We start from the raw sequence: 57671 nt of genomic DNA on the forward strand, positions 1-57671 counted from the left end.
GGGATTGATAGTCACCACTGTGAAAACTTTCCAAGCGCAACGGTTCCACCCGCTCAGTGGTCCAGTCATAGAGCGCCAGGTTCGTCTTCGTCCCTCCGATATCCCCCGCAAGAATCATGTACCCTCTTTGTACGATCGCTTCGTGAGCTGTTTCGCAGCGGTTTGATCAAGCATCCATACGAGCCGGCCCGATTCAGGTGAAACCTTCGTTGCCGGCAGAGAACGATCTGCGTCGGATTCAGACTCGATGACCCGGCGGACCATTTCGGCCTTACCTGGACCGGTTACCAAGAACAGTACCACAGCGGCTCGATTCAGAACACCTAGGGTTAACGTCAGACGATGTCGAATACCTGTCGGGGCATGGCCGACCGTGACGATCTTGGATTGTTCCTGTAGGGCCTCTGTTCCAGGGAAGAGCGATGCGGTATGGCCGTCTTCGCCGAGACCGAGAAGGATCACGTCTAGGCGTGGTGGCTCTGAAGCAGGACATTTCGTCAATTCTCGAAGCTGCCTCTCATACTCTTGCGCTGCGACCGTTGGGTCTTGGTATTCGCCCTTCATCCGATAGATATGATCGGAGTGAATGTTCAACGGCCGAAAGAGCTCAGCCTGGGCCATCCCAAAGTTACTCTCGGCATGTTCAGGCGGCGTGCATCGTTCGTCTCCGAATAGGAAAAAGATTCGCGGCCAATTGAAGCGCGACTTCCACTCAGATTGGCATAAGGTTCTATAGAGGGCCTTCGGCGTCGATCCTCCCGAAAGCGCGACCAGACACCGACCGGTGCACTGAATCGCCTGTTCGCTGACGGACAGGATGAACGCGGCTGCTTCTTGCGCCCATTCCTGACCACTGCGCGAAACGTGAATTTCCGGGGTGACGGCCATGTCAACGCCGAGCACGTGTACGCCGCTTCTTCGCCGTCTTGAATGATGCCGTGACTCGATTGACCGTGGCGGCTTGGTCCGGCCCGAGTTGGACACGAACTGCGTGACGATGGTGCGCTCGAAGAGATTCCAGATCACCGGCTGCTTGCGCTTGCGCCAGCGTACCGAACGAGAACGGCTTATCGGGAATCGTCATGTCCGGCATCATGCGATCCACGAATTCCAGAAAAACGCCCGAGGCGGGGCCGCCCTTGTGCAATTGTCCGGTGGAGTGGAGATAACGGGGTCCATATCCAAACGTCGTGGCAACCCGATGTCCTGACATGAGGACTTGGCGGAGGCGACGAACCGCTGTGTCGAACGAACGTGACGGAGTGGTGTAGGCCAATACGGAAACATAGGCTCCCGGCTGCAGACGACTTGAAAGATCTTGTGCGATGTCCTTTGGAGGGATGCTTGCCTGTTCCGGAAGTCGTCCAGTCGATCGGAACGTTTCCAGGACCCGATTGGTGTTGTCCTTGCTCTCCTGAACATTCGGCTGATCGAAGGGATGGATGCCGAGAATGTGTCCGGCGACCGCAGTCGCAAACTCCCATCGAAAAAACTCGCCCCCTAAGTCGTAACGATCTTGGAGATCCAATTGGAGGACCGGATGTTGAGCTTTGAGCAACTGTTGGACCGCTTGATCGAGGGCTTTGTTCTTTTCTCCTTTGAGCTTGAGATAGACGAAGAATCGGTCGGTTCCATACGCACCTTGTTTCAGGATCGGCTCCTGTGCAATGGGGATGAGACCGGTTCCTTCCTTCCCTGTGCTTTCGGCAAGGAGTTGTTCCACCCACAGACCAAACGTGGCGAGCGATGGCGAGGCGATGATCGTCACCTTATCGCGCCCACTTTTCGCAAGACTCCCCATGGCCGCTCCCAAATACGCGCCGGGGTTTGTCTCAACGTCTTGCTGCTTTCGGCATCGCTCAGCCATATTGGCTGCCCTGTCCAAGAGCCGAGCGATATCGAGGCCCAGAAGTGCCGCGGGCACCAGTCCAAAGAGGGAGAGGACGGAATAGCGTCCACCAATATCGGCAGGATTGGTAAAGATCTGGCCGAATCCGTGATCCTTTGCCAATTTCTCGAGGCCGGTGCTCGGATCCGTGATCGCGATAAACTGGCGCCCCCCATGATTGCCCTTCGCCTTTGATACCAATTGCCAAAAATGGCTGAATAGCGACATGACCTCGATCGTTCCGCCGGACTTGCTGGCAACGAGAAAAAGCGTTTTAGCGGGCGAAACGGACTTGGTCACTTGTCGAACCCAACCTGGAACGGTTGAGTCTAACACCCACAAACGAGGGGCACGCTTCTGCGATCCAAACACAGTACGCAGTACTTCCGGCCCGAGGCTGCTTCCTCCCATGCCCAGCAGCACGACATCGTTGATCTTCATGTCCTTCGCCGACAAGACGCAGTGCTGCAGTTGAGCGAGCTGCTGTCGCATCTGCTCGTGAACCACCAGCCAACCGAGACGATCGCTGATCTCCTTGGGATCTTCCTTCCAGATTCGATGGTCCTTTGCCCATAACCGGTCAATGACCTGAGTCTGGCGAAGCGCATCCAGAGCGGGATTGATCACGGATTGAAACGATGGTGGAAGCGTGTCACTCAGGCGCATAGACATAGGCCTCCTTCTTCAAAGAAATCTCGGTGGTGGAGTCGGTGGGAAACTCTCTCGTATCTTATTGAGCCGGTAGAGAAAAGGCAACACAGACTCGATGCTGTGCTTTCCTATTTATCAGTTGGGCGACGAATGACCAAAGGCATACCGTCAACCATCGACCATGCCAAGGATTGTGCGTGATCGACTGAGATCGTCAGCTGGAGATGAGCAGCGGTCGCCGATAACTGGTCCGTTGGGACAGTGCCACTCCAATTTTTGAAGCTGCGCCACCACGATTTCCCAAGGAAGACGATTCCCTGAAGGAGATTGTCCTTGGCGGCCAAGGGTACCACGCTGACGGTGAGCCCGGGAGCAAACGCCAGCACGTAGTCGACCGGCATATCCGTGAGGGAGATGGGTTCCTGTTCGACGGCGGCACCGGGTTCGATCTTGCGCCTGACGACTTGAGGCCGCGCAACCAATCGATGGACGCCTTTGAGCTCCTCGCGTGACCCGGAAGACCACCGAACGATGGGCATCTGATGCAGCTCCATGCCGCGACTCTTGATGTGAATCGTACCTGCGACTAAGTCGATCAAGAGATATGTTTGGGGGCGGGCGGCCAGCTTGAGTTCTTCTTCGAGGACGCGCGTGGCTTCTTTTAGGCTGATTGGGTCATTGAAATTGAGGTTGGGAAAGGCTTCAAGGTCCTTTCCCCAACTTGGTACCGCAAAGGTCAAGAGAAGGAGGAGAATGGCGCAGAGGTTCATGAGTGGTGTCTGCGCTCTCTTGAGGGGATCAAAAGATCAAGATCGGTGTCCCGACTCGAGCAAGCTTGTAGACACCTTTAAGATCGCTATCATTGAGCCTGATACAGCCGTGTGTCACGTTTTTTCCCAACAATCGAGTGTAGAGCGTCCCGTGGATGAAGTAGCCTTTGCCAAACCCCAGCGCATACTCGCCCAGAACGCCTTGCTCGGCTCGCTCGGCTGGGTTTTTCGGCACGTCAAGCCCTTCCTCGACGAACGCCCAATCGGGTTTGATCCATGTAGGGTTGGTCACTTTCGACTGTACGAGAAACTCTCCTCGCGGGGTGTCGAAGATCCACTGGTTGTTGCTTTCGCCGGGCTTGTCGAGAATCGTCCCGCTCCCCGTCGAAGCGATGGCGTCGAGGACCACTTCTTCCTGGCGCTTCACATAGAGCCGGTTTCTGGCCGTATCGACCAAGATATATGGCTGGTTGGGCATCAGTTGGGACAGCTGTTTCGAAAGCGCCTTGTACCGGGCTTGCAGCGTACGTAGACCCGTTTCGTCCACTACCGGAGACTGGTGAACCGCCTGCGAATCTTTCGATGCGACCTCACGGCCGGTCGGCGCGGTCACCACCAGGAGTGTGAGTAAGAATACCGCTGAAGCAGCTAGAAGGAATCGGCCCATCAGCCTACCCTCAGATTTCTTCTCTGTGATGCTCTAACTCAGACAAGGCAAGCGCCACTGCGTTTTGGCCGGTCAATGCACCGACGATCGTCACCGGAGTGCCCAGGGAGACGCCCTCGTACAGAACGTTCATGTGTGGATTGTCGAGCATGACGCACCCAAGAGTCTGCTCGATGAATTGGTTCTCTACTCCGTGGATTTCGATCTGGCCTCCGATGCCTTTAGCCAGGCCGATCCTCCCGGACTTCTTCGCCAGGGCGAAGCGCCGATGATCCTCGGCATTGGGATAATCCAGAACAAGGGCTCGATAGAACTGAGTCTGCCCCTGACCGCGCTTGTCGGTGATACGATACCGGCCTTCCGGTGTGGCTCCGTCACCCTGGAACTGTTTTTCCTTCATACCATTGAACCCTAATCGGACGGGGTATGATAGCACCTTCCGGCCGTTCTTGTAGAGGGTCAGCTCCCGATCGGCTTTGCTCACCACAAGGGCTGTGGATTGGTGGATTCGCGACCAGTCGATCGTTTGTTGCGCCATGGTCCGCCAATGAGTGATCCGCCGGTCATCGGCGTATCGCCCCAGTTCCCGGGTAAGCAATGAAGTCTGGGCGGCCAGAGCGTGGTCCGCTTGTTCTACGGCCTGAACAGCCCGTTGGTAGTCCTTCTGCTCGAAGAACGTGCGGGCCTGTTTCACGAGAAGACCCGTATGAACGACCTGTTCTCCCAACAAGATGCGGCCATCGATCGACTCGACCTTCGAGGTTATGCGGTGAAACCTGTCTTCAAGGCGGGCCAGCTTGGATTCTGTCGTGCGATGTTGAGACGCCTGTCGATCGTGGAGCTGAGAGATGGTGTGCTCACCGATGACGTACAGCCGTCTGAGATCGTTCTCAAGGTCGCTTGACTCCCACGGCCACCTGATCAAGTCATCGTCCAAGTCAACGCGAGATTTTAGAGAGACCCAGTCGCGTACGAATTCAGCGTACTCTTTCGGCGCTGTTTCTGGGGCACGCAATGCGATCAGGTCCCGATCGATGGTCTCAAGGGCTGCCAAGAGATCTGGAGGGACGGCCTGAACGCAACCGCTGAGGCAGAGCGCACAGCCGATCGATGCGAGAGCCCTATTCATGTGACCAAACACCATAAAAAAGCGACCTTACTTCTTCTTCGAATGAGCAGGTTTTCCTCTTCCCACCTTCGCCAAGGCGTTCTGTATTTCAGTCGACACTCCTTGGCTCATGTCGTAGATGGCTTTGGCTTGGGTCTGTGCTGCCGGATAATCTTCTTTGTCGATCGAAACCTGAACCTGCTTCAGTAACGATTTAAGCCCTTCCACATCATTTTTGATGGCCTCCACGGCCGCCCGATCCTTGCCGACAGGCGCCTTGGCAACCAAATCCTGTGTCGCTTTTACCGCCTCCTCGGCGACTTGCTGAGCCTGCATGGCGGCACCTTTGGCTTCTTCCTTCTTTTGAGCCGCTGCCGCCTTGATCCTGTCACTATCGGCTTTGGCCGAGACAGACAACTGTTGAGCCTTACCGTAATCTCGAAAGAGAGCGAACTTTCCATCCTGTTCCGCGACTTCCTTCCGCAACGTATCCAAAGTGCCCTCTAGCTTTGCGTATTCATCGGCGGAATACTTGGCAGCACCGCTTTGCTGTGCTTCTTTCAGAGCCTTTTCCGCTTCCTGGATTTGTTGAGTGGGCGGATCCGCACATCCGGCCAATGTCAAGAGCGTGAGGGCGAGCGATGCGAGGGAAACTCTTCTCGGCATACTAAGAATCCTCCTTACAGGTTCTATTGACTGGTTCTGTTCGGTATATCAGCCACCGCGACCCGACTTGCGGGCCAGGACTGTCCTGCCTTGACAGACAGAAACCCTTCACCGGGATCGAACATCCAAAGGGAGCAGCAAGCTCGGTGCCAATGATATTCCCTATTATGTGACCAATATTCAACCTATTTCGCGTATTTAGCTGAACTCTATCATTGGGAGGCAGCGTATCTTGTGGCATTCTGGTGAAACAACGCAAAAGCGCCCCAAACATCCATGGGTCACGAATCATCTCTGTGAATACCAAAACGAGTTAGCGATCCGGTGTGTGGACAAATTGACAGGTCTTAGTGCCTCCCCCTATAATCCGCAGTTCGTTTAAGCTAAACCCCTATGATGAGGGGGCGGAAGGAGCGCTATGTCTTTCACATTTCAACAACCGTCCAATTTAAAGAAGAAACGCGAACACGGATTTCGAAAGCGCATGAGCACAAAGAACGGGCGCAAGGTCTTGGCGCGCCGACGGGCTAAAGGACGAGCTCGGTTGACTGTCTAGATCCAACGTGCCTGATCAGTGGGTGGTCTTCAGGTTGCTCTCCCATCTCTTCGTCGTGCTGTTGAGTTGTGTACGGTCACCTACCACCTCGCAGTCTTCTCTCGAATACCTCTGGTGGGATGCGACGAACGAATACCTCTTTCCAATGACACCCAAAGCCCGTGGACGGACGACCATTTTTTTACGCAGCAACCGGGATATCGAGACGGTCAAACATCATGGTCGTCGAATTTCGACGGCACTCTTCAATCTCCTAGCCTACAAGATGGATGATGCCCCCAGTCGCGTGGGGATCATCGTCGGAAAGCGCTTTGGGAATGCGGTTCGACGCAATCGAATGAAACGAGTTTTTCGTGAGCTGGTTAGGCAATTACATCGGGACTTGGTTCCGGGTCGTGGGCTTCTCGTGTTTCCAAAGAGGGACGCGCTGTTTGAATCCCGGGAAGAATTGACGCAGGCGTGGAAAACCTCGCTGGAGCGCATGCATCTTCTTCGCCCAAAGTTGAATTGATATGCGTCATCTGTGTCTTTGGCTCATTCAGGGATACCGCATGGTGATTTCTCCCATGTACGGTCGGAACTGCCGATTCGAGCCGACCTGTTCCCAATACGCCTCAGATGCGATCAGCAAGTATGGGGCGTTACAAGGGCTCGGCCTTACCACGGTCCGGTTGTTGAAGTGTCATCCCTTCCATCCCGGAGGAGAAGACCCGGTCAAGTAGCGGCGATTCCATCATTTAACAAGGCATAGCCTCCGCATGGACAAGCGAGTCATTGTATTCTTGGCACTCTCCCTCGTGATTATCTTCGGGTGGGAGTACGTCCTCAAAGAGTTGGGACTGTTCCCAGAACAGACTATTTCTGAGCCGAGCGAGCCGGCGGCAACCGAGGCGCCACCGTCTGCCGCGAGTACTCGAAGTTCGGAACCCACGAACGCCTCATCGGGCAAGGAAGCCGTGCCTCAAAAGCCCCCGGCCGATGCTGCTAAAGCGCAGGAACCGCGGAGAGCGCCGGCAACGTCAGAAATCGTCGAGATTGAGACGGATCTTTATCGGGCTAAGTTCACGACCCAAGGAGCAGCGCTGACGAGTTGGGAGCTTAAACGCTATCGCAGCAGTTCCGAAGGACAACCGGCTGTTCAGCTTGTCAGGCAAGGGGGCAAGTTTCCCGAACCATTAACTGTCACCACCGACGACGCGGCTCTCACAAAGGAATTGAGTGAGGGAATCTATAGGGTCGAAAAGGACTTCACGACTTTAGACCAGGACCATCCTACCGGCCATTTAAAATTTTCCTATGAGAATCCGGGTACAGGGGTTCGTCTGGAGAAACAGTTCATATTTCATGCCGACAGCTATGTGGCGGATATTGAATTGAGGCACGGAGGCCTTACCGAGTCGCTGAAAGTCGAATTGGGGACCAATTTCGGTGTTGTGGAATGGGGGGAGGGGTTCATCGGTTCGGTTGGAACGGCAACGCTCGTCGATGACAAGGTCGAAAAGGACACCCCGGATGCCGAGACAGAGCGCAAAGGCTCCGTGAAATGGGCCGCGTTGCAGGATAAGTATTTCATTTCTGCGCTCATGCCCAAGGTGAGTTCGTCCGCCGTGGTCAAGAAACAAGGCGACAAGCTGGTCTCCACCGCCGTTCGCATGCCGATCGATTCGTCAGGTGCACCGCTTGGCCTTCAGCTATTCGCCGGCCCCAAGGAGTATGACACGCTCCAGAGCTTACAGATCGGCCTGGAAGATACCATCGATTTTGGTTGGTTTCTTTTTGGAAGCTGGGACACGGTCAGAGCCGTGGCCAAACCCATCTTTTACGTGCTCCGCTCTATCAACGAGTATACGCACAATTATGGATTGACCATCATCCTGCTGACCGTTGGGATCAAGCTGCTGTTTGTGCCCTTGCAGTACAAGAGTTACAAGTCCATGAAACAGATGCAGGGCATTCAACCAAGAGTGGCGGCCGTCCAGGAGAAATTCAAAGATGATCGAGAACGCCTGAACAAAGAGCTCATCAAGCTCTACCGGGATCACAAGGTGAATCCCGTGGGCGGGTGTCTGCCAATGGTGCTGCAGATGCCGGTCTTCGTCGCGCTTTTCAATATTCTGTATATGACGATCGATTTACGCCAAGCGCCGTTGGGGCTATGGATTAGCGATCTATCGGTGCAGGATCCCTACTATATTCTCCCCATTATCATGGGAATCAGCATGGTGGTCATGCAGAAGATTCAACCCACCACCATGGACCCGACCCAGGCGAAAGTCATGTTAATGCTGCCGGCGTTCATGACATTCCTTTTTATTAACTTTCCCGCAGGCTTGGTGTTGTACTGGCTGACAAACAATGTACTGACCATCGTTCAGCAGTTCGTCACTGACCGTTTCTTCTTTCGTAAACCCCTCATTCCGCCCACGACGGATGAAGAGAGCGATAAGAAATGACGTCGGGCTATCTCTGCCAATGCAAATAGGCATTCGGAGCGCGTGGGATCATGCCTATCGATGGAGCACCTGAAGATACAATCTGCGCGATCGCGACTCCCGTTGGAGAGGGGGGTATTGGGATCGTGCGGCTTAGCGGACAACAGGCCGCTGATGTAGCCGACAAAGTCGTTCGATTGCATTCGAATCGACCCTTGCGGACAGTCTCCTCTCACACACTGCACCTCGCCGACATCCTTGATCTTCCCACATCTTCCCGGTCTATCGACACTCCTTCCACGAAGAGTGTGGAGAACGATTTCATCGATGAAGGGCTCGTCGTCTATATGAAGGCACCCCGTTCTTTCACCGCGGAAGACGTCGTGGAAATTCATTGCCACGGCAGTGGGATTGTCCTCCGACGAATCTGCGAGGCGTGCGTTGCTGCCGGTGCTCGCTTGGCCCAGCCGGGTGAGTTCACCAAGCGGGCATTCCTGAACGGACGCCTGGATTTGTCTCAGGCTGAAGCAGTGCTGGATACCATCAAGTCGAAGTCAGACCTTGGTCTCCGGTTGGCACAGCGACAGCTCCGAGGCGAACTCGGACAGCAAGTCAACCGGCTTCGGAGCTGCCTCACAGCCTTGCTGGCACACGTTGAGGCCGGGATTGATTTTTCAGGAGAGGATATCGCGTTCGTGGGACGTGCAGAATTGGTCGCGTCTCTCCAGGATGCGTCGGCCCAGATACAGAAGATGCTGGCGACTGCTGAGACCGGGCGCGTCCTGAGAGACGGGGCACGGGTGGTAATCGTCGGGAAGCCCAATGTCGGGAAATCGAGTTTGTTGAACTGCTTGCTTCGAGAGAATCGAGCCATTGTGACGGATACTCCAGGAACGACCCGTGATCTGATTGAGGAGTCGGTTAATTGGCAGGGACTACGGATCACGTTGGTCGACACGGCCGGCCTGCGCGAAACTTCCGACGCGGTTGAACGAGAAGGTATCAATCGTTCGAAGGGTGCCCAGGAACAGGCAGATATGATTTTGCATGTCTTGGATGCCGCCGAACTGACTAACACCGGCGTTGGGAACTGGACCTTTCCGGCTCTGGTTCGGGAAGATGTGCTCGTGCTCAACAAGACGGATTTGATCGCCCCGACAACAGCCAAGGATCTCGTGGGTCGACTTTCTGAACGCACCAATCGTCAGGTGTTTCCCATCTCCGTCCGCACAGGACAGGGACTACCGGAACTTCAACGCGCGATTGAATCACAGTTTCTCGGCGCATCCTTGGAGTCCAACGATGGGGTCGTGGTGACCAACATACGACATCGCATGGCCTTGGAGCGTGCAGCGGTCTCGATCGAGGAGACACTGGCTTCTATTCACGGAGGTGTCGAGCCCGAGTGTGTTGCGGTCGATCTCCGTGGCGCATCTGACGCGCTTGGTGAGATAGTCGGAGCCATCACGTCGGATGAGGTATTGGAGCAAATCTTTTCTGAATTTTGTATCGGCAAGTAGAGGGTCTGTTGGCAAGAGAATTTGACGTCATTGTGGTCGGAGGAGGCCATGCCGGCTGTGAAGCGGCACTGGCTGCCTCGCGAATGGGTGCGAAGACCTTGCTCCTGACGATGGAGATCGGACGAATCGCGCAGATGTCGTGCAATCCGGCTGTTGGAGGAATCGCCAAGGGGCACCTCGTCAAGGAAATTGACGCGCTCGGGGGCGAAATGGGTCGCAACACCGATCGCGCCGGGATTCAATTCAGATTCATCAATACGAGCAAAGGGCCGGCGGTTCGTGCGTTGCGCGCCCAGTGTGACAAGGCGCTGTATCGCATCGCCATGCAAGAAACCCTCGCTTTTGAGAAACACTTGTCGATGGCGGAAGGAGTTGTCGATCGACTGCTTGTAACCGGCGAGGCCGTCACCGGGATTGTGACAGGCTCTGGAGAGACGATCGGCGCCAAGGCCGTAGTCTTGACATCGGGTACTTTCCTTAAGGGTCTTATCCATATCGGCCTCAACCATTTCCCGGCTGGCCGCGCTGGGGAAGCCTCGGCGGAACACCTCTCCGATTGCATGAGAGATCTCGGGTTTGAAGTCGGACGGCTGAAGACAGGAACTCCTCCCCGATTGGATAAATCTACGATTGATTTTTCAGCGATGATCCCTCAACCCGGCGACTCTCCCCCTCCGCCCTTCTCCTATCGCACGCAGAGCATCACAACGAGACAAGTTCTCTGTCACCTGACCTATACCGGACTTGAGACGCACGACATCATCCGACAGAACCTTGATCGCTCCCCCTTGTACAGCGGGGTGATCGAATCTGTAGGACCGCGGTATTGCCCCTCCATCGAAGATAAAGTCGTCCGCTTTGCCGAAAAGGAACGTCACCAGATTTTTATCGAGCCTGAAGGACTCGATTCGATTGAATTTTATCCGAACGGTATTTCCACCAGTTTACCTGTTGATGTTCAGGCGGCCATGTTGAAGACGATCCACGGTTTGGAGCATGCCAGGATGCTTAAGCCTGGCTATGCTATCGAGTACGATTACTTTCCCCCTCGTCAATTATACAGAACGCTTGAAACCAAGCATGTCGCCGGTCTGTATCATGCTGGACAAATCAACGGCACATCCGGGTACGAGGAAGCTGCTGCACAGGGTTTACTTGCTGGGATTAACGCTGTTTTGAAACTGCGGGAGCGACCCCCGCTAATCCTAGACCGATCTCAAGCGTATATCGGCGTCCTGATCGATGATCTCATTACGAAGGATGCCTACGAACCGTACCGCATGTTCACATCCAGAGCCGAATACAGATTGCTCCTCCGCCATGGCAACGCAGATCTTCGCCTTATGGAAATTGGGTACGAGATGGGCTTGGTTGCGCCACAAGCGTACGATAGACTGTTACAGAAAAAGACAATGATCGAGCATGAAATCGAGCACTTACATACAACCAGACCACGATTCACGGACGAGATCCATTCCCAGATCAGAGGAACCTATCTGGAGAATGCTTCACACGTACAAACCATGGCGCAGCTCCTGCGTAGACAGGAGGCGAACTATAAAGATCTCTTAGGAGTGTTTGGAACGCCTGCGGTTCCAGATGATGAAGCAGCCGAAGAGGTCGAACTTCAGATTAAGTACGAAGGTTATGTACGTCGACAGATCCAGCAAGTTGAAAAATTTAAGAAACTCGAACAAAAATTGATACCGCACACATTTGAGTATGACAAGGTCTCCGGATTCTCTCGTGAGGTTCGCGAGAAGTTCAACCGGGTGCGACCGGAGACGGTCGGCCAAGCATCTAGAATATCAGGGGTGACTCCGGCCGCCATTTCTTTACTCATGGTTGCTATAGAAAAAAATAGGCGCCGACTCCCTCCTGACCGACAAGTCGCACCATAAAATTCGGCTAATCCATTCCTTTCCTATTGACCTCCTAATACCATCAGCGTAATTGTTCCACGTGGAACAAGAGGGCTCACTTTCCTCACTGCTTCAGGAAAGTTCAGCAGAAATTGGATTTCCGCTCAATAGCGAACAGGTTCAATTGTTCATGGCGTACCTCCAGCAGCTCCAAACTTGGAATCAATCATTCAATCTCACGAGCATTACGGTAAACGAGGAGATCGTCATCAAGCATTTTGTGGATTCTCTTGCCGCGCTAATAGCAACGGATATTGAGGTTGGATCGCAGCTTCTTGATGTTGGGACAGGAGCAGGCTTTCCAGGAATTCCGCTAAAGATTGTACGACCTGATCTTCGCATTACTCTCCTGGAGCCAGCCAAAAAAAAATCCTCCTTCCTTCATTTTATCGTCGGGCTCCTCCGGCTTGAAAGAGTGGACATATGCGACATCCCTCTGAATCGTTTTATAGGCATGCACCATGTCAAAAAATCATTTGATTACATTACCACTCGCGCATTGAATCCCGCCTTGGTTCTTCGGGAAGGTAGGAGCGTCGTTCGTCAAGGAGGAAGAGCGATCCTCTATTCGTCGCAATCTATTGAAAAGTCATACGATTTCACTGAGTGGCGGTTGATAAATGAATACACGTTTGACCTTCCTGGAGAGTATGGGCATCGAACGATTTCCATCTTTTCTCTAGCGTCCTAGTCAAATTGTTTTCCATGTTCCACGTGGAACATGAATTGAGTGTAGGAGCATATGAATGGGAAAGGTTATCGCGTTTGCAAATCAAAAAGGTGGCGTCGGGAAGACTACTACGGCGATAAATCTTTCCTCTGCAATTGCCTTGGAGGGAAGGTCTGTGCTGTTGGTTGACATGGATCCTCAAGGAAATGCGACAAGCGGCCTTGGTGTCGACCAAAGATCGCTGAAAGGCAGCACCTACAGCTGTCTCGTTAAGAGCAGTACTATCCAAGAGTCTGCAACGGAAACACCCGTTCCAGGACTCTCACTCCTACCTGCCAATGCAGATCTTGCTGGAGCGGAAGTTGAGCTCGCGAATGTTGAAGGCCGTGAGAGTCATCTGAGGTTTATTATTAGTGACGTCAGAGATAAGTACGATTTTATTTTTCTCGACTGCCCCCCGGCTCTTGGAATTCTCACCATCAATGCGCTGACCGCTGCCAGCTCAGTTTTGATACCCGTCCAATGTGAATACTACGCAATGGAAGGCCTGACGCGTCTCATCGGCAGTATCGATCTCGTCCATCAATCGTTTAATCCAGACCTAGACGTCGAAGGCATAGTCTTGACGATGTTTGATTCACGCAATACCTTGTCCAGGCAGGTTGCCGAACAAATTCGGTCTCACTTCCAAGACAAGGTTTACCAAACCGTTATTCCTCGCAATGTCGCTCTCGCTGAGGCGCCGAGTTATGGCCGCCCGGGGATCTTGTACAACGTTGCATCGGCTGGTTCGCAGGCTTACGTAACTTTAGCTAAGGAGTTTATTGCTCATGGAGAAAAAAGCGCTCGGTAAAGGACTCGACGCCCTCTTACCTTCCTCCAAGGTAACCAAGCCGGCTGAGACGGCCGACGTTCAGCGGATCCGCCTAGAGGATATCGTGCCGAATCGCTATCAGCCACGGCAGACCTTCGCCTCGGAAGAACTCGCCGATCTCGCCGCGTCCATTAAGGAGAGCGGGATCCTTCAACCTATTATCGTCCGTCGGAAGGGGGACGGGATCTACGAACTCATCGCCGGGGAGAGACGATGGAGGGCCTGCAAGGAAGCTGGTTTGGCCATGATCCCAGCGGTGATTAAGAATTGCGGCGATCAAGAATCGCTGTTGCTCGCCTTGGTCGAGAATCTCCAGCGGGAAGACTTAAACCCCATGGAAACGGCGCGTGCCTATTCGCGCATGATGAACGAATTCGGCCTCACTCAGGACGCGGTGGCTGTGAAGGTCGGCCGTGATCGTTCCTCAGTCGCGAACTTCATTCGACTCACCTATCTTCATCCGGAACTCCAGGAACTTGTCGAAGCACGAACGCTTTCCGCCGGCCATGCCAAAGCGCTTCTGGGGCTGCAGTCCCCTGAAGACCAGCTGAAAGTCGGAAAACTCGTCGCATCCGGCGCCCTCTCTGTTAGAGAAACGGAAAAGCTCGTCGAACTCTCGCTCGTGGGGAAGAAGCGGCAGCAAAAGCCTGCCCGTAGTGGACAATGGGCCGACCTTGAAGCACGATTACAGAAGCGTCTCGGCACCAAAGTGACCGTCCATCCCCAGAAGCAGGGAGGTAAACTCGTCATTCACTATTTTTCTTCGGACGAACTCGATGGCGTCCTTGAGACTCTGCTTGGGTAATCCTTCGTTTGGGGGCGACCGGGTCCTAACAAACCCTCTAAAAAGGTGCACCTTGTTGCATTTTGACGCCTATGAACGCTAAATATCCTGTCGGGACCAACCGATACGACATCTAACGGCAACGAACATGATTGATTCAGGCACCCCTATCCCACTCTGTGAGAGGAGGCGATCGTATGTGGAAGGACAAACAGGACGGCAGGCGCGCTGATGAAGTGGACCTTGAGGGCACCGGAACGGGCTTTGATTCGACAAGGTCCGACGCTCAACAAGATGTCAGCGCCTTTGTGGGAAAGGGTGTGGTCTTCAAGGGCACCATTACCTATAACGGGACCGTGCGGATCGATGGAACCCTAGAGGGGGAAATCCACACGGACGGCATCTTATTGGTCGGTGAAGAAGCCGTCATCACCGCCAAAGTCACCGCCGGCACCATTGTCTGTAAAGGCAAGATCACGGGGGAAATTCACGCGCGAGAAAAGATGAAACTCCGTGCGCCCGCCGTGATCAGCGGGGGAGTCGTCACTCCGATGCTCTCCATCGAAGAAGGAGTCCTGTTTAATGGTACCTTGGAGATGGAACAAGCCGTGCGCCCCGCACAGAGAGAAGTTCCTCGAGACACGTCTCTCCATCCTGTCGGACCTACTACCGAGAGCGGAGTGAGGAGGGTCAACGTCTAGCCATATGATATTCTAAACATAGGTGGACGCAGCAGCTCTTCGTTCGACGCTATTTGGCATAGTGCCTCGTCGGTTTCTGTCATAAGGAGCATGGAACGCTGATGTGGGCTCTCGGAGAAAAACATGCACAGGACGCCGGTAACGATGGGAATTTCACCTTTCTAGGGAAAGGTGTCGATTTCAAAGGGATCGTCAACTTTGATGGAACGATCCGTATCGATGGCCGCGTCGAAGGTGAAGTCCACACCACAGGAACCCTGATCGTCGGGGAACAAGCGGTCGTCAAGGGGATTATCTCTGCCGCGGTCTTGATGACCAGCGGTAAGATCAACGGCACGGTGACGGCCACTGCCAAGGTTCAAATCCAAAAGCCTGGGATTCTCATCGGTGATATCCGAACCCCGGGCATTTCCATCGAAGACGGCGCTCACTTCCACGGCATGTGCGACATGGGGGCTCACAAATGGGTGGATGAGCATCCCTCGTCATCGAAAAGCGTTCACGACTTGACGACTCTTCGCAGCAAGCTACGCCCCTCCAGCCTCTAGCCCTTTGCCCATTCTCCCGGTAGAATGGCCCCCTATGACTCGCCCCACTGTTCTGCTTGGGATGAGCGGCGGAGTTGATAGCTCCGTTGCTGCCGCGTTGCTCGTGCGCCAGGGCTATGATGTCCACGGCGTCACCCTCCAGGTCTGGGAGCACGAAGACGAATCGGTCGCGACCTCCAAGAAGTGGCAAGAACGAGGCTGCTGCAAAGTCGGCATTGCCAAACACGTTGCGAAAGTCCTGCACATCCCCCACGAGGTGTTTGATGCTCGCGACACATTTCGCACGGGGGTTATCGACGACTTTCTGACCGGCTATACCAGCGGCACCACGCCAAACCCCTGCGTCCGCTGCAATGAGCGCGTGAAGCTTCGGGGGCTCGTGGACCTCGCCACATCCCGGGGCTTCGACTACGTCGCGACGGGACACTATGCCCGTCTTCAGATGAATCGCGGCTATTCGGTCCTCGCTCGTGCCGCTGACCATGGCAAGGATCAAACCTACTTTCTCTACCGACTGAACCCTCGATGGCTGCCCCAACTCCTCTTCCCCGTTGGCGGACTCCAGAAGTCAGACGTGTGGGTTGAAGCGGAAGCCATGGGCCTCCCCGCCGATGAGCTGAAGGAGAGCCAGGAGATCTGTTTCGTCTCCCAGGGAGACTACCGCACCTTCATTGAGAAGGAAGCACCCGAAGCCAAAAAACCTGGACTCTTTGTCGACACCGCCGGCCAGCCCCTGGGGCAGCATAACGGAATTGCATTCTATACGCCCGGTCAACGTAGAGGGCTTGGCATTGCAGCTGGCGAGCGTCTGTATGTTCAGCAAGTTCATGCGGCGACAAATACCGTGCTCCTCGGCCCGGAACACTCACTTCGGAAGGAGGAGTGTACGGTGAGCGACCTGAACCTCTTCGTCCCATGGCTCCGCGAAAGTGAAGTCACGGTTGACGTCAAAGTACGCTACGCCACGCCCCCGACTCCCGCCACTGTTTCACCACTCACCCCATCCAGCCTTCGCATCAGGTTTCACGAACCTCAAAGAGCCCTAAGCCCGGGACAATCTGCTGTCTTCTATGACGGTGAGGAAGTTCTCGGGGGTGGTATCATCCAAGCGTTCTGATGTTCCTGACCCACGCTGTTCATCTTGACTTGTCGTAGAATCTTCTATAGCCTTCAGCTTACTAGAACTTGAGGGTGTGGTTTGCCTTTGTCGCCCTGGATGCCCTGTCGTACTCCGCCCACGCTCCTTTTGTTCATAATGAGGTACTGATGTTCGGTTCATTTGGGTGGATGGAACTGATGCTGATCTTGATCATTGTGTTGATCATTTTCGGCGCAGGCAAACTTCCTCAATTGGGAGAAGGCCTTGGTAAAGCCATCAAAGGCTTCAAGAAGTCCGTTCATGAGGCCGATGCGATCGATGTCACGCCGGCCGAACAGTCTCAACAGGCCCAGACGCAGGCCCCCTCATCCGCTCAGGTGAGCGCCCAATCGGAAGAGAAACCATCGCCCGCATCACAAGCCCCGCAAACGGGCCAGGTGAAACAAGGTTAGACGGTCCGCGTGTGCCGGCACGACCGGAGAGCGGGGAATCAGCAACCTCCTCGTACCAATGTGACGTATGTTCGGATTGGGAGCCAGTGAGATCTTAATCATTCTGGTGATCGCGTTTCTCCTTTTCGGCCCAAAGCAACTTCCGGAAGTAGGCAGGCAAGTCGGCAAGGCCATCAAGAGTTTCAAAGATACAGCTGACGATCTACGGAAGTCCGTGGAGCCGGAGCTGAACATGATTCAACAAGAAGTCAAAATGGTCGAACAGGACTTCCAAGCTTCTATGAAAGAAGCCGAAGAAGAAATCGCTGCTGCGGGGAAGCAAGCGGAGAACGGCGCCGAATCAGTCGGTAAACCGAGCCAGGCCTGATCCGTACGAGAGATGATCCGCGGAGAATGCTCACATAGGTTCCGGCAACATCGACCTCCTGTTGGTTTTTGATCCGCACGAATCTCCCTCGCCACCGACGCTGTTACTCAGGGCCATCGGCTGATCGTTCCACCCACAGCCACCCATTCATACCCCTGAATGGTTCCATCCTTTATCAATAAGCTCCCGGCATGTTGCCAAGACTGGGCCGCACAGTCCCCTGGGGACGTTCGACGTACCGACTCTGGTTGGTGGTGGTGGACTCGGGATCCCCATGCGGGGCGAGGGCTGGCGAATCCCAGATGATTTTGTCTCCTGGAGCCAAATCAGCCGCTTCCATGAAGTGCCGCCGCGCGCTATCAATATTGCCAAGTGTTTTCAATGCCAAGGCGTAATTGTAATGTGCCTGTCCCGATTCTGGGGCTGCCGCCATCGCTTGCTCAAAGTATTGCTTGGCTGCTTCGAATTGGCGAGCCTCATAGGCTTGCATCCCCTGTTCCGTTAACTGAGTCGCTTGCGACTTCACCTCGCCTTCAAGCGCCAACGGCACCAGCGGCTTGTGCTTCTGCGAACAGGCCATCCCACTCGCCAAGAGAAGAACAATCCCTATCACAATCACCACGGTCATGTAGGGTTTCATCTCCGCTCACCTCTCGATCAGGTTCGCTTTCGCGTTTCTTCCTAGAAGTCTTGCGATAGAGCACGTCCCATTCAGCGTTGCTCTCAACGAGGTTCCTCGAATAGGACATCAGTTTGGCTTTGATTTTGTGATTGATCTCCTGCTTCCTGCGCCAACTCGGTGGCCAACACCCGCTTGATCTCTTTCAGAAGTCGTTCGTCATTCTCTTAGAACCATACGTCTCTCGTCTCAGCGTCTGACGCACTTCCACATCATAACCAAAGGTAGAGTTTGAACCCTAGCGCGCGATGATTTCCAGAATCTCATCAAGCGGACGAATGGTGCCTAGCAGGATGGGCTCACCGAACCGTTTATTGTGGCGGTTCTCTTTCACCTGCAGTAACGCGGTCACCAGGTTATTGAAATCGTCAAGCTTAGCTGTCTCGAAATACGTGATGAAGTCCAAATCGTCTAGGCCGCTGGAGTGGTAGAGCTTGCGCTTCACGGTCTTCAGGTAGAGCACCGTCGCATCTGTATGCTCTTTCATCAAAGTGGTTCTGGCATCTTGTGGCATCAGCCACCAATCGGCATCTTTGCGGACAGGGACCACCACCACGTACGGACTGCCCTGAGGCGGTGGAGTCTTCAGTTCAGCCTTTAGCTCCTCCGGAAATTTCGGCACATAGTTCAAGGCCTTTGTGATGCCGTTAAACGTGTCGGTGTTCTTGAGGGCTTTTCCGAACGACGTGCCCATAAAGTCCACCAAAAAATTCTGGTTGTCGATCATTTCTTTGGAGTGCACTCTGAGAAAAAAGTCCGCTTTCTCGGACAAGCCCCGCACCAAGTGGGTATCCACGGAGACCTTGTCCGCATGCATCTGAAACACCCGTTTCACTTCCTCCACAGCGCCCGCCTTGGCTTGCTTATCCATTTGCGACCATTGATCACCGACCTTGAAGGCGGCAAACGTTGCATAGACGCCTGGTTCCTTTAATAACTTCTCCCGATCCACTTCCGCTCCAGCTACTCGTGCGAGAGCAATGACAGCAAAAAGTACTAAGACCAGGACTGTTCTATTCCGCATGCAGTCCTCCTTAACAAATGGAAGCAATCCCTAGGACGAAGGGTATCGACCCGTAACGCACAAGAAAAGACCGCTTGGTATTTGAGGAGCTCACCGAAGGCTCGCGGTTGGATGGCCGAGGTTGTCTTCCCACATGAGCCGCGCCACCTGTTTGTGGTTCACCGGCAGACCACGCCGGCGAAGTTCCGCCGTGGTCCGCCGATAGCCATATCGACGCCGATGCGCCAACGCGATCGACTGTTAGCGCATCACTGGAGTGCCCTTTTTGGCCCAGTAGTAGTAGATAGACATGTTGGGGTAGATGGCGTTGATATCGTTCTGCCCGGCGAGCGAGAACAAACATCCCGCGGCAGCTACCAGTGAGCCACCCGGGCCATGGAAGAGCGTATACTGGATGGAGGGCTCCAAGCCAATCAGGTTATAGGTAGTGGGGTTGATGTTTTGGCTATGCCCATCGATCCGCCAGGGCACTCCATGGACTGAGAGGAACTCAAGGGCAAAGCCCAGCCCCCGCTTGTCGTCTACAATCCATTCTGCGATGGCCCGAGTATTGATGATATCGCCGTTATACGTGGTCTCGCCTCTCGTGCTGCCGGGGATGGTGTAGGTATAATACACCGAGCCCATGAACCGGAACGGCTTGATGTTCTTTCGCCACATGACGCCTTCTGTGAGGGCAAGTCCTCCGAACTTACTGGACGGAAGGCGGCCTAGAGGAGCGAATCCGCCTGGAATGGGATGCGTGCCGAACGTACCAGTGCCGAACCATTGACTGGTCGGGAGGCTTATTCCGTGGTAGAGCGTGAAGGTCCCTTTCCAAGAGTCGGGGTCCTGCACACGGATGCGCGTCTTGAGATACATCGTGGTGTCCCCAAGCCCAATATCGTTAGGATGTGCGGTTCCATGTCCGGACAACGAAGGGCCAGAGTCTTTATAGGAGTTGTACCATATAAGTTGGGGAGCGATATCCAACTCGATATTATCCGTGATGCCATACCCCAAGAACCAGGTGGGGGCGACCGCCTGGAGGTCAGTCGATGCGTGGTGAGGCTTTATCGACATGGTATTGCCGTACTGCGAGGCGCCAACCTCGCTAAAGACATAGAGCTGGAGCAGGAACTGACCCTTGGGTTGAACATCTGGGGAATTGGCCAGGATCGGCCCATGGCTAAACGGATTCCAGCTCCTCCGGTACCTCTGAATTTCCTGGGGGGTCGGGAAAAACCTCCACTCCCATTCAGGAGAAGGACGGAAGAACGAGTACTCCTCCTCGCTCGCGGGTGCTGCGCTCGGGGAACTTGGGGAGGACTGAGCGCTGGTCTCCTCAGCCCACACCCTGTCCGGCGTGAACCCTCCCAGACACCAAAGGCAGGCCCATAAGAAGATCATCATTCGGCACACCGCAGTGCCTAGGACCTTCGGGTCGTGAAGGCCCGCGGACAGAGCTATCTTTCTCCAGGGTAACATCATCAGCTCCTTTGACTTAATACGTTAGAGGTGGGACATTGAGGATTTCGTCTTGGGGTGACAGACAACGCTGTTAGGGGGAGAGGATATGCAAGCTAGTGTCGCCGTCGTCCCAGACTAGTCTGGACAGGTTTCACTGCAGTGTCTATTGATCTCTCCTCGCTTAGAAAACCTGTCTCTATTTGAGTTTGGGCACAACGATACGAAGCTAAACTTCGACCTCTCTATTCGAAATATGCCTATCGCAATATGCACTCGATGCAAATCGTAGTATGCACTCGCAATATTCAAACCACACGATTGACTTGGTAACTTTTCTGGATGTGAATTATAAACTTATGACAAAATTCGAGAAGTTCTATTTTTTACGTTTTGAAACTCAGATCATCGGGAGAACCATATGAGTAGTTATGGTATCGTTGTTGGACTATGCAGCGCTGAACTGTAGAGGAGATTATGCAAATATACCTTGTAATATTAAGTTGTTATGAATAACATTGTAACCGCATTTTAACGCGTTACTTACACGTAACATTTTAAGATTTGTAAACCTTATTGGTCCCCGAGCATATTGTTCCCGAAGTCCGTCTGGTTCAAGACTCCACTCGCTGTTGCTTTTGCCGGACTTGTCTAGAATTGTCCCGCTCCCGGTCGGAGCGATAGCGTCAAGGACCACTTCCGTTGCCCTTCGATTCCTTGCAGGCGGTTCGACGCCTGGATCCGCGAGGTCAATCCGGATCAGGTAGAGGGTGGTCGCTATTGGTCAATTACACCTGGCACGGGGATCAAAATCCTTCTCACCCCTTCTGGTCTGGAGTTCAGGGATCGGACATCAATCTGTCCGACATGCGTTCTTCAAACCTGAATACGAGCTGGGGCAAGAACTTCGTCGAGAACAAAATGCCGGAGGCGGGTTCGTGTATTCATGTCCAGAACTTACTCTGGACTGTCGGATTTTTACGGCGACAATGCGCGTTCGTGTTGCCTTAGTACTTCCCTTGCCCGCTCTTCTGGCGTGAGTGTTTGAAACCAGGTCTTGTATCGCTCTTCCTGCTCTGCCTTGTCATCGGCATCGCCGAGAACGCAATCATGCTTGGAAAGCATGGCGCATGCTGTCAGCGCGAACACTAGGGATAGACTACCAATAAGACTACCGATATAGGAGCGCATAGCAAACCTCCTGGAGCTAAGACCTCTATCGACGACGAAGTCGATATCGTCTGGACCCATTTCTTCATGAACGGCATGGTCGGCATTCAAACCGGCCATGATCATCTGTTTCCCAGTCCATATATTTCATACAGCTTGGGTCGCCACGCAGTCGGGCAGGATTGGGCTTATGCACAGCTCTGGATAAATTTCTAAGTTCTTTCCTCCGTATGTTAAGAGACAGCGAACTGACCGGTCTTGGCAAACCGCTCCTGCAGTTCGCCGTAAGTCTTTGTCACAGCAAACTGAGGGAACTCTTTCGGGAGATGTTCAGGAGGGCAAAAGAAAAATCCGGCGTGAGCTTCACCCAACATGGCCGTATCGTTGTACGAATCACCGGCAGCCATCGTAAAGAAGTTCAGCGCTTTGAGCGCAGCGACGGCATGCTTCTTTGGATCCTGCATTCTCATATGGTAATTCACGATGCGGCCGCTCCCGTCGATCTCCAGCTGATTGCAGAAAAGAGTCGGGAAGCCCAGCTGTCGCATGAGGGGTTGGGCGAACTGATAGAACGTGTCCGACAAAATAATCACCTGGCAGCGCTCCCGTAACCACGCGAGGAAATCAGTCGCCCCATCTAATGGCCCCATTTTTGTAATGACATTTTGAATGTCGCCGATCTTCAACGCTCGCCGATCGAGTATGTCCAGCCTCTGCTTCATGAGCTTGTCGTAATCCGGCATCTCACGGGTCGTGATCTTCAATTCTTCAATCCCGGTCTTCATCGCGACATTAATCCAGATCTCCGGAACGAGCACTCCTTCCAGATCCAAACACACCACCACGGGCTTCTGCATGCATCTCTCCTCTTCATCCATAGACGATACCGCCGACTCAGGCCATCACCTGACGGCCTTTTCTCCGCCTCCTGAAAATGACTGGCTCAAGTAGCGCCAGACCTTGTCCAAAGCCTGATCCAGTAACTGTGCGCCCTTCCATGTCCGCTGATTCGCATGTTCGTGACGTTCCGCCCAATCGAGCACCACCGGGAGCGGAATCAGCCTCGTCGGAGTTGCCGTCAATTCTTGCCACACTAACCCCAAAACAGTGCTGACCCGTATGGGTGTCGGTACCGGCTCAACCTGATTTTCGATCATGTCCTCGCAGTATTCGGATGGGGATGTCACCAACAGTTCGCGGCACGCGGCGGGACGTTCGTCGTAAATCGTACACAGCTCTTCTTCAAGGAACGGACATGGCATCCGCAGTGCATAGTACTCACGATTCACACCATCCAAGGCATCATCGTCCGGCTCTTCAGGGGCATCGCACAACTCCAAGAGCTTTCGCCAAACCCCGCGAGACAGCAGCAGAAGCTTTGATTCGGCAAACCGCGCCGAAATGCGAGCCTGCTGCTCAGCGGGACGCGACCGAACCCATTCTCGTAACGCCAAGGCCTCCGGGGCCGAGAGCGGGACGAGCATTCGACAGCATGCTGCACACCCCTTGCGACAGGATGGCGGTTTGCCCGACTCAACGGAGCGCTCGACCTCGAGAGCCTGTGCCTCCTCTCCTAAACGCCGTATCAAGGGAACAATCGCTGTAATGGGAACAAAACCGGTCGGCACCTCCACTGCGCTGGTGATCTGACCAGCCGGCGTGTTTATGGCTATCTCGAAACGTTCGGTCATTGCAGGCTCTCTTGGTAACAGATCGGTCCTTGACAGGCATCATGTTCGCGTGATGCTGCCCAGAAAGTAATATGCCGCTGCTCGATGAATCAATAGCCGTCATGTCGACGGTCTTGAATACCATCACCACGATTCAGCCTTCGCTCGTCGTCCTCCATTCACCAGGACCGACGACTCAATCACCGCAGAGAAGAGGTAGACCAGCAGATCCTGCCGGTGCGTATGCCCCTAGCCCAAACGGACTCCCTCATAAGGCCATCTTCGGGCCTTGCGCAGTTGGTGAAAAGGCGTAGAGTCTATTCTGCGCGGGTACACCGACCCTGCGATTATCACGAGCCGCTACTTCATAACTGCCAGCGAGGTGTACCCCCGCTCAATTCCCTACCGCTCATTCCCCGCTGCAGATGCTGCTCCCAGCAAACCGGACCGGTACAGCTGCCTGTGGTTCCTTTCCGGTCATTCCAACGTCCAACGTGAATCATCCATAATTGGACCTGTCTTGATCTTGCTCCTTCATTGCAGAAACTCGATAATGGCGCATGGAACCTCGGATCGTCTTTTCCGGCCATGTCATCGGCCTGCTGAAAGAATACATGCGGGATCTCGTCGATCAGGCGACACAGGACACGCTCTCGCAAGAGCAGTTCGGCTTCACTCCACTCCCATACCGGCCTGACCAAGCCATTTCCGATCTCCTCGCGCTGCTGGACGATCGCATTGAATCGGAAGGGGTCCAAGTCGGATTGCCCGAGGGGTTTCTCCATGATATGTGGAGTCTCTGTAATGAGGCGGTCGCGCCGGTATCTGACCGAGTTTGGCTGGAAGGAAATATTGAAGGTCGGAACCTCAGCAAGGCTCAAACGAGGGAGCTTACCTATCGGGTTTTGATCGAGTTCATCGAATCCCGCTCACCTGGACGAAGCTGACATATGGATTCCTGGATCATCCGGTGGTCCGTGATACTCATCCTGCTGCCAACCGGCAGTCTGCAAGCGGACGACGCGTTGGCTCCACCTACCAAGCCTTCTGACGGGCGACATGTGGTCGCTCTCGCTCCGCTCGTCACACATGGCCTCGAGCAACCGGTCTATCTCACCCATGCCGGTGATGGGTCTACGCGACTTTTCGTGGTCGAACAACCCGGTCGCATTCGTGTGCTGGAAGCGAATGCGTTGCGTCCCGGCCCCTTTCTCGATGTCACCGAGCGGGTACTTTCCGGTGGGGAGCGCGGCCTTCTGGGACTTGCGTTTCATCCTAATTACCACCGGAATGGGCGCTTCTTCGTCAATTACACGAGAAAGCCGGACGGCGCGACGATCGTGGCTGAGTATCACCGGGGTGCAGCGGAGACGTCGGCCTCTCACGAAGAACGGATTCTCCTGACCGTGCTGCAACCCTATCCCAATCACAATGGTGGAATGGTGACCTTCGGACCCGACGGCTACTTATATGTCGGCCTCGGTGATGGCGGTTCAAAAGGCGACCCGGAAAACCGCGCGCAGAATCCCAATGACCTCCTTGGAAAGATTCTCCGGATCGATGTGGACCGCGGTGATCCCTATGGAATTCCGACGGACAACCCCTTCGCTACAACCGGTGGCCGACCGGAGATTTATGCTGTCGGATTACGAAACCCGTGGCGGTTTTCCTTTGACAGCACAACCGGACACCTGTGGGCAGCCGACGTCGGTCAATACAGCTGGGAAGAGATCGATCTGATCACCCTCGGAGGAAACTACGGTTGGCGAGTGATGGAAGGAACCCATTGTTTTCATCCTTCGGCCGATTGTTCAACGGTCAACCTGAACTTGCCGATTCTCGAATACTCGCATCAAAATGGGCGCTGTTCGATTATCGGTGGCTATGTCTATCGCGGACGACTGCTTAGGAATCTGACGGGTGCATACGTGTATGGGGATTTCTGTAGCGGGGAAATCTTTGCTTTGCATCCCTCTGCTAGAAATCATGCTCTCGATGAACCGCACACCATACTCAAGACGTCACTACAGATTTCATCGTTTGGGATCGATGAGGCCGGCGAGGTCTACGTCCTCGATCATAAAGGGGGAATCTACCGTCTCTCGCTTCCGTGAGAAAAGATGGTGAGGTTGCCCTCAATCAAGTTCGATAAGGAGATGCGTACATGCGTTCTGCACAGTATTGGCTGATGAAGTCAGAGCCCTCCTCATTTTCGATTGATGACTTGATGCGCTCTCCCGATCAGACGACCTGTTGGGATGGAGTCCGCAACTATCAAGCGCGTAATTTCATGCGCAGTATGGCAATCGGTGATCACGTCCTGTTCTACCATAGCAATGCTGACCCGCCCGCAGTCGTGGGCGTCGCAAGGGTCGTCAAGACCACTTATCCTGACCAGACGCAATTCGACAAGAGGGACACGCACTACGACCCGGAGAGCAAGCCCTCTCAGCCTCGATGGGACATGGTCGATATCAGATATGTCAGAACATTTCCGCGGCCTGTGACGCTGGATGAATTGCGGAAGGATCGCAAGCTCAAAGGAATGGTCTTGCTGCAGAAGGGTTCACGGCTCTCCGTTCAGCCGGTCACCCCGATCGAGTGGAAACACATCATGAGCTTGGTAGAAGACTGAGCTGTTCCGGTCGCTATGTACTGGCTTTCCCATCGTCCATATAGCGATGTTGCCAGTCCAGCCAGGCGTGACCCAGTTCGTGCGCTAAAATGTACCGGCGGCGCGTGACAGGAAGTCGTTTTCGTACATAGATCGTCTTGGTGTCATCATCCCAAATACCATCGGCATTCGCATCGCGTTTGTCCATTTCCGCATCCGACAATTGTCTGACCGAAATCCGATACCCAAAGGGAAGGACAACTTGATTGGGAATGCGCAACATCTTCTTTCGTTCTCTGAGCATCGTCGCCATGGGTCACTCCATCTTCCTCCGACTGTGGATTTAGCCTACCATAACAAGGCAGGCGGAGTATTGGTAATTTTGTCATTTAGAATCAATGAGTTACGATTCATCTCCGCTCATACTTCCTGGCATCTTTTGACCGCCGCACTCACCCTTACTAGTTCCCCCATCGACTAAAATTGTGTATGATCGCTTCATGGAACCGGCTATCACCCAAGAGTCTGCCCACACCTATCCCACCTCGGTCCGCCTTGTTGGAGTGAAGATCCGGAATCAAGGAGAGGTCAAGAAATTGGGTGCGTCCGGCGTGCCTTTACGCAGCGGTGACCCCGTCTTACTCGAGGTTGAAGGCGAGGTCACGTACGGGGTCGTCTATACAGAGCCTTACTCCACCCCGTTTATTCCGCCCATGCGAGCCATGAAATCCATTTTACGAAAGCCTGATTCTGAAGAAACGGCATTGATCGGCAGGCTTGAGACGCTTTCTCGAGAAGCGGCCGCCTATTGTCGAGCGAAAGCGGCCGAGCTCCACATCTCTCTCAAGCTGGTCGAAGTCTATGGGGCCATACATCGCCGGCAACTCACCTTTGTCTACACCGCGGAGGACCGAATCGATTTTCGCGAACTGGTTCGTGAACTGGCTCGCCGCTTCGGCGGCCGCATCGAAATGCGTCAAGTCGGGGTGCGCGAAGAAGCCCGGCGGCTTGGCGGCATCGATACCTGCGGGCTCGTGCTGTGTTGCGCGAGCTTTCTGACTGATGTGAAGCCCATCACGGCCAAACAGGCCAAAAAACTCGAACTACCGATCGATGACCCGCGCCTGCTGGGCGTATGTGGCCGACTGAAGTGTTGTTTGCTGTTTGAAATGATGGACGCTCAGGGGATGATTCCGTCTCAAACCCAACACCTGATTACACCGACTCGGTCCGATTCCTCTTCCACACAACCCAGCCCTCCTCGCTCAGACTCGTGACCCGTATATCATCGGACACCTACTGACGGGATTGTGGTTGCTCCTGGAGAAGCGAGTGCACCGTTTCACCGTCCAGCGCATGCTCCACGGCCTTGTCCCGACGGCGCAAAAGGCTGGAGATCGGATCGGTCGTTTCCAAATGGGTGAGCACCCACGGCGGACTTCCGTTTCGGACCGAATCCAGAACCTCTTTCACCAAGATCAGATCGGGCGCCTTGATCAAGCTCACGCCTTTCGGTTCCTGGAGCCGGGCTACAAAGCCCCTGTCGACAAGACGTTCCACTTCTTCCTCCACCAGAGACAAGGGAAGATTCAACTCGCCGGCCAACTCGGCCACACCCAATGGGCGATCTCCTTTGAGATAGTGATGCCCTAGAACGCGCAACACCTTGAGGGCCAGTTGTTCCCGAAACACATAGGTGCCCTGTTCCCACAGCAAACGCGAAAGATAGGCCGTGGGGTACTGGTGGAAGAATGAGAGCTGCGCGCCGATGAGTACAATCATCCAGCTGGCATAAAGCCACAGCAGGAACAGAATGAGGACCGCAAAACCCGAATAGATCGCGCTGTAATTGGCGGATGCCGCAACGAATTTTGCAAAGGCCTCCCCTGCGATGCCCCAGAGAACCGCCGTCGAGACGCCGCCGACCGCCGCTGAGCGCAAGTCAACATGCGTGTTGGGAATGACCTTGTAAAAGAACGTGAACACGGCACACAACATCACGAAGGGAACCAGTTCGCCGCTCCAGACGAACAGGGTTCCGAGCGGTTCTAACTCCACAAGGCGCTGGACCAGAGCTTGGCTTTGGAGTGAGGCCAGGAGGCCGAACGCGCCGACGACCAGGACCGGTCCAACAAGAACGGCGCTCAAGTAATCGGCGAACTTCCGCTCCCACGTGCGCCCCTGCTTGACCAGCCAGATCGCGTTCAAGGCCTGTTCGACCTTGTCGATCAGCGAATAGGTTGTGTAGAAGAGCCCGGCAATCCCGATCGCTCCCAACACACTAATTTGGATATTATCCACAAAGCCCACGATCGTGGCGGTGATCTCCCGGCTCTTCGGGCCCAGCGGCTCCAAGGCCTGGGCCAGCAAGGGTTCAACTCCATGGTGGACGCCGAAGGCCTTGAGGACCGAGAACGTCACGGCGAGAAAGGGCACCAGCGAGAGCAGCGTGGTGTAGACGAGCCCGGCCGCCCGGGCATCCAGCAAGCGATGACGGAACTCCAGTCCGACAGCCGTCCCCAGCCGAAGCGCCTGAATGCCTAACCGACGGAGGAATGAAACGCCCATGAGATCTGTGGTCCAGAGATCGTGCTTGGCAAATTGCAAGATGCGGGTGGAGCGAATCATGGGCCTTGCTCCATAGCGGCTTCCTATCCAACCGAGAGAGCGAAGTGCCGGGGCATCAGTCTAGCACAGCCGGGCATGTCTGACCGAAACCGCCCAAAAGTCTAGCCGGCAGAAGAAGGACCGCACGCCTCGGTCTGTTATTGAATGCGGCCTGCGCTGCAATCTCGCCCTTGTCGTTGATAGCACGCGCCGATCAGCCTCCAGCCTTGGCCCTTCAGTCAGGTTGTGTATCCTCACGGCATTGTGGATCGTATGGATACACCCACGGGTGCACGGTGTGGGGTGGAGTGTACTCTTAATGTAAGAGAACGTGTAGAGGAGGTTTCAAGCTGCGGGTTTGAAATGAAATCTACTGGAGGTATGCATCTGTTGACACTTCAGCCCGTCTTATCGCCTTCACGAACACCGCATGAACACCTGCCATCTCATCTAACGGCCACTCTGCCGGGCGGGAGCTACGGTCCTCAACCCAGGGGTCTGCCTAGTGTCATAACCACACAAAACAGACCCCCTCACTCTCACTTCTTCCTACACTGCGATACCCGCGCTACCTGTCATCTCATGTCGCTTCCCACATGCTAACTCATTGCACCTAGAAGCGAATAGCGCCGAGTCTTCTGGGCATATCTCTCATGGCATTCAACTTGCGAATACAGCTTGCTGGACAGATTACAAGGGAGGTTGATATGGAGCATGGACTGCTCATACGTGGAACAATCAGCGCGGCCCTGTTTGTCCATCTTGAATGGCATCTCACGCCGAGAGGATGGGTCTGCGGGGATTGGTCTGCGAAGGAACCGGTCACCCCACGAACGCCACCCCCGGAGGATCGTGTTGAGACATGGGTGATAACAGCAACCCCTTACACTAACCTATGTGTTCCAGCGCAAAAGCAATGGACACTCGTCTGGGCCTCTTCCCAACACAGTGAGGCACAGCGACGGGCATTACGGGCATGGCATCGTCTGCCGGCGCACGAGGTGGAAGATTCAAAGCCCACATCCTGGAACTTTCCTCTGAATTAGTTTCCAGTCATATCAGTCCTCCAGGGGCAGCCTGATGCCTCGGTAGGAAGCACTCATTTCGATTTCAGTAAGGCGCGAGGATAGCGCTTTTCCCCTTCCAATCCTTTACTTTCCCTTCCTGAGCATCACATCAGTCCCGTCGCGTGCATTTGGAGGTAGTACACTCAAAGTTTACAACGTCGTAGTGAAAACCCGAATCCATCGCTCATTGACATCACAAAACGTTTCGTCTACTTTTCGTTCCAGCAACTGGATTCGTCTTTCCAACTGTTATGAGGTATCCCAAAAACTAAAGTCTCTCACCGATTAGCTATAAAGTGAAAGGAGAGCGACAGGATGATGCGATGCCTTTTCACTTTAATGATAGGTCTGGGCTTGGCCGCTTCCAATATCGCTTATGCCGGTTTGCATGAGTTGCCAAGGGCTTTAACAGCGGACCTGCTCGCCAACGTACCACTCAAACTGCATCAAACAATTATCGCTCTTCAGGAAATGCCCGAGCGAACTGATTTATCGGGCCTGCAAAGTCTGGATCGATCCGTAACTATTTTCCCTATTGCATTGAGCTCAGCCAATCCGCGCATCAGCGAAAACGCCCCTCGCACGGCCACTTCCGCGCGTTCGGCAACTGGGTCTCTAGACACGCTCTAAGGGGCCTACATACAGCTTTTGGTATTCGATTCGCACCTCAGCGTGCTCTTACGGAGGTTCCCTTGACCACACAAGTTGACCCATTGCACATCCGAATACACGTTTGTGACGCCGCCACAGGCGTACCGCTCGCAGAAGTAGTCGTTCAACTGCAGAGCACAGATAGTCGCGACCTTGACGTACTCGCACAGACACGAACAGGCCCCGATGGCGTTGCGGTGCTCGAGCTGGATCCCGCTCTCTGGCGCCGCGAGCTAGTGGTGCGCGCAGCGGAGCACGATGGTCCTGCCGTTCCCATCACACGAGCGATGTTGGATGGTAGTGAGGACGCTGTGATCGAAGTGACTGGTACGGACCTTGTCGATCCTGAGCAGCTTGGAATGCTGGCCGAGCATTTGATTGCGACGCGAAGAGTGCGCGCTGACGATGTGGCCAGCGACCTCGCCAGTCCGGAACGAGACAGCATCGCGCGCCTCTTGCCTGCCGGCACTCGAGCACGACTGCTCGCGGACATCGATCGCGCACTCAGCCAAGACAACATCGGGAATACAGGTGATGCGTTTATTCTAGACCCGCAAGCTCTTCGCGATGGCGGCGTGCGGCTGGTACCGGTGCGTGATCTGCCGCATCGGTTCGAGGTGACGGACAAGCCCACCTTCGACCCGGACCTTTTCATCAAACCCGGACTTGGTTGGGACAAGTTTCCCTGGGCGCTGCCCGATGACCAGTCGTACCGCGACTACCTGCGCAGTGTGTTCGTACTCTTCGCGCATCAGCAGAAGCTGGGAGTCGGGGCCGACCCAAAGACCTTCCCCGACATCGTCGAACGTCAGCTGCTCCGCCGATTCTTCCAGGACTTCAGAACGGCCGATCGTATGGAGGTTCCGCTCAACAAGCTCCTGGTGCCCATCGTCACCAAGATCCTGGTCGCGCCCACTGCATCCGGTTTCGGATTCGCGATCGCAATTGGTTCGTTGCCCGTGCAGGGCGCGCACACGGACCGGCAGCACCTGGATGCGCTGCTGGAAGCGGCTCCAATCACCCCTCTGGAATTCGCGAACAGATATCGCCTGCCTCTCGACGAACCCGACAGCACTCTCTCCTCGCCCGTTGCGCTGAACATCCACACGCTATCGCACGTGCTCAGCGATACGGCACAGGGTCCGCTCGAGCCACGAGAAAACGTCATCGAGCCTCAGCTTCCCGGCGAGGAAGGCAAGCCCATCCTATGGAAAGAAGTTGTCGGCGCTGCACCGTTCTTCCTGCGTTTCGATGAATGGCTGGCGCGTCAGCAACCATTTTTCGCCGAGAATCTGTTGGCGATCCGCACTCAAGTCGCCGGAGTGCCTCGCGGGCCCTGGCTGGACGAAGCGCGCAAGAAGTTTCTCGACTATCACAACGGGCTGCCGCTGACACAGAGCATGACGTCGTACCAAGGATATTTCGGTTCGATGGGAGAGGTCCACCGATCTGCGAAGTTCCTGCTCGATTACGGCGCCGCCGATGCCAAGCTCACCGAGCTCGTTCAAGCGATCGACAAGAGTCAGTTCGCCGCCGCGGCACGACTTGCCGACGAGGCCGAGCGCCTGCTCAACTCAGCAGCGCCGAACCCTGTCGCCGGAGAAAATTGGGAACCCATTATGAGCGGTGGCAACTTCCCGCGACCACTCAGCTTCACCCGACGTCGGCGGATGAAGGTCAGCAACATCGTCGAGCTCACCGGCACAGAATCGAGCTATCCGCCCGACGGCTTCGAGCGATTCTGGCAGCTGGCCCGGCCCATCGACCTGTGGGCTGGGGCTGACCTGCTCGACTTCCGCACCGCGCGCGATCAGGTTACACGGCTGCGCACGTATCAGCTCCGTTTTCTGCTGCCGATGCTTCGCGCCACGATTCGCTCGGGACTCGGCGATCTCGCGGGCGCCGTAGACATGCTTGCCGGAGTGACCGGTTTTTACATCGGCACCGCGATGCTCGGAACTCCCGCCGGAATGGTGAAGCATCCGGACGCGATCGTGTCCGTTAAGCACGTCGTGGCGGGTCGATTGCGCTGGAACGACGCGCTGGGCGATCGTCCGTACACGGCTCGACTGACTTACACCGACGATCGCTACCTCGATGGGCCCTATCCGCTCACCGCTCAGCTCCGCGGCGGCTACGACGCACTGACGCCGGAGACCCCTCCGATTCTGCATCAGCTCGAAGAGCGGTACGCTCGTATCGTTCAAGCCGACGCCATCCTTGCGTGGGCCGAGGCGCTCTACCGGACCGATGAAGCGTCCATGCTCGAGCGCGCACGCGAACTCTACAAGGCCGTGCTCTTCCTGCACGGCGAAGATCCTGGCACCAGCGCCTATCGACCGTTTACGTTCGATCCCCTGCCGTGGTTCGGACTGGTCGAGAATCCGCGGGTCCGCAATCAGACCGACCGCGCGCGCCTTGCACTTCAGCAGCTCGCGGCGGGCCTGAACTTCTACGGATACAGCGACTCCGCCGTCCCGACACTGAGATATGAGACGTTGAGTGCCGCCGCAGGACGTTGGGCGACCGGTGCGAAGTCCGCACAGAGCGACTATCTGCAGTATCTCTCTCGTGTCGAACAGCTCGACTTGGATCTGCTCGCTGCCAAGGCGCAGGAGCGTAAAGCGCGCGCGACGGTCGGCATCGCGGCCGAGCAGATTGAGATCGCCAAAGCGGGCGTCGTCGTCGCGAAGAAACTCGCCGCCGACGTGGAGAAGCAAATCACCGCCAAGCAGGCGGAAATCGCCGACGCCAACTCGATCTTCAGCCAGTTCAAGGACTACTTCAAAGGAATGAAGGACAGCGTCACCTCGATGGTGGATGTCGGCAAGTCCGCTTCCGAAGGCTGGACCTCGCTGAGCACGAGCGGAGTCGGAGACGCGTTGGGACTGGGACAAGGTTCGGGCGCGGGTGCGGCGGCCTCGGAGTCTGCCGGGCTCGGCAGTGCGATGGGCGGGCTCGGAGTCGTCGGCGGGTTCGCGGCTTTTGCAGTGGTCAGCACCACGACGTTGCAAGGCATGGCCGATGCGGCCACCAAGCGCGACGGCGAGCTCAAGACGCTTATCAATGAAGCGCGGCCCGCGGCCGCAGCCGCGGTTCGCGTGCAGGAACGCAACGTCACGATCGCTAACCTTCACGCGGAGATTGCCGCGACCGATCTTGCGTACGCGCGCGATCTGATCAACTACCAGAACGAGCGCTTCCTGAATCGCGACTTCTGGGATGCGCTCGCCGGTGTGGCACGTCGCTCGCTGCATCGATATCTCGACCTGGCCGCGCAAGCCGGATGGTTCGCGGAACGCGCTCTCGCGTACATGCTCGGAACGCCGCTGCGAATCATCAAGCTCGGCTACTTCGATGCGAAGATGCGCGACGTGGGTGGAGTCGATCGCTTGTCGCTGGATCTTGCCGAGCTCGAAGCTGTGCGCTTGGCCGCAGCGAGAATCACCGTGCCGCTGACTCGCACCTATTCGCTCGCGCAGGATCTTCCGCTGGCGTTCGGCCAGCTCAAAGCAACCGGACGCTGCACGTTCACGCTGAGCGATGACGATCTCGTGGCCGCGCACCCCGGCACATTTGCTCATCGGATCCGCGCCGTCGACGTTTTCGTCGATGCGCCCGGCACGACGGTGCAGCTACGCGGCATGCTTATGAATGGGGGCTTCTCCCGCTTCCGGCGCGAGCCGGGCGGCACTCCACAACCGCTCGTCCGCTTCGCCGACGCGTATCCCGTGAGTGAGTTCCGCGTTCGCCGGGACTTCGACCTGCATGGACTACCAGGGGAGCGACTGTTGCCGTTCGAAGGCTCGGGATTTGCGACTAGCTGGACGCTCGAGCTTCCAAAACCCGCCAACGCGACCGGACTGAACCGCGTCACCGACGTGCGCGTGACGTTCGATGTGCAGGCCGGTTACGCCGCAGGCGCGGCGGTCGCCGCTGCCCTGCCGGCAGCGTCCAGCCGCGCAGTGTTCGTTTCAGCTCTCGCGATCGACGCAACCGGCCTGGCAACGCTCCGTAAATCCGGCGTCGCGGCCAAAATCGCGCTCTCGTTGGACAAACTCGCGTTGCCGGCAGGCGCAGTCATCACGAACCTCGCCGTACTACTTCCGGGCGTCGAAGGAGGAACCTTCAGCGCAGAACTCAAGTTCGGGAGTGCGCCGCCCACGCCGTTCACGATCGACAACGGCCTGGCGATGTCGAACAAAGGACCGCTCGACGACGGCATTGTCGCGAATGTGCAACCACTCAATCAGGCGGTCGGCGGGTCACCGGCTCGCCCCGTCGTGCTAACCATCGACAAGGGAACCGACGCCGCTCGTCTCGCCAAGGTGCGTGACGTGATGCTGTGGGTCGAGTACGACGCACCGTAATTACGACAGTCGGGCAGGGTGCGTTGCCCTGCGATGGTGCATGGTCGTTGGCATAGCTGTATGCATTACTCTACGAGTCATCAGGATATGAACTACGGGCAACCCTGCTGACTCATTGCTAGGATTCTTGTACCCCTCGGACTCCTGTCGAGATAGTCATATGCGGATTTTTATTTCTTATGCAAGTGAGCATCGTCAGATTGCGGACCGGCTCGCGCTGGGACTACGCGGTGAAGGGCATGAGGTCTTTTTAGATCGCGATCAGCTCCCTCCGGGAGAGCCTTACGACTCTCGTATCCGTGAAGCCATCAACTTGTGCGATTTGATGGTGTTCTTAATTAGCCCTGAATCGGTGGCTCAGGGATCATACGCCCTTACCGAGATGGGATTCGCCCGGGAAAAATGGAATAGTCCCGCAGGACACGTCCTCCCGGTTCTTGTCGCCCATACAAAAATTGACGACGTACCACCCTACTTACGTGCGGTGACCATCCTGTCCCCTTCGGGCGAGTTGATCGCAGAAGTACTTGGTCAGATCGCTAAGTTCTCTGGACGCCAAAATGTCATACTGGCCGGACTCAGCGAAGATGCGAAAAGCCTTTTGGAGGCAAGCGATGGACAAATTGGCTTTCTGCAGTTTGGGATGGGTGCGTCCGTCGTAGCAGGGGATACAGAATTCATGATAGATCCAAGGAGCCATCGCGAACAAGTCCGCTGGAAAGCGGCCATTGACGAACTTATCATGAATAAGTTACTCGAAAATCCTACTAGCCCACGTGCTGAGTTTTTCACGATGACGAAACGCGGTTACGACGTTGCTGACGAGATCAGGGCCAAGACCAAAACCAAACCATAGGAACGGTGTTGGCCGGTTACAGGTTGTTTTCCTGATGGCTCACCAAAGAGCTCGAACTCTGCAGGCGCGTGCATGCCTGGCTACAGCAGTCCCGTCACTCGGTTCCCAGACGGTTCCCACGGTAGCGGAAGTTTTAGTGGTGGTTCGTAAACCTGCGGAAAATGGTGGGCCGTGTAGGGGTCGAACCTACGGCCCGCTGATTAAGAGAGCAAACAGGCCATTTTAACAAAGGGTCGCTGTTACACTGGCTTCTCCATTTTTCTTTTAGTAATCGATTGCTTGAGCGGTTTCTATTTATTCGATTAGTTCTACTGAGATCGGTCGTTTGCGGAGATTTCTAGCACAATTTTAGCACAGCAAAGGGGCTGGACCTGTGAGGGATCCTTGCCATTCGCGCCAGTTAATATCTTCTCAGAATCCCAACAGCCTTCGAGCATCATTGATTCATGACAGGGAAGTTTGTATCTTGTCGATTCCTCCTGGTATCCACTTCCAGCGGTTCCACCGTCTTGGTCTACAGTTTTGGCAGACTCGACGAACGACCCCTATGTGAATGGTCCGGCAGCGCGCTTCTACTCCACTTTGCCATGCCCACGTCGCCCAAGAATTCGAGCCTCACCTCGTTACAGGATGACTTCGCAGGGTTGCAGAAAGACTTTGAGCGGGATCTCAAGCCCACGGTATCCGTGAATATGCCCGCCATGTATCTCTTTCACGGCGTTCAGCACCTGTGTCATGTGAATGTGATCATCTTCGAGCGCGACCATGAACAACGTATTGCGATCGATCGAGCCACCGGTTCCGGAGACCGTCCCGGTCTGGCCTCTGCCTCCCACACCCGTGATCATCGTGTAGCCCTTGATTCCCAGGTTCTGAAACAAGGCAAGGATCTCCTCTTCAAGTTTCTCCCCACAGACAATCTGCAGCATCTTCATGATCGTGCTCCTGGACCGCTGTGCCGTTGGCCGGCCGGTCCTTGATAGGGTGGTCTTCCTGCCAGGCTATGTTGTTCGGCCACGTTGTGCCTGCCCTGCTCAAACGACGAGGCAGAAATCGGAGTCAGCGTCAGATGTCCGGGGGTGAAGTCAGGCTTCGATGTGCGCGCCATTCTCTCTCTGTGAAGACTGTCAATTACTGAAGATAGCCCAAGACATCCTCTTCACGAACAAGCACTAACGCGTCATCCTCACCCTCCACTTCTCTGGCGGCGTGTTTATCGTACAGGATACGCTCGCCCGGCTTGAGGGTGGTCTTCACAAAGGTCTTCTTCTTGACCTTTTCCTTCGAATCCTTGTCCTCGACAAAGTGGCCAGCCCCCACGGCGAGGACCTCTCCTTCCTCCGGTTTCTCTTGCGCGGTGTCCGGGATGATAATGCCGCTAGCGCTCTTCTCCCTCGGTTCGCTGGTCCTGATCAAAACCCAATCGTGCAAGGGTTGTAATTTCATCGACGTCCGTCCTTTCATTCACGCGTGGAGTATACACGAAGCCGGGAAGAATCATGAGAGGGTAGGAGTAGACATGCCGCATATGAGTCCCAAGAGCATGGAAAGGCCATCGCAACGGAGCGCACATCCTATTTCTTCTTTTTGCAAATCTCGACGATCGCTTGAACCTCACCATCTCTTGGGTTCACCATCAACAACATGCCCTTATGCTCCAGGTCTCTCTTAAACAAGGTGGCATAACTATCATCGCGACGTTCCTCGATCGTGGTGTCGCCGCTTTGGCGATCGTATGAACTTTCGAGAACAAATGCATCCACAGTCTGCGTGCCATTTGCCCGCGCCTTACTGGTGACTCGCCAATAGAGGTTCTCTGGATCAAGCATCCCTTTTGATTTTTCCAGGATGACGTTAGGACAAAGCTTCGTCCCTTTGGCCACCTTGACATACTCGCCTTTATCCACGATTTGAGCGAAGCCTGACAGGGGCAATCCAATAATGATGGTAAGAACCAGCAGCCACCCGAACATGCGATCTTCCTTCGTGAAAGCGTATGAAGACATCTGTGGGCGATCCAGACAGACTTAAACAGAACCGGCTAATGCACGCGCTTCAGATGTTCGGTCATTCGAAGATTTTCGGTCAAGAATCGCCAACAGGACTTTCTTGTTCTTTTGCAAGTCTTGCCGCATGGTCTGGTTGTCCGTGTGACCAACCTCGGTACCGAGGTCCGAGATGGCACTTGTGACCGCCCCCAACAATACCTCCTGCTCCTCAGGTGTCAGCGTCAGCTGCATAGTATCCTCCTGCATGAGCCCCACTCCTTATGCACACATAGACTGAAAAGGAGCCCAGGCAGAGCCTCCTCTGCCTCAGTCGATCGGCAGAGAGGTGTGGTTCTTACCTATCCACTTAGCTCTCCCAGTTCGCCCGAAGCAGATCTTCCTTCTCTTCATACCGACAGGTGAATATGCCATGATGCGCGTGATGCAGAGCCTCGCCGATGCGCCGTGCGAGATGGGGGTCGGTCGTGGTGATGACCATCCCACCCGGGGCTTCGGCCTGGTCCTCGATCTTGATAATTCGCGCCAGTGGATGTTCGGCTTTGATGCGGGCCTCTTCATTGCGGGCAAGCCCAAGCACTTCGTCTCGATGCTTGGCGACAAACTCGCCGGTGAGCAGGAGCACCCCGCTCGGCACGCCATCCCCTATCCGTGCACACGCAGGACACATCACCTCGTGACTGTCCGAGGGGACAGGATCCCAGGTCCACCGGCCTTTGTGATACACCGCTTTGCATTCAGGGCAGACCGACGGCTCCCGGAGTTTGCCCTTCGCCTTGTACTGGTCATGCTTCAAAGGGTGAACCGACCGATCTTTCATATCTCGAGGGAGATGTGACGGCAACATAACAGCTCCTTTATTCGCTTCGTGTATGGATCGCCTCATACTTCGGACATGCTACCAAGCCCCAGGGGGTCGGTCGTAACACGAAGGTGACTGATACCGAACTACTTCAATCCCACACTAGGAGTGCATGTCTAGTGCCACAGGCGGAGGTCAATTTTGTATTACCCGCGCTAAGGCTAAGCGAGGGAAACGGCAACGATCCTTCGCAAGTAGAGACGCTAATCCATAGCTGCTAAGCCAGTCCGCACAGGCGAGGTACGTCGCGCCGCCAACTTCGCCATTGAGAGCAGCGTGAACCGTGCGGCTACGATTCCTACAGCCATTATAATCAGCAAATGGGACGTGCTATCGGATGGTGCCCGCGGAGCGCCACAATTCAATATCGGTTGCACTGGCTGGTGCATTGGCACTAGTGGGGCGATTATTATCGTTGAGATGCCAACCACAGACTGTCGACTATTATGCCGTGCATCTGGCCGTTGAGCTCAATGAGCATTTTATGCATGGCCCACGGTTGTGGCGGCAGGTGGGGTGAACTGTTGCAGCACACGAAGACATAACTCCGCCGCCAGTTTACGCGTAGACGTCAGTGCCCTCGTTGGACCCAATTTAGGAGGTAACACCCCCTGGTTCCAATTTATCCTTCTCGATACCGCTTAATCTTCTCCTGACGTGCCGAGGCCAACCCACGCTCGCAAAAGATCGTGTCGTGTCACAGAATACGCAACCCTCCCATCCTTCATCACAGGAAGATTCAGCAAGCGCTTCTCCTCCATCGTTTTCACCGCTTCTTCGATCGTGGTCTGGGCCGTGACGGCGATTCGATCGTGAACCATGATGTCTTCTGCGGTCAGCTTCGAAAGATCCTTGCCGGCCTCCAACGCCCGGAGGACATCGAATTCGCTGATGAATCCAATGAACTCGTTTTGATCATCGACCACCGGCGCGCCGGGAGTATGAGTGGACAGTAATTCCAGAGCCACGAGCATCCCATTTTGGCCGGCGTGTAAGATCAGAGTATTCGTCCCCCTTATCTGCCCAACCTTGCGTAATCCTCCGGCCGGCACTCCTGGTAGTTCCCACCTTGTCATCTTGTGCTCTTCCTTCCGCATGTGACTCTCCTTTCAGTTTCACCTTGCTTGATGGTGTGTGGCTGTGAGGACGGCAGCTGGCCCGCGCGGGGCATGTTAGCTACGCATAAAGCGAAGAGCATGCCATGGAGATCTAACGAGAATTCTGGTATTGAGAGGACAGAGTGCCGCGAGATTTGAGGTGAAACTCCTCACGCGGAAGGGCACCGAATGAGGCATTTTGCAACAAAAGGCTGTTCCCATGCGGATCAGTGCACTGACCAGTATTTCGCGAACATCTGTTAAGACTTACCATTCTCACCGAAATGTAACATCACATGCAGCTCCGGAAAATGACCAGCCGCGTCACTGACACCTACCGAAGGCTATTATCATCGTCCCCACGGTGGTGTGTTTGTTCTCGCCTATACGCGTGTGAAAATCGGGAAAGGAGCATGGAAATTTCCAGACTCCCCACTGCTCTGGTCAATAGACTCTCGCCATTGACGAGCCTTGGTTTTCGATGAAGGGTAATTCGAAGTCGGATTGTGCCGTACCCCTTTTGAATGCTAGATTTTAAAAGGGGGTAGGACAGAAAGTGGGCCATATGGCGAGGGGTAATGTGAAGAGTATGTGAAGGACATTTCACAGGCGCAGGGAATGCGTCCTTCTACGCGTCAATCTCGATCTGCGATCCACTTCAGATTGGGAGTATGGTACGCGCTTCTGTACCTAGCGGCGAGTGCGGTCTTTCCTCCCCACGTCCTGGCCGGAGTATTGGACCAACTTGTTGACTTGACCGACAAAGCGGCTCAGGTCGTGGTCACTCTCAAAGGCCGCGACAACTTCAATAGCGAGTATCTGTACGATGTGAGTGTGAAGAACTTGTCGTCCGATTCTTTGGTGGGAGGGTCGCTCATCATTGTTCTTGACAAGATCACCAATATCGGTGGCGACGAATGGTCGGCGGGCACGAGCGAATCAAACCTGACACGCATGGAGATCCTGGGGCAAGATGGCGAGACAGCCGACGGTAAGCCTTACTTTCTGATCCCTCGCGGATCCGGTCCAGATCTGCCACCCTACACTGAAAGTAGTCCTGCTACCGTGCGCATTCGCAATAAAGACTATCTCATCGTGTTCACTCCGTTTTTTCGTGTGTATGGACTGAAACGGCCGCCCGTTTCGTCGAAACCGAAGGAGCCGGTGCCGGCATTGCCTTCAGCTATGACCCCCACCGATAAGCTTATTCAACTACTCATCCGGAAAGGCCTGCTCTCTGAAGAAGAAGGACGTACGCTTTATCCACAATGACCCATCCCGGAGGAATGGAATTCATGGAGACAGTTGGTATGATCGGTTCCCACAGCATTGCTCAGAGTCGACAGACCGCTATATCATAGTGGGTAGCCACCTATTGACGAGAATCCAGAGAACAACCAAGATGATGCAATGGTTTCGAGCATAGAGCAAATCCGGCAGGCATTGGAATTGAGGCTGTTGTCTACAACCACGACGGGTCAGTCTAGGCGTCCGATGAGAGCTGGATGCTCGCAGAGATTGGCAAAGAGCATTTCAAGCTTGGCCACGCGCCGGTTCTTACGACCGGCCAACACTCTCGCGGTGGCACCCAATGCAATGGGTCCGTCCCTCCGAAAGACGCGAGTGACGTAGCCACACATCGCCGTACGGTCATGGTTGGCTCAAGCCAAGCCTCACATGGAAGGTCTCGGAAACACTCGCCGTAATTATTTATTTCATTGACACTCTGCAGTTCCCGATACATCCTGTCCAACAACGCACTCTTGCCACCAGTGAGCGGCACATCCTCAACCCGATTTCCTCGAACCAGTGAATCCATGGCCTGCCTGTCGTCCCGACGACCACGATCATCCTGCTTCGTCCCTCATGTGCGACCGGTCAGGCTGCAAGGGCTCCACAGGCTCATCCGGAAGACGGTACGCATTGTAGACATATTGGCTCATCATCCGATGCGTGTTGAAGAAGCCGCCGTTCAGTGCGATCGTGTGCCGCATGATGCCCACGAATCGCGAACGATCCTCATAGAAGCAGGGTGCCACCTTTTTCGCCAGCTTGTCATAGAGCGCGTCGGCATGGCAGGCATCCATCCCCGAGGCTGGGATCAGGCAGGCGTCGACGCCCTCGCCGATCGACCAGCCCGTGACATCTTCAACATGTCCCTCGATCCACCAGCCGTCGAGCACGCTGAGGCTGGGTACGCCATTGATCGCCGCCTTCATGCCGCTCGTCCCAGAGGCTTCCAGCGGTGGGATTGGCGTGTTCAGCCACACGTCCACCCCGGCGCAGACCTGCCTGGCCAAAGCCATGTCGTAGTTGGCCAGGTATGCGACAGGGATCACGCCCTTGAGAGCTTCGCGCATAGTGTGGATCTGCCGAATCACTTCTTTGCCGTCATGGTCTCTCGGATGGGCCTTCCCGGCGAATACAATCTGCAGGCGGCCCACCTGCGCGACGACCCGCCTCAGCCGGTCCAGATCGCGAAACATCAACGTCCAGCGCTTGTAGCCGGTCGCTCGCCGGGCAAAGCCGAGGGTTAGCACATCGTGATCGAAGCCTGCGTTAGTCCCACGGTTAACGGCATCCACCAAGGCGCGCTTGGCGTCCATATGCGCCTCCCAGATTTCCGCCTCGGGAATACTCACTGCGTAGCGCAGCGACAACTGATCGCGGCGCCAGTCCGGAAGAAGCCGGTCGTAGAGCGCTTGAAACGACGGCGCGGCCCAGGTCACCGCATGCACGCCGTTCGTGATAGAGCGGATCGGATATCCGGGGAACAGAGTCCGCGATACCTCCCCATGTTTCATGGCCACGCCGTTGATGAACCGGGAACAGCGCAGTGCCACATCGGTCAGGTTGACATTCTGGTCCTGCCCACAGGCCTTGAGCCAACCAACCCGGCGCTCGCCGACGACGTGTCGGACCAAATCGAGTGAAAACTGGTCATGCCCGGCCGGCACCGGCGTGTGGGTAGTGAAAACACAGCGGGCGGCGACGGTTTCAATCGCTTCAGGCGACGGGGCGATACTTTCTCCGCGCTGCGCGAGCTGCTCCTCCAGCAACGCGAGGATCAAGAGGGCCGCGTGCCCTTCGTTCAGATGGAACCGTGTAATCACCTGGTACCCCAGAGCCCGCAGCATTCGGATGCCGCCGAGACCCAAAACCGCTTCCTGTCGAAGGCGGTACGAGTCATCCCCCCCGTACAGGTGATCCGTCAAGGTTCGGTCCTCGGGGGCGTTCTCCTTCAGATTGCTGTCGAGGAGATATACGGGTACGATATGTCCCGCAACCCCCTTGAACTGATACCGCCAGGTGCGGATTTGTACGGGCCGGTCCTCGAGGGTAACTGTCACGTGAGGCTCCATTGGTTCGAGAAAATCATCCACGGACCATGAGACCGGCTCCTCGGATTGGCGACCGAGGGAGTCCACCCGTTGATAGAAGTAGCCGCGTCGATGCAATAACGTGACACCCACCATGGGAATGCCGAGATCAGCTGCCGCCCGGAGCGTATCCCCGGCTAGGACCCCAAGTCCTCCTGAATAAGTAGGAATCGAAGACTCGAGGGCAATCTCCATCGAGAAATAGGCCACCAGAAGCATCCTGTCCATACGCGAGTCTCTCATCGAAATTTCCGGTTGCTTAACCATTTATCGCCCTTCCCGATGTCACCTTCCCGGATTCAGCCTCTCCTTGTGGTCCGTCCAGATCTGTGCATCACAAGCGACCGCCATCAGGACTAAAAATACCATGAGTTGGGACACGATCTCATGCAAGTCAAGCCAAGGAATGGTGCAAAAGTTGGCTAAAACCCGACTATATTATTTCCAATTTCTCTAACTTGCCCAACGCTGTCCGGTTCTTCGAGGATCAGTGATTCATAGTGCACTGATCTGGCGAGTTTGGGTATGCCATGAGCAGCGCTTAACCCGTCGTATCTTGGATCAACTTACCTAAACTGTCGGGCAAAATGTCATTCACTAATGTAAGAAGAGACGGGCAAGAATCGTGGCCATGAGAGGCGAGCCCAACTCTTTGATACTGACCTTCCGCCATTGACGAAACGGCCGGCATTGAAGGGTGAGCTCCTGTGAGGAGATCCGCTACAAAGATCAACTCCATGATGTCGCCAAAGGGCACAGGCATCCCCAGGCCCGAGAGTTCTGGGCCATTCTTTTTTAGATTCGACACTCCAACAGCCAGCCGATGTCGGCGAGTTTGTTCTGCAAACACTCACCAACCCTCATTCAAAGAAAAGTGAAAACGCTCCGGCACTCCAATTGCTCCTTCAAGCCGCGGCGAAGGATTTTTCCCTTAACTGAGGAGGTAGCGGTCGGAATCGAGTTACTTACTCTCACCACGACGGGATGGTACGCAGCGATGCGTTGATCCATCTTTTCTGCGCGGAAACATTAGGCATCTCATCAGGCAAACCGTGCGCGTTCATCAAGAAAGTGCCGTGACGACTGAGAGAGGAAGGTGCCATGACGGTTTCACGCGTATGTGGAAGAAGCAGCCGGAAAGCTGGGGGTGGCTGCGCGGCAGATCGCGCTGGCGCATGAAGGCCCCGACACATGTGAGAACCAGAACGCCTGTCTGGAAGCGGTCACGGCCTACTGCGAGGCCCTTGCCGACATCCATACCTTTAATAACAAGTCCATTCACGAGAAACTACACGAGTTGGCGGGACGGATAGGTTTGAGAAAGCTTCCGTCCTCGTCCTAGACATACGAGACGATGTTATGCACTAACATGAGGCCGTTGCGTCTTGCAGTCATCGGAGTCGGGAGGGTCGGACAGCCCTCCGCGGGTCTCATCGCTCTGAGCCATGACCTCACGCTTGGGGCATTCGTTCGTCGTCCAGTCTGTGGAGCGGAAGGACTGCGCGACCACCTCCGGCGCATTCCGCTGGTGAACCATGTGGGTCAGGACCTGGAAAGCCTCCCTTCAGTCGAACAAGAAGGACGGGGTGTCGTCCTCGACCGGCGAGTTTTTTCACAACGGTTCGGTCGCCAGCACTTCGTGTTGGAGAGGCGTTTCGATGAAGCAGCGGTGCTCCCCGAAGTCATGCTCGCGGCGGCCCGTGCTCCGGCAGACGTTGACCCCGGCGCCTATTCTCTTGTGGACCTTCCCCTCAGTCCCGTGTGGAGCGAACGGACCGACAAGGAAGAGTGAGAATGGCTCTAATGGCGATGCGATGACGGCATTGCTCACAGAAAAGCGGAAGGCAGAACTTCCAGTGGTCTGGGCGGCCTTTCCCTCATGGGCACAGTTCAGTTGGCTCTACCTCTTGAGCGCCCTATCCGCTTTACGTGGCACGCTGTTTCATAGATTCGGCGTGAGCGGGTGGGATATGTGGGTAGTAGGAGCAGGGAGCCTGCTTGCCTGCGCCGCTATCCTGCGGCACTGGCCACACTACGAACTCACGAGGGATCAAATCATGATGCGCAACGGCTATACGAGACACGAGATTCAATCTATTCTCTTAACCGAGGTGGGAAACATAGAGGTACGACAAGACGTGATGGATGATTTCTTTGGGATCGGCACGGTGCTCGTTCAAGCTCGAAGCAGCGACCGAGTGCTGTCTCTGCGAGGCGTGAGCGATCCAGAACAGGTCAGGATCCGCATCGAAGCCGAAGCTTGGAAGCATCATCAAGCTGCAACGAATTCACAGCCAGTGAGTGCGTGATCGAGATAGGCGGTCACGGAATGATTATTGTCCGTCATCAGCCATGATCGAGTGACAGACATAGGAGAGGCGCAGGATGTGCTGTGAGGTCCTCTAAAGCAACGTTCAACTCCCTGTCGGTCTGGGACGACGGAGCCTTTCCCTTGCGCTCGATGATTGGCTGGAAGCGGAAGAGATCTTTTCGGACACTCGCATCTAGAAAGAGCGCAACGTTGGGAGGGACGTATGGACATGAACCGCATGACACTGAAGCTTCAGGAGGCACTGCAGGCAGCCTCAGCCCACGCGACGCGCCGAAGCCATCAAGGCATGGACATCGAGCACCTGCTGCTCGCGCTGATGGAGCAAGAGACGGGTCTGACGGGTCCGCTGCTAGAACAGGCGGGGGTCTCTCCGGCCGCGGTACTGAAGGCCGCCGAGGCGACCTTAAACAAGCTTCCACAGGTGCAGGGATCTGGCTCCGCGCCCGAACAGATCTATGTGACGCAGCGCTTATCGCACGTGCTGACCCAGGCCGAACAGGAGATGCGAGGACTACACGATGAATACGTGAGCGTTGAGCATGTCCTTCTCGCGATGGTGGGAGAAGGGGGTATTTTTAGACAGCTCGGATTAACCCGCGATCGGCTGTTATCCGCGCTTCAACAAATACGGGGGAATCAACGGGTGACCAGTCAGGATCCTGAAAGCACCTATCAAGCGCTTGAAAAGTATGGTCGTGATCTCACCAGATTAGCCGGACAAGGCAAGCTGGACCCGGTTGTGGGACGGGATGAAGAAATCAGACGGGTGATTCAGATCCTGTCCCGACGGACGAAAAATAATCCGGTGCTCATTGGTGAGCCCGGGGTGGGGAAGACGGCGATTGTGGAGGGATTAGCCCAGCGAATTGTCAAAGGAGATGTGCCCGAAGGCCTGAAGCACAAACGCCTCATCGTGCTGGACATGGGAGCCTTGATCGCTGGAGCCAAGTATCGTGGGGAATTCGAGGAGCGCCTCAAGGCGGTCCTTAAGGAGGTCCTGTCGGGCCATGGGCAGATTTTGATGTTCATCGATGAGTTGCACACCGTCGTTGGGGCGGGCGCAGCTGAAGGCGCGATGGATGCGGCCAACATTCTCAAACCCATGCTGGCCCGTGGTGAACTGCATATGATCGGGGCGACTACACTCGATGAGTACCGCAAGCATATTGAAAAGGATGCTGCGCTCGAACGCCGGTTTCAGCCGGTCTTGATCGGTGAACCGACGGTTGAGGACACGATCTCGATCCTACGAGGGCTCAAAGAGCGATACGAAATCCACCACGGTGTGCGTATCAAAGATGCCGCACTGATCGCAGCCACCCGATTATCGCACCGATATATTACAGACCGTTTCTTGCCAGACAAGGCCATTGACCTCATGGATGAGGCGGCCGCGCGCCTCCGGACTGAGATCGACAGTCTGCCGGCAGAGTTGGATGAGATCTCGCGGAAGGTTCTGCAGTTGGAGATTGAGCGGGAGGCCCTCCGCAAGGAAACCGACCCCGCCAGCCGTGCACGATTAGAGGCGCTCGAAGAGGAGCTGGCCGAAAAGGTGCGCGATCGGGATGTGCTGAAGACCCACTGGGAAACAGAGAAAGTTTCTGTCGGTCGCCTGCATAAGCTTCGGCAACAGATCGAAGGCATGAAACAGGAGATGGAACGGGCCGAGCGGGCGTACGACCTGAATCGAGTCGCAGAATTGCGGTATGGCGAATTGCCAAAGCTGGAGCGGCAACTCACCGCAGAGGAGCAGCACCTGGCGAAGAAGCAAAACGGACACCGGTTGCTGAAGGAGGAAGTGGATGAAGAGGACATTGCGGAGGTCGTCAGCCGCTGGACCGGCATTCCCGTCGCTCGTCTGGTGCTAGGTGAGATGGAGAAACTGCTGCATCTGCAGGACCTCTTGCACAAGCGTGTGGTCGGTCAGGAGGAGGCGGTTCGAGCTGTTGCAGATGCTGTGATACGTGCTCGGTCGGGGATCAAGGATCCTTCCCGGCCGATCGGCTCATTTCTGTTCCTCGGTCCAACCGGCGTTGGAAAAACAGAGCTCGGCCGCGCCTTGGCTGCCACACTCTTCGATGATGAAGCGAATCTCATTCGCATTGATATGTCTGAATATATGGAGAAACACACCGTCGCTCGGCTCATCGGCGCTCCGCCCGGCTATGTAGGGTATGAGGAAGGCGGCCAACTCACTGAGGCGGTCCGGCGTCGTCCATTTTCCGTGGTTCTGTTCGACGAAATCGAAAAGGCGCACCATGACGTGTTCAACATGTTGCTCCAGGTGATGGATGACGGCCGACTCACCGACTCGCATGGCCGCACCGTGGATTTCAAGAATACAGTACTCATCATGACCTCGAACATCGGAAGTCAGGACATCCTGGAGGCCCAGCAGCGACAGGTGCCGTATGAGGAGATGAAGAAGGTGGCCATGTCCGACCTTCGCCGGCTCTTCAGGCCAGAATTTTTGAACCGCGTTGATGAGACGGTGGTGTTCCATCCACTCTCCACGGCGCAGTTGGTCGCGATTGTGGACATCCAATTGGCTCGCTTGGAAAAGCGTTTGGCCGAGCGGAGGATTGCTCTTGAACTCACGGCTCAGGCGAAGGCTGACCTCGCTCAACGCGGCTATGATCCCGTGTACGGTGCGCGCCCACTGAAGCGATTAATCCAGCAGGATCTTGAAACACCGATCGGTTATGCACTCGTGAAGGGGGAGCTACGAGACGGCGATATGGCTCATGTGGACTTCAAAGACGGGAAGATCGTGCTGATTCCAACGGTCCGGCCTCAAGTCGCGTAAACGAAGCAAGGACGCACCGGAAGGACTTGGCGATGTCATCCTCAGGGGCGGGATGAAAAATTCAACACTCAAAATGAGAATTCCTTGAACAACATTCCAGATGGTGAGGTGCTCTATGGCAGTGGTCACGCATGCCGTGTCGTCGATCCGCTGGTTCGAAGAAATCGGCATTGAGGATATTCCGCTCGTCGGAGGAAAAAACGCCTCGCTGGGTGAGATGTACCGCGAACTTGCACCCCAGGGAGTTAAGGTGTCGAACGGGTTTGCCATTACCGCAGACGCCTATCGAGAGTTTCTCCGAGGGACGAAGCTGGATAGGACAATCGAAGAGATTCTTCAAAGCCTAAATACGCAGGACCTCGCCAATTTGCGGCAGCGAGGTCGGCACGTGCGGGAAGCGATTCTCGCAGCGAAGCTACCGGCACACCTCCAGCAGGCAATCTCCGAAGCGTACGTTCGGCTCAGCGGCGGGAGTCACGATCTTGTGGACGTGGCGGTCCGGAGCAGTGCGACAGCCGAAGATCTCCCGGATGCGAGCTTCGCTGGCCAGCAGGAAACTTACCTCAATGTCCAAGGACCTCAGGCGTTGCTGGACGCGTGCAAACGGTGTTTTGCCTCGCTGTTTACCGATCGTGCCATTTCGTACCGAGTGGACAAGGAGTTCGGCCATCTGAAGATCGCGTTGTCCATCGGCGTACAACGAATGGTCCGCTCCGATCTGGCGACGTCAGGCGTTATGTTTTCCATCGATACCGAAACGGGATTCAAGGATGCCGTCTTGATCAACGCGGCCTATGGCTTGGGAGAAAATGTGGTCCAGGGTGCGGTGAATCCGGACGAGTACTACGTATTTAAGCCGACCCTGAAGCAAGGCTTCCGTCCGATTCTGCAGAAAATGATGGGAACCAAGGAGTTTAAGCTCATCTATGATGTGGGTGGTGGGAAAATGGTCAAAAACGTCCCGGTGCCTCCGGACGACCGCGTCCGGTTTGCCATGGGTGATGATGACATTCTCACACTCGCGCGGTGGGCCTGCGTGATTGAGGACCACTACAGTGCAAAGAAGGGCCGGCCGAGTCCGATGGACATGGAGTGGGCGAAGGACGGGCATACCGGCGAATTGTTCATACTCCAAGCGCGACCGGAAACCGTGCAGTCGCAGAAAGACTGTGACACCATAGAGACCTACCGCTTGAGGCAACGAGGTCAAGCACTGGTGAAAGGGCGAAGTGTCGGGGAGAAGATTGCGTCAGGTCCGGTACGCGTGATCAAGAGTGCCCAGTATCTTCAGCAGTTCAAGGAAGGCGAAGTGTTGGTTACCGATAAGACCGATCCAGACTGGGAGCCGATCATGAAGAAAGCCGCTGCCATTGTAACCAACCGAGGTGGGCGCACCTGCCACGCCGCGATTGTCAGCCGTGAGTTGGGATTGGCAGCCGTGGTGGGGACTGAAAAGGGAACTGAAGTGCTGAAGGACGGACAGATGGTCACTGTGTCAGGTGCCGAGGGAGATATCGGGATCGTCTATGAAGGCAAACTGGCCTTCGACGTGGACCGTGTCATCCTCAAGGGCCTGCAACGTCCCAACACGAAGGTCATGATGAATGTCGGGAACCCAGAGGAAGTGTTCAGCTTGTCGGTTATCCCCAATGACGGCGTCGGCCTCGCACGGGAAGAGTTCATCATCAGTACATACATCAAAGCTCATCCTCTGGCATTGCTGGACTATGACCGACTTGACGACATTGCGGTGAAGGCCGAGATCGATCGGGTGTCCGTGGGCCATCCGGACAAGCCGCAGTTCTTTGTCGACAAGCTCGCCGAGGGCGTGGCGATGATCGCGGCGGCCTTCTATCCCAAAGACGTTATTGTGCGGCTCAGTGACTTCAAGTCTAATGAGTACGCCAACCTCATCGGGGGGAGGCGATATGAACCCACCGAGGAAAATCCCATGCTTGGTTTCCGCGGTGCGTCTCGTTACTACAACCCACGGTATCAGGCGGGCTTTGCCCTGGAGTGCACAGCGATGAAGAAGGTGCGGGAAGAGATGGGACTGATCAATGTTAAACTCATGATTCCGTTCTGCCGTACGGTGGAGGAAGGACGTCTGGTCCTTGCAGAAATGGAGAAGCACGGCCTCAAGCGCGGCGAGAAAGGTCTTGAGGTCTATGTCATGTGCGAAATCCCTAGTAATGTCATTCTTGCTGAACAGTTCGCCGAGGTGTTTGACGGTTTTTCGATCGGCTCCAATGACCTGACCCAGCTCCTGCTCGGTGTGGATCGAGATTCGGAAATCATAGCGTACCTCTTTGATGAGCGAAATCAGGCGGTGAAGTCTATGGTTGCCAGCGTCATCAAAGTTGCGAAGGCGAAGGGGAGAAAGATAGGGATCTGTGGTCAGGCCCCTAGTGATTATCCGGACTTCGCAAAGTTTTTGGTTGAGCAAGGCATTGATAGCATCTCGCTTAATCCCGACGCGGTGATGAAAACCACCGCCATGATTCTGGAACTAGAACAGTCTGTGTGAAGATGACAGAGGTAGGTTCATCTCTACGCCCGATATCGTAATGGCATCAACATCCCCCGACGTGGTCGATTGAACAGCTAGAACGAAGCGACATGGAATTCAAGGACTACTACAAGCTACTCGAGATTGAGCGCACGGCGACGGCCGACGACATCAAAAGCGCATATCGCAAACTGGCACGAAAATATCATCCGGACGTAAGTAAAGAGCCGCAAGCGGAAGCGCGCTTTAAGGAAATCGGCGAGGCTTACGAAGTGCTTCAAGACCCGGAGAAGCGCGCCGCCTACGATCAACTTGGCAATCACTGGCGGGCAGGGCAAGAATTTACCCCTCCGCCAGACTGGGCTGCGGGCTTTGAGTTCACCCCCGGCGGCGCTTCCATGGCGGATGGCACAGACTATAGCGACTTCTTCTCCGCCCTTTTCGGCAACTTCTCGCGTCACAGCGCCTCCACCCGCGCTCATGGCGATGACCATCATGCCAAGATCTTCATTGCTCTTGAAGACGCGTTTCACGGGGGAACACACACGATCACCCTGCGCTCACCCCAGATGAATGCGCAAGGTCAGCTGGTACTTCGGGAGCGGTCGCTCAACATACAGATTCCTAAAGGCATCCGTGCAGGCCAGCACATCCGACTGGCGCGGCAAGGCGCGCCAGGTGCCAACGGAATGCCCGCCGGAGACCTCTATCTCGAGATCTTTTTCCATCCCCACCCTCTGTACCACTTACAAGGCCCCGACCTGATGCTCTCATTGCCGCTTGCACCGTGGGAAGCGGCGCTCGGAGCCACGGTCAAGGCGCCAACCCCGACCGGTGTGCTTGAAGTCAAAATTCCCCCCGGCTCGCAAAGCGGACGAAAGCTAAGACTTAAGGGACGGGGCATCCCCGGCGAACCGGCGGGCGATCTTTATCTTGTCCTAGAAGTGGTTCTTCCGACAGCGGATACGGAGTCGGCACGACAGATCTATCACACCATGGCACGGGAACTGGCCTTCAATCCGCGCCAAGCACTGGGAGTCTAATATGGATAGGGAGGAGGAGCTTCTGACAGGAAGCGTGATCGGGGATGAGGGGGTGCTGTCGATCGAGGAGTTGGCGAGAGTCTGTAGCGCGGAGCCGCAGTGGATCATAGAATTGGTGGCCATGGGGGTGCTGAAGCCGCAAGGTACTGAGACCTCGCGCTGGCGATTCCGTGGGACGGATCTCAGCTGTGCCTGCCGGGTTGCCCGTCTCCAACGGGATTTTAATGCCAGTCTCGACGCGGCCGCAGTGATGCTCGATCTGCTCACTCAGATCGAACAGTTGCGCGCTCGACTGACGCGGGCTGGCCTGGATGTGGAATGGGCCTGCAGCACAAGTGATGAGGGGGAGCGTGACTCATCATGCCGCTCTTAAGTCACAGTCGTAGCCTGCTTCTGGCACCTGGACTGCATTGAGGTGGATTCAAGTCTTCCGAGAATCGGGATACCCCGTCCATGAAAGCTCTGAAGGCGATGACATGCGAGTTGAGCTCATGCCCCTCCGGAGCAACTCAAGTATTCTTGTGAGGCTCGTGGATATTCACGGGGTCAGGTACCTAACTCTTCTCGTTAATCGGATACCGCTCCTTCGAGCGGCGTGCAAGATATCCCTACGAGCCAAACCCGGTAATGCCTCAGGGACATATACTCCAATAAGTTCGTGCGGCATGCACTTCACGAACAGGGCTGCCAGATTGGTAGTGCCCTAGGCAATTGGTGACGACGGAATTCTTCGTCGACGCAACTGAAACAACGAAGTGAACGCTGAGCAAGGGAAAGATCGAGGAGTTTCATTTCCACGATCTCCGGCATACCTTCGCCACGCGGTTAGTGCAGGCGGGCATCGATCTCTATAAGGTGCAACAGTTGCTGGGACACAAATCGCCCATCATGACCCAACGCTACACGCACCATTATCCGGAAAGTCTGCGTGACGGGGTGGCGATTTTGGATCGCCCGCGAGATTTAGCACAATCGCGGGCTAGTCTATCAGGCGTGTCTTGTAAGTTATTGAATTTGGTGGGCCGTGTAGGGGTCGAACCTACGGCCCGCTGATTAAGAGACCGTCAATGGCCATTTTTACAAGGGTTTGATCGGTCAACGGTTTCCCCGTTCTTATATGAAATCGGGCGATTGCGAGTCCTCGATATATTCTACAGAGTCCATAGATTCTGTGAATTTGACCCGCTCTATCACAAGTTATCACACACCGAAGGCCCATCCCTCATACAGCTGAATCAAGGTCCTTTAGGTGCCACTCGACATCTATCGCGACCCCTTGCTGATATTATTCAGAAGTTTCTCAACCTCGGCTGCTTATTAAGTCTGCGCAGGTATCGTTGGATCGTTTTCCTGTGGACGATTTCATCTCTTGCCCTGTTTCACGGGTGCTAATATGAGCGCAGGAGGTTTCATGAAACCGGAGCTTTTACGGAAGCTGGGTACGCTCTTGCGTGGCGGCATCACTAACGAGCCTCAGGCTGTATATCTCCTGGTAGAGATAAGAAAGCTTTTGGAGCAGCAGGACGCGAGACAGCAGTATTCCTACCTGACATTTCATTGCGATTGGGCGTTGCATAGCAAGCTTTCTCGTAACGCCGCAAAGAATGTTTTGAACCATTTCAATCATGCGAATACCCATCTTAAAACCGGCAAGCATCTTCATGAATTACCCCGCGATCAACGCACCGAGATCGACAACATATCGCAAATGAAGCTCTTCGAAAGCGAGCTTAAGGCGTTCTTAAAGGCGAATGAGCTTCCTTCTATAAATGCGACTCGTTCCGATGGCTGGACACATTTCTTATACTTCTATGTCAATGTAATTTCCGATTGCCCTTTAGTCATTTCCAGCAACAACACCGCGTCAGAAATTGAAAGCGTTACGGTAAATGTTGAACTTGCCAATCAACCAGTGGGCGATGAGATGGTGTTCCGGGTAACGTGGAAGATTCGGGACAAGAACGGGCTTTCGGGGTTGCTTGAGATTTTCAATTCCTTTTCCTCGATCCGGTACGCGGCGAGTAGGCAAGGCGCAGCCTGCTTCATAGGTGGTTAAAACTTCCGGTCTTGACAAACTCCTATTAGTCCATTATTCTGGACATATGGAAAGCAATGAAGCCGTAGCCGCGTTTGACGCTCTTTCGCAGGAAACCCGCTTGCGGGTGTTCCGCTTGCTGGTGGAATACGGACAGGCTGGGACACCAGCCGGAACGCTGAGCGAGACGCTCGGTATTCCCCATAACACCCTCTCCTTTCATTTAGCGCACATGAGCCATGCCGGGCTTGTCCTCTCGCAGCGGGAAGGCCGCTCCATTATTTACAGGGCGAATTTTGAGTTCTTCACTGACCTCATACGCTACATGGTGAAGGATTGTTGCCGCATGGAATTTGCCAGCATCCGCGAGGATAAAAAACGCGGCTGTTCTGTGATCGAAATGCCAAGCTATTGTCCGCCTAAAGGAAAGGAGAAAACCCGATGAAACGCCTGCACATCCATATCGGTGTAGAAAATATTGAGCAAGCCATCCCCTTTTACAGTGCCCTCTTTGGTGCCGCTCCGGTGAAGACCAAAGCCGACTATGCGAAGTGGCTGCTCGATGACCCGCGCGTGAATTTTGCGGTTTCGACCCGCGCCAGCAAGAAGGGTGTCGACCATCTCGGGATTCAAGTTGATGACACTGGCGAGCTGGATGAATTACGCGGACGGATGAAAAGCGCAGCGTTGCCCGTGTTTGATGAAGGTGAAACGGTCTGTTGCTATGCCAAGTCCGATAAAACTTGGGTGCAAGACCCTGCGGGCGTGGCATGGGAAACCTACCGGACGATGGAAGACGCCCAGATTTTTGCTGAGAAACCCGTTAGCCCAGAAAGTGCCTGCTGCACACCGGAAACGATGGGCACGCCGAATTGCTGCGAGCCTTCCGAGAACACAGCGGGATGTTGCGGCTGATGGAAAAGCATCCGCTCAAAGTGCTGGTGCTGTGTACGGGAAATTCCTGCCGCTCCATTATGGCCGAAGCCCTGATTAACCATTTCGGCCAAGGCTGCTATCAGGCATGGAGCGCCGGAACCATGCCAGCGCGTTATGTTCACCCGAAGTCGATTGAGACTCTACAACGACATGGTATCAGTCCCGGAAATCCAAGCAGCAAGTCAGTGGATGAAGTGGCTTGGCAAGCATACGACCTCATCATCACGGTCTGCGACCAAGCCGCCGGAGAAACCTGCCCGATATTTCCCGGTCAGCCAAAGAAACTACACTGGAGCACGCCCGACCCAGCCAAGGCTTCCGACAGTGAGTCCGATGCCGCCTTTGATACCGCGTTTTTGATGCTTAAAAAGAATGTAGTGGAGTTAACCGATGGCCGCCTGCTGCTCACCCCGACGCCTGTCGTTTCTTGACCGCTACCTCACCGTCTGGATTTTTTTGGCGATGGGCGCAGGGATCGCCCTTGGTTCCCTGTTTACGAAACTACCGGATGTGCTGAATAGCCTGTCGGTCGGCACGACGAATCTCCCAATTGCCATCGGCCTGATTCTGATGATGTACCCGCCGCTGGCACGGGTGAAATATGAAGAACTCCCGCTCATCTTCACGGATTGGAAAATCCTGCTGCTCTCCCTTGTGCAGAATTGGGTAATCAGCCCGGTGCTGATGTTTGGCTTAGCTGTCTTCTTTCTGCATGACTATCCCGAATACATGACCGGAGTCATTCTCATTGGCCTTGCCCGCTGCATTGCGATGGTCATTGTCTGGAACGACTTGGCCGAGGGCGATAACCAATATGCCGCCGCGCTGGTGGCCTTTAACAGCGTGTTCCAGCTTCTGTTTTTTAGCGTCTATGCATGGCTGTTTATCAGCGTGCTGCCGCCGCTGTTCGGGCTAAGTGGCCAGATTATTGAGGTCAGCTTCCGCACCGTTGCCGAAAGTGTGTTCATTTACCTTGGCATTCCTTTTCTCGCCGGATTCTTGTCCCGTATGGTGCTAATCCGACAGAAAGGCCGCGCCTGGTATGAGCAGAACTTCATGCCGAAGATTGCGCCGCTGACCCTGATAGCGTTGTTGTTTACTATCTTTGCGATGTTTTCACTTAAAGGCGGCATGGTGATGGAATTGCCGCTTGATGTGCTGAGGATTGCCATCCCGCTGGCGATTTATTTCGTGGTGATGTTCTTTATCAGCTTCCTGATGGGCAAAGCCCTAGGGGCTGATTACGGAAGGACAACCGCGACCAGCTTTACAGCGGCCAGCAATAATTTCGAGCTGTCCATCGCTGTGGCCATTGCCGCGTTCGGACTCAGTTCTTCCGTCGCGTTCGCTACCGTTATCGGCCCCTTGGTTGAAGTTCCAGTTCTCATTTCTCTGGTGAGTGTCGCGTTTTGGCTGCGCGAGAAATTATTCACCAACTATCAAAACAGGTCAGCGACAGATTTAGCGAAAGCCCAATCCTAGCACCGTACCGTTGCCTGCTACCATTTACCACTCACGCGCTTTGCCGCTGCATCTGCACGGGTGGGCATTTTACCGACCCATAGGAGCAGAACACGCAGCAGTCCCCATCTTTTCGCCGCAGCACCGCTTTGCATTGTGGGCATTCGTAAACCTGCAAACATGCGTCTATCGGCATTGTTTCTGTCACAGCATTCTGACATTGCGGGCACGTCAAAACCGATTGGAGCAGTGCGTCTGCCATATCACTCCTTTCCCATTACCGAGGGGTATCCCGCCTCGGTCGTGGCTTTTGTCAACATTCCCGGCGTGGCCTTGTCAGAGTCGAAGGTTACCGTGGCAGTTTTCTTGTCAAATTCCACCGTAACATGGCTCACTCCCGGCACTTTTTCGAGGGCTTTCTTTACGGTGACGGGGAAAAGTTCGCACGTCATATTCTTCACGTTGAGCTCGGACGAAAAGGGGTCGGGAGTCTTTTTACCAGACGGGTCGAGCGGAGCTTAGTATTGCAGTTTGACGGAAGGACGCTGGAGGGGGTTTTCCGCGCGCAGCAAATTACCTTACAGCGATAAATAGCGCGCGGCCCACACGAAGGGCGGTATTGAAATTAATCTCCTGGAGGTATTGAATATCCGCCGCGATTTGATCGAACGCGGCGGCACGCGCAAGCGAGGTTTGGTGGGCCGTGTAGGGGTCGAACCTACGGCCCGCTGATTAAGAGTCAGCTGCTCTACCAACTGAGCTAACGGCCCCACCGGGTATTGAATTGTTGATACCGACTACCAGAGGCGGTTTGGTGCGCCTGACAGGATTTGAACCTGTGGCCCTCAGCTCCGGAGGCTGATGCTCTATCCAGCTGAGCTACAGGCGCTCCTGCAACCAAGGAAGCTCACCTTAGCATAGCGCCAAAGACACTGTCTAGGTCGTGTCAGTCGCTGTTCCCGCCTCGGATTCAGGCAAGAAAGCATACGGCAAAAGCAGCTCCTCGCCCTCGGCTCCCAGCCGGTCACGCAAGGTTCCAAGCTCTTCCGCTTCCCTCTCCACGAGACGGCTCTCTTGCTCGCGAAGCGCGTTGGACAGGCGGATAAGCGGAACGGCGGTTTGCACCACACAGGCGCCATGGACGCGTTCTCCGTCATCCGTGGGAATTCCCATAGAGCGACAGACCAGCGGGCGAAAGTCATAGAGTCCACAGCTTCCATCGCGTTCCAAAGCCGGACAAGGCAGGGCATCGAACCGCTCGATGAGGCCATCGATTTCCCCATCCGGCCATCGATCGATGAAGTGATTCGTGATCAGTGCAGGTGCCGCAACGGCGAGCGTGCTGACTTGCTCTCTAGCTTTCTCCTCTATCCTC

General features: G+C 55.2%; 59 protein-coding genes, 2 tRNA genes and 1 pseudogene (2 of these 62 cut by a window edge). 35 read left to right on the forward strand and 27 right to left on the reverse strand.

Annotated features, from left to right (window positions below):
- The 7 genes from glk to H8K03_10820 all read right to left on the reverse strand — a co-directional run.
- Positions 1-118 carry the beginning of a glucokinase gene (gene glk, locus H8K03_10790; protein ID UVT18335.1) on the reverse strand. It extends 953 nt beyond the left edge of the window, so the window shows 118 of its 1071 coding nt (coding positions 1-118); the start codon lies at positions 116-118; its stop codon lies beyond the left edge, outside the window.
- On the reverse strand, positions 115-903 hold the full coding sequence (pgl, locus tag H8K03_10795; GenBank protein ID UVT18336.1) for a 6-phosphogluconolactonase: 789 nt from the start codon (positions 901-903) through the stop codon (positions 115-117). The genes glk and pgl overlap by 4 nt, the downstream gene beginning before the upstream one ends.
- Complete coding sequence (locus H8K03_10800) at positions 890-2554, reverse strand: glucose-6-phosphate isomerase (protein ID UVT22450.1); 1665 nt, start codon at positions 2552-2554, stop codon at positions 890-892. The genes pgl and H8K03_10800 overlap by 14 nt, the downstream gene beginning before the upstream one ends.
- 113 nt (positions 2555-2667) lie before the next feature.
- Entirely contained in the window at positions 2668-3309 is a 642-nt protein-coding gene (locus tag H8K03_10805; GenBank protein ID UVT18337.1) for a hypothetical protein, read from the reverse strand.
- A 28-nt stretch (positions 3310-3337) separates the two neighbouring features.
- The gene (locus H8K03_10810; protein ID UVT18338.1) at positions 3338-3976 is read right to left on the reverse strand and encodes a L,D-transpeptidase; all 639 of its coding nucleotides are present in this window, start codon (positions 3974-3976) and stop codon (positions 3338-3340) included.
- Between the two features lie 10 nt (positions 3977-3986).
- Positions 3987-5105: a L,D-transpeptidase gene (locus H8K03_10815; protein UVT18339.1), complete on the reverse strand. Its 1119-nt coding sequence runs from the start codon at positions 5103-5105 to the stop codon at positions 3987-3989.
- Positions 5106-5132: 27 nt separating this feature from the next.
- Complete coding sequence (locus H8K03_10820) at positions 5133-5750, reverse strand: hypothetical protein (protein UVT18340.1); 618 nt, start codon at positions 5748-5750, stop codon at positions 5133-5135.
- 418 nt (positions 5751-6168) lie between these two features.
- Between H8K03_10820 and rpmH the strand changes: the two genes are divergently transcribed.
- From rpmH to H8K03_10890, 14 genes are all read left to right on the forward strand, one after another.
- On the forward strand, positions 6169-6306 hold the full coding sequence (gene rpmH, locus H8K03_10825) for a 50S ribosomal protein L34 (protein UVT18341.1): 138 nt from the start codon (positions 6169-6171) through the stop codon (positions 6304-6306).
- 7 nt (positions 6307-6313) lie between these two features.
- Positions 6314-6817, forward strand: coding sequence for a ribonuclease P protein component (gene rnpA / locus H8K03_10830; protein UVT18342.1), 504 nt, complete (start codon positions 6314-6316; stop codon positions 6815-6817).
- A 1-nt stretch (position 6818) separates the two neighbouring features.
- The gene (yidD, locus tag H8K03_10835) at positions 6819-7028 is read left to right on the forward strand and encodes a membrane protein insertion efficiency factor YidD (GenBank protein UVT18343.1); all 210 of its coding nucleotides are present in this window, start codon (positions 6819-6821) and stop codon (positions 7026-7028) included.
- Positions 7029-7064: 36 nt separating this feature from the next.
- The gene (yidC, locus tag H8K03_10840; GenBank protein ID UVT18344.1) at positions 7065-8759 is read left to right on the forward strand and encodes a membrane protein insertase YidC; all 1695 of its coding nucleotides are present in this window, start codon (positions 7065-7067) and stop codon (positions 8757-8759) included.
- 50 nt (positions 8760-8809) lie between these two features.
- Positions 8810-10258: a tRNA uridine-5-carboxymethylaminomethyl(34) synthesis GTPase MnmE gene (mnmE, locus tag H8K03_10845; protein UVT18345.1), complete on the forward strand. Its 1449-nt coding sequence runs from the start codon at positions 8810-8812 to the stop codon at positions 10256-10258.
- An 8-nt stretch (positions 10259-10266) separates the two neighbouring features.
- Complete coding sequence (mnmG, locus tag H8K03_10850) at positions 10267-12159, forward strand: tRNA uridine-5-carboxymethylaminomethyl(34) synthesis enzyme MnmG (protein UVT18346.1); 1893 nt, start codon at positions 10267-10269, stop codon at positions 12157-12159.
- 61 nt (positions 12160-12220) lie between these two features.
- A complete protein-coding gene (gene rsmG / locus H8K03_10855) occupies positions 12221-12871 on the forward strand; it encodes a 16S rRNA (guanine(527)-N(7))-methyltransferase RsmG (protein UVT18347.1) in 651 nt (216 codons plus the stop codon).
- A 55-nt stretch (positions 12872-12926) separates the two neighbouring features.
- Positions 12927-13703: a ParA family protein gene (locus tag H8K03_10860; protein UVT18348.1), complete on the forward strand. Its 777-nt coding sequence runs from the start codon at positions 12927-12929 to the stop codon at positions 13701-13703.
- A complete protein-coding gene (locus H8K03_10865) occupies positions 13681-14529 on the forward strand; it encodes a ParB/RepB/Spo0J family partition protein (protein UVT18349.1) in 849 nt (282 codons plus the stop codon). Before H8K03_10860 ends, H8K03_10865 begins: the two co-directional genes overlap by 23 nt.
- Before the next feature lie 176 nt (positions 14530-14705).
- Positions 14706-15209: a polymer-forming cytoskeletal protein gene (locus H8K03_10870; GenBank protein ID UVT18350.1), complete on the forward strand. Its 504-nt coding sequence runs from the start codon at positions 14706-14708 to the stop codon at positions 15207-15209.
- A gap of 101 nt (positions 15210-15310) precedes the next feature.
- Complete coding sequence (locus H8K03_10875; protein UVT18351.1) at positions 15311-15757, forward strand: polymer-forming cytoskeletal protein; 447 nt, start codon at positions 15311-15313, stop codon at positions 15755-15757.
- Positions 15758-15791: 34 nt separating this feature from the next.
- Complete coding sequence (mnmA, locus tag H8K03_10880; GenBank protein UVT18352.1) at positions 15792-16874, forward strand: tRNA 2-thiouridine(34) synthase MnmA; 1083 nt, start codon at positions 15792-15794, stop codon at positions 16872-16874.
- Positions 16875-17023: 149 nt separating this feature from the next.
- Positions 17024-17308, forward strand: a complete 285-nt coding sequence (tatA, locus tag H8K03_10885; protein ID UVT18353.1) for a twin-arginine translocase TatA/TatE family subunit — start codon at positions 17024-17026, stop codon at positions 17306-17308.
- 67 nt (positions 17309-17375) lie between these two features.
- Complete coding sequence (locus tag H8K03_10890; GenBank protein UVT18354.1) at positions 17376-17675, forward strand: twin-arginine translocase TatA/TatE family subunit; 300 nt, start codon at positions 17376-17378, stop codon at positions 17673-17675.
- 175 nt (positions 17676-17850) lie between these two features.
- Here H8K03_10890 and H8K03_10895 read toward each other — a convergent pair whose 3' ends face one another.
- From H8K03_10895 to H8K03_10925, 7 genes are all read right to left on the reverse strand, one after another.
- A complete protein-coding gene (locus tag H8K03_10895; GenBank protein UVT18355.1) occupies positions 17851-18315 on the reverse strand; it encodes a tetratricopeptide repeat protein in 465 nt (154 codons plus the stop codon).
- A gap of 277 nt (positions 18316-18592) precedes the next feature.
- Complete coding sequence (locus tag H8K03_10900; GenBank protein UVT18356.1) at positions 18593-19378, reverse strand: chlorite dismutase family protein; 786 nt, start codon at positions 19376-19378, stop codon at positions 18593-18595.
- A 90-nt stretch (positions 19379-19468) separates the two neighbouring features.
- Positions 19469-19606, reverse strand: a complete 138-nt coding sequence (locus tag H8K03_10905) for an IS3 family transposase (GenBank protein UVT18357.1) — start codon at positions 19604-19606, stop codon at positions 19469-19471.
- Positions 19607-19618: 12 nt separating this feature from the next.
- Positions 19619-20440 (reverse strand): hypothetical protein, encoded by an 822-nt coding sequence (locus H8K03_10910; protein UVT18358.1) that lies wholly within the window; start codon positions 20438-20440, stop codon positions 19619-19621.
- Positions 20441-21802: 1362 nt separating this feature from the next.
- Positions 21803-22114, reverse strand: coding sequence for a hypothetical protein (locus H8K03_10915; GenBank protein UVT18359.1), 312 nt, complete (start codon positions 22112-22114; stop codon positions 21803-21805).
- Positions 22115-22227: 113 nt separating this feature from the next.
- Positions 22228-22851 carry a bifunctional phosphoserine phosphatase/homoserine phosphotransferase ThrH gene (gene thrH / locus H8K03_10920; GenBank protein UVT18360.1) on the reverse strand — a complete coding sequence of 208 codons (624 nt, stop codon included), beginning with the start codon at positions 22849-22851 and terminating at the stop codon, positions 22228-22230.
- A 45-nt stretch (positions 22852-22896) separates the two neighbouring features.
- Positions 22897-23685, reverse strand: a complete 789-nt coding sequence (locus tag H8K03_10925) for a YkgJ family cysteine cluster protein (protein UVT18361.1) — start codon at positions 23683-23685, stop codon at positions 22897-22899.
- Positions 23686-24224: 539 nt separating this feature from the next.
- Between H8K03_10925 and H8K03_10930 the strand changes: the two genes are divergently transcribed.
- From H8K03_10930 to H8K03_10940, 3 genes are read left to right on the forward strand one after another with little or no spacing between them, the layout of a single operon-like run.
- On the forward strand, positions 24225-24611 hold the full coding sequence (locus tag H8K03_10930; GenBank protein ID UVT18362.1) for a hypothetical protein: 387 nt from the start codon (positions 24225-24227) through the stop codon (positions 24609-24611).
- Positions 24612-24614: 3 nt separating this feature from the next.
- Positions 24615-25778, forward strand: coding sequence for a PQQ-dependent sugar dehydrogenase (locus H8K03_10935; GenBank protein UVT18363.1), 1164 nt, complete (start codon positions 24615-24617; stop codon positions 25776-25778).
- A 50-nt stretch (positions 25779-25828) separates the two neighbouring features.
- Positions 25829-26299 carry an EVE domain-containing protein gene (locus H8K03_10940; GenBank protein ID UVT18364.1) on the forward strand — a complete coding sequence of 157 codons (471 nt, stop codon included), beginning with the start codon at positions 25829-25831 and terminating at the stop codon, positions 26297-26299.
- A 13-nt stretch (positions 26300-26312) separates the two neighbouring features.
- Here H8K03_10940 and H8K03_10945 read toward each other — a convergent pair whose 3' ends face one another.
- Positions 26313-26591, reverse strand: a complete 279-nt coding sequence (locus H8K03_10945; protein UVT18365.1) for an ImmA/IrrE family metallo-endopeptidase — start codon at positions 26589-26591, stop codon at positions 26313-26315.
- A 187-nt stretch (positions 26592-26778) separates the two neighbouring features.
- On the opposite strand from H8K03_10945, the gene H8K03_10950 reads away from it, so the two are divergent.
- Positions 26779-27555 (forward strand): hypothetical protein, encoded by a 777-nt coding sequence (locus H8K03_10950; protein ID UVT18366.1) that lies wholly within the window; start codon positions 26779-26781, stop codon positions 27553-27555.
- 19 nt (positions 27556-27574) lie between these two features.
- On the opposite strand, the gene H8K03_10955 is transcribed toward H8K03_10950, so the two are convergent.
- The gene (locus tag H8K03_10955; protein ID UVT18367.1) at positions 27575-28906 is read right to left on the reverse strand and encodes a YihY family inner membrane protein; all 1332 of its coding nucleotides are present in this window, start codon (positions 28904-28906) and stop codon (positions 27575-27577) included.
- A gap of 1361 nt (positions 28907-30267) precedes the next feature.
- Between H8K03_10955 and H8K03_10960 the strand changes: the two genes are divergently transcribed.
- The 3 genes from H8K03_10960 to H8K03_10970 all read left to right on the forward strand — a co-directional run bounded on the left by H8K03_10960 (position 30268) and on the right by H8K03_10970 (position 35829).
- Positions 30268-30582 (forward strand): hypothetical protein, encoded by a 315-nt coding sequence (locus H8K03_10960; protein UVT18368.1) that lies wholly within the window; start codon positions 30268-30270, stop codon positions 30580-30582.
- A 332-nt stretch (positions 30583-30914) separates the two neighbouring features.
- Entirely contained in the window at positions 30915-34973 is a 4059-nt protein-coding gene (locus H8K03_10965) for a hypothetical protein (GenBank protein UVT18369.1), read from the forward strand.
- A gap of 160 nt (positions 34974-35133) precedes the next feature.
- Positions 35134-35829 (forward strand): toll/interleukin-1 receptor domain-containing protein, encoded by a 696-nt coding sequence (locus tag H8K03_10970; protein UVT18370.1) that lies wholly within the window; start codon positions 35134-35136, stop codon positions 35827-35829.
- A 623-nt stretch (positions 35830-36452) separates the two neighbouring features.
- Here the strand turns inward: H8K03_10970 and H8K03_10975 are convergent.
- The 6 genes from H8K03_10975 to H8K03_11000 all read right to left on the reverse strand — a co-directional run bounded on the left by H8K03_10975 (position 36453) and on the right by H8K03_11000 (position 39794).
- Positions 36453-36764, reverse strand: coding sequence for a hypothetical protein (locus tag H8K03_10975; GenBank protein ID UVT18371.1), 312 nt, complete (start codon positions 36762-36764; stop codon positions 36453-36455).
- A 196-nt stretch (positions 36765-36960) separates the two neighbouring features.
- Positions 36961-37275, reverse strand: coding sequence for a co-chaperone GroES (locus tag H8K03_10980; GenBank protein UVT18372.1), 315 nt, complete (start codon positions 37273-37275; stop codon positions 36961-36963).
- Positions 37276-37403: 128 nt separating this feature from the next.
- Positions 37404-37835 carry a hypothetical protein gene (locus H8K03_10985; GenBank protein UVT18373.1) on the reverse strand — a complete coding sequence of 144 codons (432 nt, stop codon included), beginning with the start codon at positions 37833-37835 and terminating at the stop codon, positions 37404-37406.
- A gap of 21 nt (positions 37836-37856) precedes the next feature.
- Positions 37857-38069: a hypothetical protein gene (locus tag H8K03_10990; GenBank protein UVT18374.1), complete on the reverse strand. Its 213-nt coding sequence runs from the start codon at positions 38067-38069 to the stop codon at positions 37857-37859.
- Between the two features lie 115 nt (positions 38070-38184).
- A complete protein-coding gene (locus H8K03_10995; GenBank protein UVT18375.1) occupies positions 38185-38682 on the reverse strand; it encodes an ATPase in 498 nt (165 codons plus the stop codon).
- Between the two features lie 656 nt (positions 38683-39338).
- Positions 39339-39794, reverse strand: coding sequence for a CBS domain-containing protein (locus H8K03_11000; protein ID UVT18376.1), 456 nt, complete (start codon positions 39792-39794; stop codon positions 39339-39341).
- Positions 39795-40412: 618 nt separating this feature from the next.
- On the opposite strand from H8K03_11000, the gene H8K03_11005 reads away from it, so the two are divergent.
- The gene (locus tag H8K03_11005; protein ID UVT18377.1) at positions 40413-41066 is read left to right on the forward strand and encodes a hypothetical protein; all 654 of its coding nucleotides are present in this window, start codon (positions 40413-40415) and stop codon (positions 41064-41066) included.
- A 575-nt stretch (positions 41067-41641) separates the two neighbouring features.
- Here the strand turns inward: H8K03_11005 and glgP are convergent.
- Entirely contained in the window at positions 41642-43402 is a 1761-nt protein-coding gene (gene glgP, locus H8K03_11010) for an alpha-glucan family phosphorylase (protein UVT18378.1), read from the reverse strand.
- An 892-nt stretch (positions 43403-44294) separates the two neighbouring features.
- Here glgP and H8K03_11015 point away from each other — a divergent pair.
- From H8K03_11015 to arsB, 13 genes and pseudogenes are all read left to right on the forward strand, one after another.
- Positions 44295-44516, forward strand: coding sequence for a hypothetical protein (locus H8K03_11015; protein ID UVT18379.1), 222 nt, complete (start codon positions 44295-44297; stop codon positions 44514-44516).
- A gap of 27 nt (positions 44517-44543) precedes the next feature.
- Positions 44544-44966, forward strand: coding sequence for a hypothetical protein (locus H8K03_11020; GenBank protein UVT18380.1), 423 nt, complete (start codon positions 44544-44546; stop codon positions 44964-44966).
- 22 nt (positions 44967-44988) lie between these two features.
- Positions 44989-45483, forward strand: a complete 495-nt coding sequence (locus H8K03_11025; protein UVT18381.1) for a PH domain-containing protein — start codon at positions 44989-44991, stop codon at positions 45481-45483.
- A 225-nt stretch (positions 45484-45708) separates the two neighbouring features.
- Positions 45709-48312 carry an ATP-dependent chaperone ClpB gene (clpB, locus tag H8K03_11030; protein ID UVT18382.1) on the forward strand — a complete coding sequence of 868 codons (2604 nt, stop codon included), beginning with the start codon at positions 45709-45711 and terminating at the stop codon, positions 48310-48312.
- Between the two features lie 115 nt (positions 48313-48427).
- On the forward strand, positions 48428-50839 hold the full coding sequence (gene ppsA, locus H8K03_11035) for a phosphoenolpyruvate synthase (GenBank protein UVT18383.1): 2412 nt from the start codon (positions 48428-48430) through the stop codon (positions 50837-50839).
- A gap of 92 nt (positions 50840-50931) precedes the next feature.
- The gene (locus H8K03_11040) at positions 50932-51864 is read left to right on the forward strand and encodes a DnaJ domain-containing protein (GenBank protein UVT18384.1); all 933 of its coding nucleotides are present in this window, start codon (positions 50932-50934) and stop codon (positions 51862-51864) included.
- Between the two features lies 1 nt (position 51865).
- Positions 51866-52237, forward strand: coding sequence for a MerR family transcriptional regulator (locus H8K03_11045; protein UVT18385.1), 372 nt, complete (start codon positions 51866-51868; stop codon positions 52235-52237).
- A 416-nt stretch (positions 52238-52653) separates the two neighbouring features.
- Positions 52654-52818 (forward strand): annotated as a pseudogene (locus tag H8K03_11050) (tyrosine-type recombinase/integrase).
- A 457-nt stretch (positions 52819-53275) separates the two neighbouring features.
- A complete protein-coding gene (locus H8K03_11055; GenBank protein UVT18386.1) occupies positions 53276-53920 on the forward strand; it encodes a hypothetical protein in 645 nt (214 codons plus the stop codon).
- Between the two features lie 46 nt (positions 53921-53966).
- Positions 53967-54344, forward strand: coding sequence for a helix-turn-helix transcriptional regulator (locus H8K03_11060; protein UVT18387.1), 378 nt, complete (start codon positions 53967-53969; stop codon positions 54342-54344).
- Positions 54341-54814, forward strand: coding sequence for a VOC family protein (locus H8K03_11065; GenBank protein UVT18388.1), 474 nt, complete (start codon positions 54341-54343; stop codon positions 54812-54814). Before H8K03_11060 ends, H8K03_11065 begins: the two co-directional genes overlap by 4 nt.
- Positions 54814-55266, forward strand: coding sequence for an arsenate reductase ArsC (locus H8K03_11070; protein ID UVT18389.1), 453 nt, complete (start codon positions 54814-54816; stop codon positions 55264-55266). Before H8K03_11065 ends, H8K03_11070 begins: the two co-directional genes overlap by 1 nt.
- Positions 55226-56317, forward strand: a complete 1092-nt coding sequence (gene arsB / locus H8K03_11075) for an ACR3 family arsenite efflux transporter (GenBank protein ID UVT18390.1) — start codon at positions 55226-55228, stop codon at positions 56315-56317. The genes H8K03_11070 and arsB overlap by 41 nt, the downstream gene beginning before the upstream one ends.
- Positions 56318-56559: 242 nt before the next feature.
- Here arsB and H8K03_11080 read toward each other — a convergent pair whose 3' ends face one another.
- From H8K03_11080 to H8K03_11095, 4 genes are all read right to left on the reverse strand, one after another.
- Positions 56560-56748 carry a cation transporter gene (locus tag H8K03_11080; GenBank protein UVT18391.1) on the reverse strand — a complete coding sequence of 63 codons (189 nt, stop codon included), beginning with the start codon at positions 56746-56748 and terminating at the stop codon, positions 56560-56562.
- Between the two features lie 242 nt (positions 56749-56990).
- Positions 56991-57066: transfer RNA gene (locus H8K03_11085), tRNA-Lys, on the reverse strand.
- A gap of 42 nt (positions 57067-57108) precedes the next feature.
- Positions 57109-57185 (reverse strand) — tRNA-Arg (locus tag H8K03_11090).
- Between the two features lie 47 nt (positions 57186-57232).
- Positions 57233-57671: the 3' portion of a YkgJ family cysteine cluster protein gene (locus H8K03_11095; GenBank protein UVT18392.1), read on the reverse strand. Its footprint extends 215 nt past the window's final position; 439 of the gene's 654 nt are visible here — the last part of the coding sequence; the start codon falls outside the window, past its right edge — the gene reads right to left on this strand; it ends in the stop codon at positions 57233-57235.

Origin of the sequence: Nitrospira sp. (assembly GCA_024760545.1) — a bacterium.
Taxonomy (GTDB): Bacteria; Nitrospirota; Nitrospiria; order Nitrospirales; family Nitrospiraceae; genus Nitrospira_D.

Excerpts from the sequence above, each read along its gene's own strand:
- yidD (UVT18343.1), top strand. The coding sequence starts at position 6,819 with ATGCGTCATCTGTGTCTTTGGCTCATTCAGGGATACCGCATGGTGATT.
- H8K03_10925 (UVT18361.1), bottom strand. The coding sequence starts at position 23,685 with ATGACCGAACGTTTCGAGATAGCCATAAACACGCCGGCTGGTCAGATC.
- H8K03_11065 (UVT18388.1), top strand. The coding sequence starts at position 54,341 with ATGAAACGCCTGCACATCCATATCGGTGTAGAAAATATTGAGCAAGCC.
- H8K03_10810 (UVT18338.1), bottom strand. The coding sequence starts at position 3,976 with ATGGGCCGATTCCTTCTAGCTGCTTCAGCGGTATTCTTACTCACACTC.
- H8K03_10895 (UVT18355.1), bottom strand. The coding sequence starts at position 18,315 with ATGAAACCCTACATGACCGTGGTGATTGTGATAGGGATTGTTCTTCTC.
- glgP (UVT18378.1), bottom strand. The coding sequence starts at position 43,402 with ATGGACAGGATGCTTCTGGTGGCCTATTTCTCGATGGAGATTGCCCTC.
- H8K03_11040 (UVT18384.1), top strand. The coding sequence starts at position 50,932 with ATGGAATTCAAGGACTACTACAAGCTACTCGAGATTGAGCGCACGGCG.
- H8K03_10980 (UVT18372.1), bottom strand. The coding sequence starts at position 37,275 with ATGAAATTACAACCCTTGCACGATTGGGTTTTGATCAGGACCAGCGAA.
- H8K03_11005 (UVT18377.1), top strand. The coding sequence starts at position 40,413 with ATGCGTCCTTCTACGCGTCAATCTCGATCTGCGATCCACTTCAGATTG.
- H8K03_10870 (UVT18350.1), top strand. The coding sequence starts at position 14,706 with ATGTGGAAGGACAAACAGGACGGCAGGCGCGCTGATGAAGTGGACCTT.
- H8K03_10975 (UVT18371.1), bottom strand. The coding sequence starts at position 36,764 with ATGAAGATGCTGCAGATTGTCTGTGGGGAGAAACTTGAAGAGGAGATC.
- H8K03_10945 (UVT18365.1), bottom strand. The coding sequence starts at position 26,591 with ATGGCGACGATGCTCAGAGAACGAAAGAAGATGTTGCGCATTCCCAAT.
- H8K03_10800 (UVT22450.1), bottom strand. The coding sequence starts at position 2,554 with ATGCGCCTGAGTGACACGCTTCCACCATCGTTTCAATCCGTGATCAAT.
- H8K03_10815 (UVT18339.1), bottom strand. The coding sequence starts at position 5,105 with ATGAATAGGGCTCTCGCATCGATCGGCTGTGCGCTCTGCCTCAGCGGT.
- mnmA (UVT18352.1), top strand. The coding sequence starts at position 15,792 with ATGACTCGCCCCACTGTTCTGCTTGGGATGAGCGGCGGAGTTGATAGC.
- H8K03_11060 (UVT18387.1), top strand. The coding sequence starts at position 53,967 with ATGGAAAGCAATGAAGCCGTAGCCGCGTTTGACGCTCTTTCGCAGGAA.
- H8K03_11000 (UVT18376.1), bottom strand. The coding sequence starts at position 39,794 with ATGCGGAAGGAAGAGCACAAGATGACAAGGTGGGAACTACCAGGAGTG.
- H8K03_10990 (UVT18374.1), bottom strand. The coding sequence starts at position 38,069 with ATGCAGCTGACGCTGACACCTGAGGAGCAGGAGGTATTGTTGGGGGCG.
- H8K03_11070 (UVT18389.1), top strand. The coding sequence starts at position 54,814 with ATGGAAAAGCATCCGCTCAAAGTGCTGGTGCTGTGTACGGGAAATTCC.
- H8K03_10805 (UVT18337.1), bottom strand. The coding sequence starts at position 3,309 with ATGAACCTCTGCGCCATTCTCCTCCTTCTCTTGACCTTTGCGGTACCA.
- H8K03_10890 (UVT18354.1), top strand. The coding sequence starts at position 17,376 with ATGTTCGGATTGGGAGCCAGTGAGATCTTAATCATTCTGGTGATCGCG.
- thrH (UVT18360.1), bottom strand. The coding sequence starts at position 22,851 with ATGCAGAAGCCCGTGGTGGTGTGTTTGGATCTGGAAGGAGTGCTCGTT.
- H8K03_10900 (UVT18356.1), bottom strand. The coding sequence starts at position 19,378 with ATGCGGAATAGAACAGTCCTGGTCTTAGTACTTTTTGCTGTCATTGCT.
- clpB (UVT18382.1), top strand. The coding sequence starts at position 45,709 with ATGGACATGAACCGCATGACACTGAAGCTTCAGGAGGCACTGCAGGCA.
- H8K03_10960 (UVT18368.1), top strand. The coding sequence starts at position 30,268 with ATGATGCGATGCCTTTTCACTTTAATGATAGGTCTGGGCTTGGCCGCT.
- mnmE (UVT18345.1), top strand. The coding sequence starts at position 8,810 with ATGCCTATCGATGGAGCACCTGAAGATACAATCTGCGCGATCGCGACT.
- H8K03_11045 (UVT18385.1), top strand. The coding sequence starts at position 51,866 with ATGGATAGGGAGGAGGAGCTTCTGACAGGAAGCGTGATCGGGGATGAG.
- H8K03_10985 (UVT18373.1), bottom strand. The coding sequence starts at position 37,835 with ATGTCTTCATACGCTTTCACGAAGGAAGATCGCATGTTCGGGTGGCTG.
- H8K03_10910 (UVT18358.1), bottom strand. The coding sequence starts at position 20,440 with ATGTCGATAAAGCCTCACCACGCATCGACTGACCTCCAGGCGGTCGCC.
- H8K03_10950 (UVT18366.1), top strand. The coding sequence starts at position 26,779 with ATGGAACCGGCTATCACCCAAGAGTCTGCCCACACCTATCCCACCTCG.
- H8K03_10995 (UVT18375.1), bottom strand. The coding sequence starts at position 38,682 with ATGTTGCCGTCACATCTCCCTCGAGATATGAAAGATCGGTCGGTTCAC.
- H8K03_10820 (UVT18340.1), bottom strand. The coding sequence starts at position 5,750 with ATGCCGAGAAGAGTTTCCCTCGCATCGCTCGCCCTCACGCTCTTGACA.
- H8K03_10930 (UVT18362.1), top strand. The coding sequence starts at position 24,225 with ATGGAACCTCGGATCGTCTTTTCCGGCCATGTCATCGGCCTGCTGAAA.
- yidC (UVT18344.1), top strand. The coding sequence starts at position 7,065 with ATGGACAAGCGAGTCATTGTATTCTTGGCACTCTCCCTCGTGATTATC.
- H8K03_11055 (UVT18386.1), top strand. The coding sequence starts at position 53,276 with ATGAAACCGGAGCTTTTACGGAAGCTGGGTACGCTCTTGCGTGGCGGC.
- H8K03_10940 (UVT18364.1), top strand. The coding sequence starts at position 25,829 with ATGCGTTCTGCACAGTATTGGCTGATGAAGTCAGAGCCCTCCTCATTT.
- H8K03_10865 (UVT18349.1), top strand. The coding sequence starts at position 13,681 with ATGGAGAAAAAAGCGCTCGGTAAAGGACTCGACGCCCTCTTACCTTCC.
- H8K03_10875 (UVT18351.1), top strand. The coding sequence starts at position 15,311 with ATGTGGGCTCTCGGAGAAAAACATGCACAGGACGCCGGTAACGATGGG.
- H8K03_11025 (UVT18381.1), top strand. The coding sequence starts at position 44,989 with ATGACGGCATTGCTCACAGAAAAGCGGAAGGCAGAACTTCCAGTGGTC.
- H8K03_11020 (UVT18380.1), top strand. The coding sequence starts at position 44,544 with ATGAGGCCGTTGCGTCTTGCAGTCATCGGAGTCGGGAGGGTCGGACAG.
- rpmH (UVT18341.1), top strand. The coding sequence starts at position 6,169 with ATGTCTTTCACATTTCAACAACCGTCCAATTTAAAGAAGAAACGCGAA.
- H8K03_10970 (UVT18370.1), top strand. The coding sequence starts at position 35,134 with ATGCGGATTTTTATTTCTTATGCAAGTGAGCATCGTCAGATTGCGGAC.
- H8K03_10935 (UVT18363.1), top strand. The coding sequence starts at position 24,615 with ATGGATTCCTGGATCATCCGGTGGTCCGTGATACTCATCCTGCTGCCA.
- H8K03_10915 (UVT18359.1), bottom strand. The coding sequence starts at position 22,114 with ATGGCCGGTTTGAATGCCGACCATGCCGTTCATGAAGAAATGGGTCCA.
- H8K03_10860 (UVT18348.1), top strand. The coding sequence starts at position 12,927 with ATGGGAAAGGTTATCGCGTTTGCAAATCAAAAAGGTGGCGTCGGGAAG.
- tatA (UVT18353.1), top strand. The coding sequence starts at position 17,024 with ATGTTCGGTTCATTTGGGTGGATGGAACTGATGCTGATCTTGATCATT.
- H8K03_10955 (UVT18367.1), bottom strand. The coding sequence starts at position 28,906 with ATGATTCGCTCCACCCGCATCTTGCAATTTGCCAAGCACGATCTCTGG.
- arsB (UVT18390.1), top strand. The coding sequence starts at position 55,226 with ATGGCCGCCTGCTGCTCACCCCGACGCCTGTCGTTTCTTGACCGCTAC.
- ppsA (UVT18383.1), top strand. The coding sequence starts at position 48,428 with ATGGCAGTGGTCACGCATGCCGTGTCGTCGATCCGCTGGTTCGAAGAA.
- H8K03_11080 (UVT18391.1), bottom strand. The coding sequence starts at position 56,748 with ATGACGTGCGAACTTTTCCCCGTCACCGTAAAGAAAGCCCTCGAAAAA.